The sequence below is a fragment of the Mesorhizobium sp. B2-5-4 genome (assembly GCF_006441095.1).
Lineage (GTDB): Bacteria > Pseudomonadota > Alphaproteobacteria > Rhizobiales > Rhizobiaceae > Mesorhizobium > Mesorhizobium salmacidum.
Window position 1 is genome coordinate 1 of record NZ_VFUR01000027.1, and the last position, 57,671, is coordinate 57,671.

Annotated in this window: 51 protein-coding genes, 1 tRNA gene and 3 pseudogenes (1 of these 55 running past the window's edge); 21 read left to right on the forward strand and 34 right to left on the reverse strand. The window is 60.5% G+C overall.

All coding sequences use genetic code 11. The annotated features are described in order from the left end of the window. Both FJ492_RS25405 and cysD read right to left on the reverse strand, forming a co-directional pair. On the reverse strand, positions 1–308 hold a 308-nt coding region (locus tag FJ492_RS25405), incomplete at its 3' end, for a GTP-binding protein (RefSeq protein ID WP_246676120.1). A 2-nt stretch (positions 309–310) separates the two neighbouring features. Beyond that, positions 311–1,216: a sulfate adenylyltransferase subunit CysD gene (gene cysD / locus FJ492_RS25410; protein ID WP_140510434.1), complete on the reverse strand. Its 906-nt coding sequence runs from the start codon at positions 1,214–1,216 to the stop codon at positions 311–313. 468 nt (positions 1,217–1,684) lie between these two features. On the opposite strand from cysD, the gene FJ492_RS25415 reads away from it, so the two are divergent. Beyond that, positions 1,685–3,010 (forward strand): O-antigen ligase, encoded by a 1,326-nt coding sequence (locus FJ492_RS25415; protein ID WP_246676121.1) that lies wholly within the window; start codon positions 1,685–1,687, stop codon positions 3,008–3,010. A gap of 17 nt (positions 3,011–3,027) precedes the next feature. Beyond that, positions 3,028–3,975: an NAD-dependent epimerase/dehydratase family protein gene (locus tag FJ492_RS25420; protein ID WP_140772846.1), complete on the forward strand. Its 948-nt coding sequence runs from the start codon at positions 3,028–3,030 to the stop codon at positions 3,973–3,975. A gap of 45 nt (positions 3,976–4,020) precedes the next feature. Here the strand turns inward: FJ492_RS25420 and FJ492_RS25425 are convergent, their stop codons facing one another. The 4 genes and pseudogenes from FJ492_RS25425 to gmd form a co-directional block, all read right to left on the reverse strand. Next, a complete protein-coding gene (locus tag FJ492_RS25425) occupies positions 4,021–4,560 on the reverse strand; it encodes a sugar transferase (protein ID WP_140772847.1) in 540 nt (179 codons plus the stop codon). A gap of 240 nt (positions 4,561–4,800) precedes the next feature. Then, entirely contained in the window at positions 4,801–6,789 is a 1,989-nt protein-coding gene (locus tag FJ492_RS25430; RefSeq protein WP_181166755.1) for a nucleoside-diphosphate sugar epimerase/dehydratase, read from the reverse strand. 886 nt (positions 6,790–7,675) lie between these two features. Then, positions 7,676–8,844, reverse strand: a pseudogene (locus FJ492_RS25435) (IS256 family transposase). A 361-nt stretch (positions 8,845–9,205) separates the two neighbouring features. Next, positions 9,206–10,189, reverse strand: coding sequence for a GDP-mannose 4,6-dehydratase (gmd, locus tag FJ492_RS25440; RefSeq protein WP_181166756.1), 984 nt, complete (start codon positions 10,187–10,189; stop codon positions 9,206–9,208). 244 nt (positions 10,190–10,433) lie between these two features. Between gmd and FJ492_RS25445 the strand changes: the two genes are divergently transcribed. The 4 genes from FJ492_RS25445 (at position 10,434) to FJ492_RS25460 (ending at position 15,967) form a co-directional block, all read left to right on the forward strand. Beyond that, entirely contained in the window at positions 10,434–11,561 is a 1,128-nt protein-coding gene (locus FJ492_RS25445; RefSeq protein ID WP_140772849.1) for a glycosyltransferase family 1 protein, read from the forward strand. Next, positions 11,561–12,658 carry a glycosyltransferase gene (locus tag FJ492_RS25450; protein WP_140772850.1) on the forward strand — a complete coding sequence of 366 codons (1,098 nt, stop codon included), beginning with the start codon at positions 11,561–11,563 and terminating at the stop codon, positions 12,656–12,658. Before FJ492_RS25445 ends, FJ492_RS25450 begins: the two co-directional genes overlap by 1 nt. A 337-nt stretch (positions 12,659–12,995) precedes the next feature. After that, entirely contained in the window at positions 12,996–14,432 is a 1,437-nt protein-coding gene (locus tag FJ492_RS25455) for a phosphomannomutase (protein WP_140772852.1), read from the forward strand. A 113-nt stretch (positions 14,433–14,545) separates the two neighbouring features. Next, positions 14,546–15,967, forward strand: a complete 1,422-nt coding sequence (locus FJ492_RS25460; protein ID WP_140772854.1) for a mannose-1-phosphate guanylyltransferase/mannose-6-phosphate isomerase — start codon at positions 14,546–14,548, stop codon at positions 15,965–15,967. Between the two features lie 121 nt (positions 15,968–16,088). On the opposite strand, the gene FJ492_RS25465 is transcribed toward FJ492_RS25460, so the two are convergent. After that, a complete protein-coding gene (locus tag FJ492_RS25465; protein WP_181166757.1) occupies positions 16,089–16,970 on the reverse strand; it encodes an NAD(P)-dependent oxidoreductase in 882 nt (293 codons plus the stop codon). 269 nt (positions 16,971–17,239) lie between these two features. Here FJ492_RS25465 and FJ492_RS25470 point away from each other — a divergent pair, with 269 nt between their 5' ends. From FJ492_RS25470 to FJ492_RS25480, 3 genes are all read left to right on the forward strand, one after another. Continuing rightward, positions 17,240–18,097 (forward strand): site-specific integrase, encoded by an 858-nt coding sequence (locus FJ492_RS25470; RefSeq protein ID WP_140772858.1) that lies wholly within the window; start codon positions 17,240–17,242, stop codon positions 18,095–18,097. A gap of 12 nt (positions 18,098–18,109) precedes the next feature. Beyond that, positions 18,110–19,297: an IS91 family transposase gene (locus FJ492_RS25475; protein ID WP_140772860.1), complete on the forward strand. Its 1,188-nt coding sequence runs from the start codon at positions 18,110–18,112 to the stop codon at positions 19,295–19,297. A 518-nt stretch (positions 19,298–19,815) separates the two neighbouring features. Beyond that, positions 19,816–21,381, forward strand: coding sequence for a hypothetical protein (locus FJ492_RS25480; RefSeq protein WP_140772862.1), 1,566 nt, complete (start codon positions 19,816–19,818; stop codon positions 21,379–21,381). A 197-nt stretch (positions 21,382–21,578) separates the two neighbouring features. On the opposite strand, the gene FJ492_RS25485 is transcribed toward FJ492_RS25480, so the two are convergent. The 6 genes from FJ492_RS25485 to FJ492_RS25510 all read right to left on the reverse strand — a co-directional run bounded on the left by FJ492_RS25485 (position 21,579) and on the right by FJ492_RS25510 (position 29,299). Further along, a complete protein-coding gene (locus tag FJ492_RS25485; protein ID WP_140772864.1) occupies positions 21,579–23,111 on the reverse strand; it encodes an IS66 family transposase in 1,533 nt (510 codons plus the stop codon). Positions 23,112–23,180: 69 nt separating this feature from the next. Next, a complete protein-coding gene (gene tnpB / locus FJ492_RS25490) occupies positions 23,181–23,537 on the reverse strand; it encodes an IS66 family insertion sequence element accessory protein TnpB (RefSeq protein ID WP_140772866.1) in 357 nt (118 codons plus the stop codon). After that, positions 23,534–23,977, reverse strand: a complete 444-nt coding sequence (locus tag FJ492_RS25495) for a transposase (protein ID WP_140772868.1) — start codon at positions 23,975–23,977, stop codon at positions 23,534–23,536. The genes tnpB (FJ492_RS25490) and FJ492_RS25495 overlap by 4 nt, the downstream gene beginning before the upstream one ends. 197 nt (positions 23,978–24,174) lie before the next feature. Beyond that, positions 24,175–27,207: a glycosyltransferase gene (locus tag FJ492_RS25500; RefSeq protein WP_140772870.1), complete on the reverse strand. Its 3,033-nt coding sequence runs from the start codon at positions 27,205–27,207 to the stop codon at positions 24,175–24,177. Positions 27,208–27,511: 304 nt separating this feature from the next. Then, positions 27,512–28,618, reverse strand: coding sequence for an acyltransferase (locus tag FJ492_RS25505; protein WP_140772872.1), 1,107 nt, complete (start codon positions 28,616–28,618; stop codon positions 27,512–27,514). Between the two features lie 348 nt (positions 28,619–28,966). Next, on the reverse strand, positions 28,967–29,299 hold the full coding sequence (locus FJ492_RS25510; protein ID WP_140772874.1) for a hypothetical protein: 333 nt from the start codon (positions 29,297–29,299) through the stop codon (positions 28,967–28,969). Positions 29,300–30,097: 798 nt separating this feature from the next. Between FJ492_RS25510 and FJ492_RS25515 the strand changes: the two genes are divergently transcribed. Together FJ492_RS25515 and FJ492_RS25520 are read left to right on the forward strand one after the other, a co-directional pair. Beyond that, positions 30,098–30,913, forward strand: coding sequence for an ABC transporter permease (locus FJ492_RS25515; protein ID WP_140772876.1), 816 nt, complete (start codon positions 30,098–30,100; stop codon positions 30,911–30,913). 12 nt (positions 30,914–30,925) lie between these two features. Then, a complete protein-coding gene (locus FJ492_RS25520) occupies positions 30,926–31,723 on the forward strand; it encodes an ABC transporter ATP-binding protein (protein WP_140772878.1) in 798 nt (265 codons plus the stop codon). A gap of 431 nt (positions 31,724–32,154) precedes the next feature. Here FJ492_RS25520 and FJ492_RS25530 read toward each other — a convergent pair whose 3' ends face one another. The 13 genes and pseudogenes from FJ492_RS25530 to FJ492_RS25575 form a co-directional block, all read right to left on the reverse strand. Beyond that, the gene (locus tag FJ492_RS25530) at positions 32,155–33,063 is read right to left on the reverse strand and encodes an IS66 family transposase (protein ID WP_348641918.1); all 909 of its coding nucleotides are present in this window, start codon (positions 33,061–33,063) and stop codon (positions 32,155–32,157) included. A 45-nt stretch (positions 33,064–33,108) separates the two neighbouring features. After that, positions 33,109–33,252: a hypothetical protein gene (locus tag FJ492_RS29605; RefSeq protein ID WP_348641920.1), complete on the reverse strand. Its 144-nt coding sequence runs from the start codon at positions 33,250–33,252 to the stop codon at positions 33,109–33,111. A 58-nt stretch (positions 33,253–33,310) separates the two neighbouring features. After that, positions 33,311–33,575: pseudogene (locus FJ492_RS29610) on the reverse strand (hypothetical protein); the annotation flags it as partial. Beyond that, positions 33,505–33,693, reverse strand: a pseudogene (locus FJ492_RS29335) (IS66 family transposase); the annotation flags it as partial. The pseudogenes FJ492_RS29335 and FJ492_RS29610, both read right to left, overlap by 71 nt. Next, positions 33,677–33,808 carry a hypothetical protein gene (locus FJ492_RS29520; RefSeq protein WP_281408178.1) on the reverse strand — a complete coding sequence of 44 codons (132 nt, stop codon included), beginning with the start codon at positions 33,806–33,808 and terminating at the stop codon, positions 33,677–33,679. The pseudogene FJ492_RS29335 and the gene FJ492_RS29520, both read right to left, overlap by 17 nt. Next, positions 33,805–34,164, reverse strand: coding sequence for an IS66 family insertion sequence element accessory protein TnpB (gene tnpB, locus FJ492_RS25535; RefSeq protein ID WP_348641919.1), 360 nt, complete (start codon positions 34,162–34,164; stop codon positions 33,805–33,807). Before tnpB (FJ492_RS25535) ends, FJ492_RS29520 begins: the two co-directional genes overlap by 4 nt. A gap of 477 nt (positions 34,165–34,641) precedes the next feature. Continuing rightward, positions 34,642–35,526 carry a dTDP-4-dehydrorhamnose reductase gene (gene rfbD, locus FJ492_RS25545; protein ID WP_140772880.1) on the reverse strand — a complete coding sequence of 295 codons (885 nt, stop codon included), beginning with the start codon at positions 35,524–35,526 and terminating at the stop codon, positions 34,642–34,644. Continuing rightward, positions 35,523–36,593: a dTDP-glucose 4,6-dehydratase gene (gene rfbB, locus FJ492_RS25550; RefSeq protein ID WP_140772882.1), complete on the reverse strand. Its 1,071-nt coding sequence runs from the start codon at positions 36,591–36,593 to the stop codon at positions 35,523–35,525. Before rfbB ends, rfbD begins: the two co-directional genes overlap by 4 nt. Positions 36,594–36,623: 30 nt before the next feature. Continuing rightward, positions 36,624–37,178 (reverse strand): dTDP-4-dehydrorhamnose 3,5-epimerase, encoded by a 555-nt coding sequence (gene rfbC / locus FJ492_RS25555; protein ID WP_140772884.1) that lies wholly within the window; start codon positions 37,176–37,178, stop codon positions 36,624–36,626. Beyond that, positions 37,179–38,060 carry a glucose-1-phosphate thymidylyltransferase RfbA gene (gene rfbA, locus FJ492_RS25560; RefSeq protein ID WP_140772886.1) on the reverse strand — a complete coding sequence of 294 codons (882 nt, stop codon included), beginning with the start codon at positions 38,058–38,060 and terminating at the stop codon, positions 37,179–37,181. 250 nt (positions 38,061–38,310) lie between these two features. Further along, positions 38,311–39,132 (reverse strand): class I SAM-dependent methyltransferase, encoded by an 822-nt coding sequence (locus FJ492_RS25565; protein ID WP_140772888.1) that lies wholly within the window; start codon positions 39,130–39,132, stop codon positions 38,311–38,313. A 102-nt stretch (positions 39,133–39,234) separates the two neighbouring features. After that, positions 39,235–40,260, reverse strand: a complete 1,026-nt coding sequence (locus tag FJ492_RS25570; protein WP_140753015.1) for an NAD-dependent epimerase — start codon at positions 40,258–40,260, stop codon at positions 39,235–39,237. An 84-nt stretch (positions 40,261–40,344) separates the two neighbouring features. Then, positions 40,345–40,935, reverse strand: coding sequence for a biotin transporter BioY (locus FJ492_RS25575; protein WP_140717957.1), 591 nt, complete (start codon positions 40,933–40,935; stop codon positions 40,345–40,347). Positions 40,936–41,049: 114 nt separating this feature from the next. Between FJ492_RS25575 and FJ492_RS25580 the strand changes: the two genes are divergently transcribed. Next, the gene (locus FJ492_RS25580) at positions 41,050–41,958 is read left to right on the forward strand and encodes an MBL fold metallo-hydrolase (protein WP_140772890.1); all 909 of its coding nucleotides are present in this window, start codon (positions 41,050–41,052) and stop codon (positions 41,956–41,958) included. A 67-nt stretch (positions 41,959–42,025) separates the two neighbouring features. Here the strand turns inward: FJ492_RS25580 and FJ492_RS25585 are convergent, their stop codons facing one another. Together FJ492_RS25585 and FJ492_RS25590 are read right to left on the reverse strand one after the other, a co-directional pair. Further along, a complete protein-coding gene (locus FJ492_RS25585; protein ID WP_140772892.1) occupies positions 42,026–42,811 on the reverse strand; it encodes a DUF1499 domain-containing protein in 786 nt (261 codons plus the stop codon). A gap of 80 nt (positions 42,812–42,891) precedes the next feature. Next, entirely contained in the window at positions 42,892–44,520 is a 1,629-nt protein-coding gene (locus tag FJ492_RS25590; protein ID WP_140510464.1) for a fatty-acid--CoA ligase, read from the reverse strand. A 321-nt stretch (positions 44,521–44,841) separates the two neighbouring features. Here FJ492_RS25590 and FJ492_RS25595 point away from each other — a divergent pair, with 321 nt between their 5' ends. Both FJ492_RS25595 and FJ492_RS25600 read left to right on the forward strand, forming a co-directional pair. Further along, positions 44,842–45,195: a hypothetical protein gene (locus tag FJ492_RS25595; protein WP_140752993.1), complete on the forward strand. Its 354-nt coding sequence runs from the start codon at positions 44,842–44,844 to the stop codon at positions 45,193–45,195. 130 nt (positions 45,196–45,325) lie between these two features. Then, positions 45,326–45,715, forward strand: a complete 390-nt coding sequence (locus tag FJ492_RS25600) for a DUF427 domain-containing protein (protein ID WP_140510467.1) — start codon at positions 45,326–45,328, stop codon at positions 45,713–45,715. Positions 45,716–45,808: 93 nt separating this feature from the next. Here FJ492_RS25600 and FJ492_RS25605 read toward each other — a convergent pair whose 3' ends face one another. The 4 genes from FJ492_RS25605 to ppdK all read right to left on the reverse strand — a co-directional run bounded on the left by FJ492_RS25605 (position 45,809) and on the right by ppdK (position 50,621). Next, entirely contained in the window at positions 45,809–46,549 is a 741-nt protein-coding gene (locus FJ492_RS25605) for a polysaccharide deacetylase family protein (RefSeq protein ID WP_140772894.1), read from the reverse strand. Further along, on the reverse strand, positions 46,549–46,689 hold the full coding sequence (locus FJ492_RS28910; RefSeq protein WP_181166758.1) for a hypothetical protein: 141 nt from the start codon (positions 46,687–46,689) through the stop codon (positions 46,549–46,551). Before FJ492_RS28910 ends, FJ492_RS25605 begins: the two co-directional genes overlap by 1 nt. Positions 46,690–46,718: 29 nt before the next feature. Beyond that, positions 46,719–47,819, reverse strand: a complete 1,101-nt coding sequence (locus FJ492_RS25610; protein ID WP_246676122.1) for a glycosyltransferase family 9 protein — start codon at positions 47,817–47,819, stop codon at positions 46,719–46,721. Between the two features lie 123 nt (positions 47,820–47,942). Beyond that, positions 47,943–50,621: a pyruvate, phosphate dikinase gene (gene ppdK, locus FJ492_RS25615; protein WP_140752989.1), complete on the reverse strand. Its 2,679-nt coding sequence runs from the start codon at positions 50,619–50,621 to the stop codon at positions 47,943–47,945. A 224-nt stretch (positions 50,622–50,845) separates the two neighbouring features. Here ppdK and FJ492_RS25620 point away from each other — a divergent pair, with 224 nt between their 5' ends. The 4 genes from FJ492_RS25620 (at position 50,846) to FJ492_RS25635 (ending at position 52,716) form a co-directional block, all read left to right on the forward strand. Then, the gene (locus FJ492_RS25620; protein WP_140772896.1) at positions 50,846–51,190 is read left to right on the forward strand and encodes a VOC family protein; all 345 of its coding nucleotides are present in this window, start codon (positions 50,846–50,848) and stop codon (positions 51,188–51,190) included. Between the two features lie 127 nt (positions 51,191–51,317). Further along, positions 51,318–51,392, forward strand: a tRNA-Gln gene (locus FJ492_RS25625). Between the two features lie 566 nt (positions 51,393–51,958). Next, complete coding sequence (locus FJ492_RS25630; RefSeq protein ID WP_140772898.1) at positions 51,959–52,267, forward strand: hypothetical protein; 309 nt, start codon at positions 51,959–51,961, stop codon at positions 52,265–52,267. A 65-nt stretch (positions 52,268–52,332) separates the two neighbouring features. Further along, positions 52,333–52,716 (forward strand): hypothetical protein, encoded by a 384-nt coding sequence (locus FJ492_RS25635; RefSeq protein WP_140772900.1) that lies wholly within the window; start codon positions 52,333–52,335, stop codon positions 52,714–52,716. 480 nt (positions 52,717–53,196) lie between these two features. Here the strand turns inward: FJ492_RS25635 and FJ492_RS25640 are convergent, their stop codons facing one another. Then, positions 53,197–53,478, reverse strand: a complete 282-nt coding sequence (locus tag FJ492_RS25640) for a hypothetical protein (protein ID WP_140772902.1) — start codon at positions 53,476–53,478, stop codon at positions 53,197–53,199. Positions 53,479–53,530: 52 nt separating this feature from the next. Further along, positions 53,531–54,217 carry a hypothetical protein gene (locus FJ492_RS25645; RefSeq protein WP_140772904.1) on the reverse strand — a complete coding sequence of 229 codons (687 nt, stop codon included), beginning with the start codon at positions 54,215–54,217 and terminating at the stop codon, positions 53,531–53,533. 135 nt (positions 54,218–54,352) lie between these two features. Between FJ492_RS25645 and FJ492_RS25650 the strand changes: the two genes are divergently transcribed. From FJ492_RS25650 to FJ492_RS25665, 3 genes are all read left to right on the forward strand, one after another. After that, positions 54,353–54,589, forward strand: coding sequence for a helix-turn-helix domain-containing protein (locus FJ492_RS25650; protein WP_210241552.1), 237 nt, complete (start codon positions 54,353–54,355; stop codon positions 54,587–54,589). Positions 54,590–55,686: 1,097 nt separating this feature from the next. Continuing rightward, positions 55,687–57,135 carry a TolC family protein gene (locus FJ492_RS25660; RefSeq protein ID WP_140772907.1) on the forward strand — a complete coding sequence of 483 codons (1,449 nt, stop codon included), beginning with the start codon at positions 55,687–55,689 and terminating at the stop codon, positions 57,133–57,135. A 39-nt stretch (positions 57,136–57,174) separates the two neighbouring features. Then, positions 57,175–57,671, forward strand: partial view of a type I secretion system permease/ATPase gene (locus FJ492_RS25665; RefSeq protein WP_140772909.1) — the 5' end (the start) only. It continues 1,636 nt past the right edge of the window; the window shows 497 of its 2,133 coding nt (coding positions 1–497); the start codon lies at positions 57,175–57,177; its stop codon lies beyond the right edge, outside the window.

The window sequence follows — 57,671 nt, forward strand, 5'->3', positions numbered from 1 at the left end:
GCGAAGAAGCGGTAGGCGACGTCGATGGTGATGCCTTGCTCGCGCTCGGCCTCGAGGCCGTCGACCAAGAGCGCGAAATCGATGTCGTCGCCCGTCGTGCCGTGCTTGCGCGAATCGCGTTCGAGCGCGGCGAGCTGGTCCTCGAAAATCTGCTTGGTGTCGGACAGCAGGCGTCCGATCAACGTCGACTTGCCGTCATCCACCGAACCGCAGGTCAGAAAGCGCAGCAGCGACTTCTTCTCCTGCGCGGCCAGATAATCGCGGACGCCGTCCGTGGGAGCGAGGCTCTTCGCCATGATGTGGCGCATGGTCAGAAATACCCCTCGCGCTTCTTCTTTTCCATCGAACCGGCTTCATCGCGGTCGATCAGGCGACCCTGCCGTTCGGATGTGCGTGCCGTCAGCATCTCGCCGACGATGGCTTCGAGCGTGTCGGCGTCGGATTCGATGGCGCCGGTCAGCGGATAGCAACCAAGCGTGCGGAATCGCACCAATCGGTTCTCCACGACCTCGCCGGGCAGCAGCTTCATGCGATCATCGTCCTTGAGGATCAACATGCCATCGCGTTCGACGACGGGCCGCTGCTTGGCGAAATAGAGCGGCACGATCGGGATGTTTTCCTGCAGAATGTATTGCCAGATGTCGAGCTCGGTCCAGTTCGACAAGGGGAAGACGCGGATCGATTCACCCTGCGCGATGCGAGTGTTGAAGATCTTCCACATCTCGGGCCGCTGGTTCTTCGGATCCCACACATGCTGGGCATTGCGGAAAGAGAAGATGCGCTCCTTGGCGCGCGACTTTTCCTCGTCGCGGCGGGCGCCTCCAAAGGCGGCATCGAAGCCGTATTTGTCGAGCGCCTGGCGCAACGCCACGGTCTTCATCACATGGGTGTGGGTGTTCGAACCGTGATCGAACGGATTGATGTTGTCGCGCACGCCGTCTTCGTTGACATGAACCAGAAGGTCGAACCCCAGCTTCTGCGCCATCTGATCGCGAAATGCGATCATCTCGCGAAATTTCCAGGTGGTGTCGACGTGAAGAAAGGGGAATGGCGGCTTGGCCGGATAGAACGCCTTCATCGCCAGATGCATCAGCACCGACGAATCCTTGCCGACGGAATAGAGCATAACCGGCTTGGTGAAAGCGGCCGCGACCTCGCGGAATATGTGGATGGACTCGGCTTCAAGCCGCTGCAGATGCGTAAGCGCTGATATCATGGACCGTGAGCGTTCTCTCGTGCCTTGCAACAGAAGTTACTGCGTCAAATCATCGAGCCTTTTTGCGCCCGCTTCAAGCTTCGCTTCTGGACAAAGTGTTTCGTTCGGGCGTTCTAGCAGATCGTCGCGGCCCAGAACAATGCAGGACGAGCCCGGCTGCAGTCGGTTCGGGAATGAATTTTCCATGCTTGTGGCAAAATCCGGAAATTTCTGCTTGAAGGGCCTCCAGCTGGGAAAGGCAGGAAAAATATTGCCTGTGAGAGCGCCGCGGCGGCGCCGCAGGGGTCAACCGGCCCCGAATGCGGGATTTCGGCGGCAATCGATCCGGACGCACTATCGAAACAGCGACCCAGCCGCTATACGCTTTTCGAGAGTGGGCAAGTGCGTGATGAAGCACGGGCAGTTTCGAGGCGAGCACTTTCGAGAATGTGCCGCATAAAATCTCTCTGGAATAGCAGGTCCGAAAAATTGAACCGGCTTTCATCCATTAGGCAGCAATTCACGCCTTCGCGGATCAATATCTACTTCTCCATTCTCTGCTTCTTTTCTCCCCCGGTCCTGGGATCGGTGGTTAGCTTCGTGTTCAATGGCGGCGGCTTGTGGTCCGTCCTGTTGATCGCCTTGAAGAGAAGACGCTTCAATGTCGACCGCGCGATGATGCCGCTGACGATCGCGATCTATGCCTATTGCGCAAGCAATGTCCTGGCGTCCCTCGTCAACCACGCGATCGTCAAGGACGCGCGGCATCTTATCCCGCTGATCACCTTTCTGTTTTTTCCCATCTCCTATTCGACCTGGAGCATTACGCCGAAGGCAACGCTCGTCCGCATCATTGTGCTGGCCAGCATGGCTGCCTGTTTCGGGGCGCTGCTGCTGGCGGTCTATCAGCAGTATCGGCTTGGCATACGCGCCGAGGGCGGGGCCGGGAATGCGATCGTTTTCGCTGAGGTCCTCTGCCTTGCAGTTGTGACCTGCGTGGCTGCTGCCCTGTCCGGTATAGAGAGGTACAGGATCGCCCTCATCTGCGCTGCACTCGGCGGAACGGTCGCCATTATCTACTCCGGTACGCGCATCGTCTGGCTGGCGCTGCTGATTGCCGGTATCGCCGTTCTGCTGATCAACCAGCAGAGGCTGAGAGGGAGAAATGCCGTTCGCGTGCTTTTGCTGCTGGCCGCGATCGCAGTCACAATCGCGTTTTTTGGGTTCCAGACGATAGCGGGGCGTGTTGCATTTCTGCACTCCGACTGGGATGCGCTGGCGGCCCATGGTGACCACACGACTGCTCTGGGATCGCGCGTCGCGCTTTGGGATATCGGCCTGAAGGCATTTCGGGAGATGCCATTTTTCGGACATGGAGTGGGTGCCACCCGGCTCTTGATCAAGCAGGGCTTTCAGGATCAGTTCGGCATGGACGAAGGTTACAGTCATTTCCACAACGGCTTCCTGACCGCCTTGGTGCAAGCGGGAATCCTGGGTGCGGTGACACTGGCGGCGATCTTTGTGGTTGCCGCCAGAAATGCCGCCCGGGTCCTTCGCAACAGCGTCGATCCGATCGAGCGGTTCGGCGCCACCATGATTGTCGCCGTCGTGATCACCTATCTGACCGCCGGAATGACAGGCATCCTGATCGGTCACGACATTCTGGACTCGGTCTTTATGGTCTTCCTGGTGTCGGGAACATATCTTGCCTGTGGGCGCCAGGCTGCGTTGGTGGAAATCCGGACGATATCACCAGCGACCGGCCAAGCCGTTCCATCAGTGGAAGGCCTAGCGCCTCCGCCAGCCGCCCAATAGCCGGTCCGGGCAAGACAATGAAAGTCCTGGTTACCGGCGCGACGGGCTTCATCGGCCGCCAGGTGGTCGATCGGCTTCTTGAGGCCGGTGTCGAGCTTCGCCTCGCCTCCCGCCAGCCGGAGAGACTTGATGGGGGGGCCGACGCCATGCCGATGCCGGGTTTCGATGCGCCGGCCGCGGCTTTCCTGGCGCTGACCAGGGATGTTACGGATATTATCCATTGCGCGGGTCTTAGCAATGATCAGGGCAACGCCACCGAAGCCGATTTTCGGGCAGCCAATGCGCAATTGAGCGCACGTCTAGCACATGCCGCCGCCACGCAGGCAAGTGGACGGTTCATCCATCTTTCCTCGATCCGGGCCGTGATCGGCGCGCGTGCCAGCGCAACGATCGGCGAAAACACGGTCCCCGAACCGCAAGACGCCTACGGGCGCTCGAAGCGCGAAGCAGAAATCGCGGTGCTGGAGGCCTACGCCTCGCATGGCCGTGCCGACGCCGCCATATTGCGGCTGCCTCCGGTCTACGGGATCGGCATGAAAGGAAACCTGGCGACGCTGATGCGGCTCGCCGATACGGCTCTGCCGATCCCGACAGGCGCGTTGACGGCAAACCGCTCGCTGCTGTCATCGCAATCGGCGGCACGGGCGGTGTGGCATCTGTTTTGCCATTCGCAGCCGCTTCATCCGGTCTATACCGCCAGCGACGTGCCGCCGGTTTCCGTGGCTGCCATCATCGGTGCCTTTCGCCGCGGTTTCGGGAGGCCGACCCGCCTGGTGCCAATGCCGGCCGGACCGATGCGGGCGGCCGCCATACTGCTTGGCAAGCGGCTGTTCTGGGACAGCCTGACGGCGACACAGATATGCGACCCTTCCCTGCTTGCCTCGCAAGGCTGGGCGCCGGAATCCAGCACACTGGAAAGGCTGACCGAGATAGCGCGGCTCCGAAAGTCCCGACTTCCCGTTTGACCACTGGTCCAAGGACTGGTTTTTTCCTTCTGGAGCACGGCGCGCTCAGCCGCGATAGAGCGTTCCGAACAAGATCCGAAGGTCAAGCCAGAACGACGCGGTCCTGAGATAGCTGGCATCGATTTCGGCCAGAAGTTGCGGGTTCGACATGTCGATGCCCCTGATCTGGGCCAAGCCTGTCATTCCGGGGAGAGCCTGCAAAACCCCCAGCCGCTTGCGGCATTCGATCAGTTCCGTCTGGGTCGGCAGGCAGGGACGCGGCCCGACCAGGCTCATTTCGCCGCGCAGGACATTCCAGAGTTGCGGCAACTCGTCGAGCTTGAATTTCCGCAAGCCCTTTCCAACCGATGTCACGGCGCTCACCGGGGTTTCATGCGAGGGCAAGGATGGCGTTCCCTGGTACATCGTCCTCAACTTGTGGCAGCGAAAAAGCGCACCTTCGCGGCCAACCCGCGTTTGGGAAAAAATCACCGGACCAGGCGACGATGCACGGACGGCAAGAATGGCAAGAAACAGAATCGGAGAGGATGCCACCAGCAGCACAGCCGCACCGGCGATATCGAAGATTTTCTTGGCTGTCGTCATGAGTGGCCGATGGGCTCCCTGCCAGGGCTTCACCCGGCAACCGCGAGCGAAACCCATCAATCCGGTCGGCGTAGCATGAGGTCGCCTATCGACCAAGCGCACCACGCAAGGCCAGCAAGATTAAGATCGGTCGACCCACCAAACTCGTCCTTGAACAGGCGACCAAGCCGCAAGCCTGCCTGCCACGATGCGCTGGAGTTGGGGTTGAGCGGGGTTCAATCACTCAACATCTGCAACCGATTAAGTCGCCTGCCCGGCCGTTTTCGGGATCACCTCTTGAGGCGTACCTCCCCTAGGCTTCTTAGCGCGGTCAAGACCAGCCAGCACGGCAAGTGAAGCGGTCTTGTCCTGTTCCTTCACCGACTGCTGAAGTGTGGCAAGCGCGGCCTGGACATCCGGCCACTCCACAACATCCGTGCTCAATCCAAAAATCTTGGCAATGCTGAGCTCGACCAATTCCTCGTCTTCGCCGTGAAGGGTCTCGTGGAGCTTTTCGCCCGGCCGGATGCCCGTGAAGCGGATTGGAATGTCCGTATAGGGGCTTTTTCCCGCCATCCGGATCATCGTTTCGGCCACTTCGACGATCGGCACGGGCTTGCCCATGTCGAGCATGTAGACGGCGTAGTCCTGGTCGGCCGGCCGCGACGCGGCATCGGCCGCCGACATAATGACGAGATCGACGGCTTCGGCGACAGTCATGAAATAGCGCGTCATGCGCCGGTCCGTTATCGTGACCGGTCCACCGGCCTCGATCTGAGCCTGGAATATGGTCGACACCGAACCGTTGCTGCCGAAGACGTTGCCGAAGCGAACAGCGATGAACTTGGTGGCGGCGCGGCGCCCGCCTGGTTCGCCGGCCGGCGTTTCATGCAGGGCGCTGACGATCTGTTCGGCGGCCCGCTTGGTCATGCCGAGCACGGAGGTCGGATCGACGGCCTTGTCGCTCGAGACCATGACGAATTGCGCCACGCCGCACCTGGCGGCGACCTTGGCGCAGACAAGCGTGCCGAAAACGTTGGTCTGGATGGCCGATTCCCAGTTCTCCTCCAGCAGCGGAACATGCTTCAGCGCCGCGGCGTGGAAGAGGATGTCGGGTTTGAACTCGGTGACGACACGCGTCATCTGGCGCCTGTCCGCGACATCGACGATGCGGACCGTGAGGCGGTCATGGTCCTTCTCATCGACATACTGGCTCAGCTGGAAGATGCCGAATTCGGAATTGTCGGCGACCAGCACGGCCTCGGCTCCAAGCTCCAGCGACCGTTTGACCAGCGTGCGCCCGATCGAGCCGGCGCCTCCCGTGACGAGGACGCGCTTGCCGCCGACGAAGGCGCCGATGCGCTCGATGTCGGACGGCACAGTCGGGCGGCGCAGGATCGTCTCCATCTCGACGGCATCGAGAACGAGCCTTCCCTCCTGGCCCACTTGCGAAAGCCCCGCGAACTGCACGACCCCGATGTCCCCGTGACGCGCGACGCGGACCAGCTCGGAATATTCCTCGATCTCATGCTCGGCGCCACTGCCGAAGATCAGGAGATCGAGGCTCTTGCTGCCGGTCGCATAGTCCTCCAGGACATCGATCAGGCGCGGCCGGGTCGCCACCACCGGAATACCTTGAATGCGCGTGCCGAGCGGTGCGCCCCGCTCGGTCGCCATGATGCCGACGATGGAATGGTCGGCGGGCTGCGCCGTACGCGTGAAACGAATGATCAGGTCGGCCTCGCCGAGCCGCCCGACGAACAGGGCCTGCTTGGCCCGCGCCGTGTCGGCCTTGCCGTTCAGAATACCCCAGCTCGCGCCGTCACGCAGGAAGCGGTAGAACAGCCGGGGCGCCGAGATAATGGTGAAGGAGACGAGCAGGAAAACGATGAACTGGCGCTCGTTGAGGCCCGCGACCGGCTGGAAGAAACGCACGATCAGCGAAACGGCGTAGAGCACGAATGTCAGGATCGCGCAGCTCTTCAGGATGTTGAAGAAATCAGGCGTCGAGGCGAAGCGCCAGACCGTGGTGTAGAGGCCGCAATATCTGAACAGAAGATGGCTGATGAGCACGATGCCCGCCCAGGTGACAAGGCCCTCCATGGAGAGCGCCCCGAACGAAAGATCCGACCGCGACAGGACAAGGCTGAGCGCCACCGCGACCAGGACCATGACCACGTCCTGAACCATGATAAAGGCGCGCCGCATCTCCGGCCGGAGTCCAAACACTGCTTCGAGGTAAGAATTCATTGGAAGGCGCTAAACTCCAGGCTCACATCAACACCACCAAGGTGCGAACACGAACATACTTAGGGCCGATCAGGTTTTCAAAGTGCCATCCCTGCCCCAGCCGTCGGATATCGCATACTGCGGCGCTGAGGTCATAGCCAGCTGTTTTTTTCAACGATGCTGGGTTAAGCCGGCGCTTATGTTTATCTTAATTCGGGAAGGATGCCAGGTCCTTAGAACAGGCAACAGTGCCCCTTGTATGACGAAGGCTGTTTGGACCGGAGACATCGCAAACGGGTGTGCGAAGATATCATGAACAGTTTGCATCCTATCGAGCCATGGCTGCTATTTTCTAATGCCTAAACCGCGTGTGCGGTCGAACGAAAGGTGACAGCTTTTCCGAAGGCTCTGCATAAGCGTATGGAATGGCCGAGCACCGAGACGAAACCATGTTGCTGAACGACACGGAGGATGTCGCCAGTGGCGTATTCCCTGCAGCGCCTCCGCCTTGAGCGAAGGATGGAAGCGCTCCTCGTTGCCAAGGATCTGCGGATGGCAAGGCCTGGGGTGGCTGGCGGCGACGTCGGTTTTCGATTAGTCGGACGGTGGATACCATGAAGTCGTTGCGCCCCGCCATCGCCCCACGGCGGCCATTGTCTGTGGCGATAGGCCACGGCAGGCCGAAGCGGCGAAACCCGGCGATCAGCCGGGCCTTTACAGTGTCGGTAGTCTGGTCAGCACAGACTGCCAGCACGACCGACAGCGCGGATGGTCATCGAGTAGAGCGGATGCAGCCGGCCGATGCGCAAGGCGACGTGCCCCTTAAAGGCGCGACTTTGCACCCCCGGCCAGATGCGCCGTCGTTGTGTGCGTCAAGTTCTGCAAAATTGGGCGGCCATGGTGCTGGTCATGCGGCTTGGCGTAAAGCGAGTTTTTTGTGCTCGCGCAGGTCGTCCATGTTGATGTATTGCTTGGCCTCAAATCCAGTCTTCGTTGATCTCGACGGCCAACGCCCTGACCAGGCGCAGGCAGCTTTCGGCATTGGGGAAGATGCGCACGACATAGGTGCGCCGGCGGATTTCCTCATTGAGCCGTTCGAGCATGTTGGTGGACTTCAGGTGCTTATGATGCTGGCGCGGCAGGCGAAAGAAGGTCGTCGTGCTCTCGATGGTCTCCTCCGCCCACGTCGTCAGTCGTGGGCAGCGGCCCGACCATTTGGCAAGCCAGGCGGCGAGATCGGCCTTGGCCTCGGCGAGATCGCGCCGGTCGTAGAGCCAGCGCAGTTCCTGCAGGCAGTCGTCGCCGTGCTTCCTCGGCAGGTGATTCCTGAGGAAGTGGACGTAGCAGCGCTGCCAGCCCGCTTCCGGGATGACTTCGCCGTTCGCCGCGACCAGGCCGGCATGATCGTAGGACACGACCAGCTCGACGCCCCTGAGGCCGCGCGCCTTCAAACCGACGAGGACGTCCCTCCAGGCCGAGCGGCTTTCGCGATTGGCCATCTCCACAGCCAGGATCTGACGCCGGCCGTCCCAGTCTATGCCAACCGCGATCAGCACCGCCTGGCTCATGACGATGGCGGCTTCGCGCACCTTCTCGTAGCGGGCATCGAGAATAAGGTAGGCAAAAGGTTCCTGAAGCGGGCGTTCGGCAAACGCCTTCAGGGTCTCGTCCAGACGCTTGTTGATGGCCGAGATCGACGAGGCCGAGAAGGCATGACCGCACAGCTCTTCAGTGATCGCGTTGACCTTTCGGGTCGACACGCTCTGCACATACATTTCCGACAGTGTCGCCACCAAGGCCCGCTCAGAACGCTGGTAGCGCCGCCGGCTCGGTCTTGCGGAACCCGCAGTTCAAGCTTTCCGACCCGGGTGGCAAGGGTGTGCGCCCATAATAACCCGAGCGGTAGCCGAGACGCTCCGGTATGCGCTCGCCCTTCGAAGCACCCAGCGCCTCCTCCATCTCCGCCTCGAGCACCTCCTGCATCATCGCACGGATCACTTCGTGCAGACCCTCAGGGTTTGAAAGCAGAATGTCTTTGATCGCAGCGCTGGCAGTCTTACTCTCAATCTTGGTCATGGTGGCGTTCCTTCGCGGGAATCAGGTGACGTTGAACATCACCAGCCTGCCATGACCGCCGTCTCTCAGCGGATTTGCACAACTCTCAGCACACTACCCGCGCCGTCCGAACCGAAGGCTGCCGCCTCCACAACGCCTCAGGCTCGATCGTGGCCGCCTGCTCTTTGGAGTCGTCCGGAATCCGCGCGCCAAGCGCAGTCCCAGCCGGGCGATGGAAATCCTGAAAGCTGCGCAAGTTCGGCGCCTTAGATCACGGGAACATCGAGGCAATGCGCCGGATACTCTTCGAATTCTGATCATCTGAAGACAGCCGATCCCGAAATGCCGGCCAGCACATACCCGCCGACAGACGGGGAAGACGTTACGCGTTTCGCTTCAACCGGGCGATATCGGCGTCCACCATTTCGCCAATCATTTCTTCGAGAGTGATGTTGGTGCTCCAGCCAAGCCTGGCCTTGGCCTTGGCCGGATTGCCGAGCAAAACCTCGACCTCTGCCGGGCGGAAAAGCGCCGGGTCGATCTTGACGTAGGCATCAGGACTGAGACCGACATGGTTGAAGGCGATACGGATCATGTCGCGCACAGTTGTGGTGCGCCCGGTGGCCACGACGAAGTCGTCGGGCTCGTCCTGCTGAAGCATCAGCCACATCGCTTTGACGTAGTCTCGGGCGTGACCCCAATCGCGCTTGGCGTCGATGTTGCCCATCTTGAGCTCGTCTTGCTGGCCAAGGCTGATGCGGGCAACCGCATGCGTAACCTTGCGGGTAACGAACTCCTTGCCGCGCAACGGTGATTCGTGATTGAACAAAATGCCGGACGAAGCGTGCAGATTGAAGCTCTCGCGATAGTTGATCGTTATCCAGTGCCCATAGAGCTTGGCGACCGCATAGGGTGAGCGCGGGTAGAACGGTGTCGTCTCGCTCTGCATTTCTTCCTGGATAAGGCCGAACATCTCTGAAGACGACGCTTGGTAGAAACGCGCTTCCGGGCATTCGAGCCGAACGCATTCGAGCACGTTGGTGACGCCAAGAGCGGTTATCTGCGCAGTGAGAAGCGGTTGCTGCCACGACGAATGGACGAACGACTGCGCGGCAAGATTGTAGACCTCATCAGGTCTTACCAGCTTGAAGGTGCGCATGAGACCGGCAAGATCGCTAAGGTCGCCGTCGACGAAATGAACGTCCTTCTCGATGCCAAGCCAACGCAACCGATGATCGGTAACTTCCGCGTGGCTGGACCGACGAACAAGTCCATGGACTTCATAGCCCTTGCTCAGTAGTAACTGCGCGAGATAAGCTCCATCCTGACCGGTAACGCCTGTAATCAATGCCTTTTTCAAAGACAACTCCCGGAAAATCGATTGCTATTGATGTCCCTCCCATAGGGCATGAGCACAGCGTTGTCCACTTCCGAACGCCGGGCAATTCACGGTGTTTGGCGATGCGGGTAGGGCACGATGATGGCGGCTTCCTGGGTTCCGTCGAAGCCCAATCCGAATTTGCCGAAAGCATTTTCGAAACGCGCTCAATGACCTGCGAACGCCATGCAAGCCATCATTCCAACGCAATGCCGTCAAAATGCACATTGCAATGAAAATAGGTGTCGACGCCCGCAACCTGACCGCATCGTTCAGCGGCATCGGGCGCTATCTGGTAGAGATGACCCGATCTCTATCGCTGGCCGGCCACCAGCTCATTCTTTATATGGCCTCGCCGCCAGCTCAGCCGCTGCCCTCCGATTTCATCGCAACGTTGCGGATCGGCGCGCCAGCGCGCGCCAGCGCGATCCAGCGGCATATTTGGGGGCAGACCACCCTTCCTCGGCAGATAGCCGAAGACAGGCTGGACGTGTTCTGGGGGCCGGCTCATCGGCTGCCGTTGTCACTGCCGAAAGCCCTCGCCAGGGTAGTCACCATCCATGACCTGGTCTGGTATTATTACGGACAGACCATGCGCCGCTCGGGATGGCTGGCCGATCGCGTGTTGATGCCGCGCGCCATAGCGATAGCGGACCTTGTTGTCGCCGATTCGACATCGACGGCCGACGCGCTTCACGACGTGCTGGCGGTGTCACGCAACAAGATGCGGATCGTCTATCCCGGCACCACCCCCGACGTGGCCCCAAATCCACCTACGGCCCCCCTGCCCGAGGGCCTGGACAGGCCTTTTGTGCTTTTTGTCGGCACGCTCGAGCCTCGCAAAAATCTTGAACGCTTGTTGATGGCGTATGCTGCGCTTGCTCCGGATCTGCGTCGTGCATCTCCGCTGGCAATCGTCGGCGCGCCCGGCTGGCGGCAGCGCAATGTCGCCGACTTGGCTGCGGGGTTCGGCCTTACAGAATCCGTGAAAGTGCTAGGCTTCGTTTCCGAGGCAGTGCTGGACAGCCTGTACCGGCATTGCCGATTTGTTGCCTTCCCCTCGCTCTATGAAGGATTCGGCTTTCCGATCATCGAGGCAAACCGGGTCGGCAAACCGGTGTTGACCTCGACCAATTCGTCGATGATCGAAGTCGCCGGCGACGCCGGAGTGCTGGTCGATGCCTTCGACATCAAGTCGATCGCCGATGGCCTCTTTCGTCTTCTCACCGACGAACCACTCTACGAGGCGCTGTCCGCGCGGGCCCGGCCCAATGCGGCGCGGTTTGACTGGACTAACAGTGCTCAAGAACTGGTCGACTGCTTCCAGCAGGCAATGGAACGACGCAGGGGTCAAGCGTGATGCGGGTCCTGCATTTCTTCAAAACCTATATCCCCGACAGCTTCGCAGGCGTCGAGCGCGTTATCTGGAGCATAGCAGAAGGCGTTGCCCGCCACGATATTCAAAGCGACGTCCTCTCACTCAGCAGGTCGCCCGAAACCGCGGCAATGGTGGCCGGTTCACATTTCGCCTACAAGGCGAAGCTTGATTTCTATGTCGCTTCCACCGGCCTTTCGATCAGCGCGCTCAGCCGTTTCAAGGAACTCGCCGGGAAGGCCGACATTATCCACTATCATTTCCCGTGGCCGTTCATGGATCTGGTGCATCTGGTAAGCCGGATCGGCAAACCCAGTGTCGTCACCTACCATTCCGATATCGTGAAGCAGCGCCTTCTGATGCCTTTCTACGCGCCGCTCATGCGCGCCTTCCTCGAGCGCGTGGATGTGATCGTTGCGACCTCGCCCAACTACGTGGCGAGCAGCCCTGTCCTGCAGCGCTACGCGGCCAAAACCACGGTCATTCCCATTGGGCTCGACGATCCTGCGATATTGGCTCCTGACCCGGCACTCGTCGAGCAATGGCGCGCGCGGGTCGGATCGGGCTTTTTTCTCTTTTGCGGTGCCTTGCGCTACTATAAGGGTCTGCAATTCCTGATCGAAGCCGCGCGGCAGAACCGGCTGCCGGTAGTCGTCGCCGGCAACGGGGATATGGCGTGGGCACTGCGCGACGCCAGTCTCCCGAACATCGTTCATGTGCCCGACTTTTCTGATGCCGACAAAGCCGCCTTGCTGCACCTGTCGCTGGCTTTCGTGTTTCCCTCCCATGTCCGCAGCGAGGCGTTTGGCCTGGCGCTGGTCGAAGCGGCGATGGGCGGGCGGCCGATGATAAGCTGCGAACTCGGCACCGGAACGAGCTTCGTCAATCGCAACGGCGAAACTGGCATCGTCGTTCCACCGGCGGATGTGCCGGCTCTGGATCGCGCCATGCGCGCGCTTTGGACCGACCGAGAAGCTGCCCGCCGCATGGGCGACGCGGCACGGGTCCACTATCAGGAGCACCTGCGGGCAGACGCTATGGTCGACAGCTACGCGACGCTTTATCGAAATCTGGTCCGATGACCCTGGATTGACGGCCGCTTCGTTGCCATTGCCGATCTAAGTGGGCCTCTTCCACGGGCCGCAGAGGCTTGGCGGTCTCCCGCCAGACTGTGGTCAGAACATCGGCCAATCGATTCAGAGGTTCGCTGCGCCGTTCGCTCTCGGTGAGAAAGATCTCGAACCCATGACATTCGGGGTCGAGAGCGCGCCTACCATCGTGCGTGCGGGTCTTAGAAGGCCTTGCGGATGCAGGCGCGATTCCGGCCGACGCGGTTGACGGAAGTCATCGCGCCATAGTAGCTCAGTTGGTGACTATAAATGCACCATTTCCCGTTCCTTCCAGCTGCCATAGGCCAACATGAGCGACCTCAAATTTGGTACAAGTGGCCTTCGCGGGTTGGTCACCGATCTGACCGATGCGGCTTGCGACCGATACACAAGCGCATTCATCGCCCACCTCCGCAGCATAGGAGCGAGCGGGCGAGAAGGCCCGATCCTGGTTGGACAGGATTTGCGCGCCAGCAGCGCCCGGATCGCCGCTGCCTGTCTCGGGGCCATTGCCAAACAGGGGTTTACGGCGCTGGATTGCGGGTATTTGCCGACATCCGCGCTGGCGCTCGAGGCGGCCCGAATCAGGCGGCCTGCGATCATGGTGACCGGCAGTCACATACCCGACGATCGCAATGGTCTGAAATTCTACCGGGCAGAGGGCGAAATCGACAAAGCGGACGAAGCCGGCATAATTGACCAGCTTGATGATGGATCGGCCGCCGGGCGCGGCAACACTCCATCGGCCTCCTTCAGTTCGGAAGCATACTACAGCCCGGAAGCATTGCACCGCTACAAGCAACGCTACGGCAATCTTGCCAGGCATGTGGATTTGACCGGTCTGCGGATAGCGGTCTATCAGCATTCGTCGGTCGCGCGCGATCTCCTCGTGGAGGTGCTTTCCAGCCTCGGCGCCTCCTGCTTTCCATTTGGTCGGGCGCAAGCCTTTATTCCCGTCGACACGGAGGCCGTTCGGCCGGAAGATGCGGTGTTGGTGCGTGAAACCTGCGCTTCAATGCGCGTCGATGCCGTCGTCAGCACCGATGGGGATGCCGACCGCCCCATGATTGCGGACGCAAGTGGCGCATTTATGCGTGGCGACGTCATCGGCATTCTGACTGCTCGCTGGCTCTGTGCCGATGCGGTCGTCACGCCCGTCACGTCCACCTCCGCAATCGAAGCGTCTGGGCTCTTTGCATCGGTAAAACGCACGCGGGTGGGCTCGCCTTACGTGGTCGAAGGCATGATGCGCGCTTCGGAAGAAGGTTCGCGTCTTATCGTTGGTTTTGAAGCCAATGGCGGCGTATTGCTTGGGTCCGATATTAACTGTGACGGGTTCGTCCTGAGCGCGCTGCCCACCCGTGACGCGTTTTTGCCGATCATTGCCGTCCTGGCGCTGGTACAGCAGAACAGGCAAAGCGTGGCGGCACTGGCAGCCGATCTGCCGCCCCGGTTCACAGTCAGCGACAGGCTCAAGAACATCCCGTCGCAGAAGAGCGCTCCGTTCCTCGCCCGGCTGGCTGAAAGCCGGCCATTCGCCGCCGACTTTATTGCCGATTTCGGTGACTGGGCTGCCATCGACACGACAGACGGCGTTCGGATAACACTCAAGAATGGTGACACAGTCCACTTTCGCGCCTCCGGAAACGCTCCGGAATTGCGTTGCTATGTAGAAACCGGCGATGCCGAACGCTCTCGGTCGATCCTGCAATCCGGCCTGGATAAAGCAGCGGCGGCAGTCGCATAGTTATACGTCCAGGCGATCGCGAAATAGCAGGGCCGTGCGGGACGAGCGAAATTTTTCTTGTCTTGCCCATTTTGCTGCCTAAAAGGCTCCATCGACTTCGGTGAGGAATATACATGTCTGCATTGATCGTTCCGATTATTCTTGCTGGCGGCCAAGGCACGCGCCTTTGGCCGATGTCGCGCTCGGCGCGGCCAAAGCAGTTTTTGCCGCTGCTGGGGTCGCACAGCCTGTTTCAGGAATCACTGAAGCGGGTCGCTAACACGCGCTATGCCGATCCGATCGTCATCACCAACAATGAATATCGGTTTCTGGTCGCCGAGCAGGCGGCCGAAGTCGAGTGTGGACTCTCGGGCGTCTTGCTGGAACCTGTCGCCCGCAATACCAGCGCGGCCATCACTGCCGCGTCGCATTTTGCGGCTCAAAAGTTCGGCAAGGACGCGGTGGTCCAGATCATCCCGTCCGACCATTCCATCGTTGTCGACGAAAGCTACTGGACCGCGGTCGACACGGCAGCGGCTGAAGCCCGTACCAGGCTGGTGACATTCGGGATCAGCCCGACGCGGCCAGAAACAGGTTTCGGTTATATCGAGATCGGCACCGAGCGATCCGCCGGCGTCCATGAAGTGGCGCGATTTACAGAAAAGCCAGCCCTCGAAGAGGCCCAGGGGATGCTCGCCTCAGGCAAGTACCTTTGGAATTCTGGCATGTTCATGTTTGCAGTAGAAACCTTTCTTTCCGAGCTGGAAAAATTCTCACCCGACATTTCCGCCCTTACCCGGGAAGCCGTCGACAAATCGGTCGTCGATCTGGATTTCGTGCGCCTGGACAAAAAGTCGTTCGAGGCCTCTCCCAGCATCTCTGTTGACTACGCTGTTTTTGAAAAATCTTCGCTTGTATCGATTGTTCCCGTTGATTTTTCCTGGTCCGACATGGGCAGCTGGGATGCCGTCTGGACAGCAAGTGATAAGAACAGCGACGACAATGTCATTGTCGGCCGCATCGGCCTTTCGTCCACACAGCGATCGTTGGTCATTTCGGAGAAAGCTTATGTCGCGGTGCACGGGCTTGACGATGTCGTCGTTGTTGCCAGCGAAGACGCGATTTTCGTTGGGAAGCTGTCGGATGCGCAAAGTGTTGGCCATATTGTCAGTGGGCTAAGAGCGTCGCCAGAGACGTCGCATCTTACCGAGATCCACCGCACGGCCTACCGCCCTTGGGGCGGGTATTCTTCCGTTCTGAACGGCGACCGCTTCCAGGTGAAGCGGCTTTTCGTCAAGCCCGGCAAGAAGCTTTCCCTGCAAAAACATTTTCACCGGGCCGAGCACTGGATCGTCGTTTCAGGTACCGCCGAAGTGACGATCGACGGTACGATTTCGATGCTGACGGAAAATCAATCCATTTATCTTCCGCTTGGATGCACCCACAGGCTGGCGAACCCCGGCAAGATCTTGCTCGAGCTGATCGAGGTGCAGACCGGATCCTATCTGGGCGAGGACGACATTGTTCGCATCGAGGATGAGTTTGGCCGGGTTTAGCGGCGTTGCGCGGCTGAACCAGATTGGCGTCCTTTATGTGGAAACCTGACGCCGCTCTATCTGCCTGAGCATCGGAATTATCCGAAAACTGCTTCGCACTTTCAGTCCCATGTTCTGGATTTCAAGTCAGCATTTGCGCCAGGACATCGCGAACAGGCAAGGGCGGAAGACGGTTCGGCAGTAGGCGGTCGAGCTTTTCGACAGAGCCGACAAGGTGCCATACCTCATTCTTACGCGTGAATTCCGGCGCGGCTTCGATCTCGATTTCGTGACCCGTCAGCTCGGTCAGGTTCTCCAGGAGTTCGCGCAGCTTCGTGCCGCGTCCCGAACACAGATTGACGACTTCCCCGAAAGTGGCTGGCGCCCCGATCGCCTCGATCAGGATCGAGCATGCCGCGTCGAGGTTGATATAATCGCGGATAACGTCGACATTGCCAAGACGCACGACAGGCGCACGCCGGATGAAATGGTCGACCAGCTTGGGAACGATGAAGTCCGCCCGCTGCCCGCTGCCGATGACGTTGAACGGCCGCACGATGGTGATGTCGTGCCGCTCGGCGGCCAGCACGGTCAGCCGTTCAGCAACGAACTTGCTCAGTCCGTAGTGATGGACCGGCAAGGGTGGCATATCCTCGCTGAGCACATTGGACGGCTGGTTGCCGTAGACCCCGGCGGTGCTGACGAAGATAAAGCGTATGCGCCGCCCGAGATGGTCGACGGCTTTGATTAGGCGCTCGCTACCCAGCGCGTTGATCTCGTAGTAAGCGCTTGCTTTGTTGCCCGTGACCGTGGCTAGCGCTGCCAGGTGAATGACGATGTCCGGATCGGCATGGGCCACAGCTGCCCATACGGCTTCCGAGTTCTCAAGCGAAAAATTCGGACCTTGCGGATAGGGCTCCGCGCCGGAACTCACGCCAAAGACCGTATGTCCCTGCTCTCGAAGCAACGTGCACAGCCGGGTGCCGATGAAACCCGAAGCCCCGGTAACGAGTATTTTGCTCACGAAGTGACTGCCTTCATTGTTGTCACACAATCCATTTGACGTCACGCCGGCGCAAATGGCCCGAACGCTGTGCTCCTGTCTGGCACGAAGCGGCGTGCAAATTCAATGCGTGTCGAAGACATATCGAGACCTTTTGGCAGCGCATTCGCGCGATGGCACGATTGAACGAAGCCGCTGACGCGGCATTTGGTGCACCGGTTTGCGGATGACGCTTCTGTTTTGAAGGATTGCTGCTGTTGAAGCGCAACCTTGAGAACAGGAGCAATGAGATGGCCGAGTTGAGCCTGCTTCGCCGGCGCATGATCGAGGACATGACGATCCGCAATCTGTCGCCGGCCACGCAACGATCCTACGTGCACGCGATAGCGAAGTTCTCCCGCTACTGTGGCCGATCCCCGGACCGGCTTGACCTGGAGGACGTTCGCGCCTTCCAGGTGCACCTGGTCTCGGCCGGAATCTCGTGGCCAGCGCTGAACCAGACGGTATGCGCGCTGCGGTTCTTCTACGGCGTGACGTTGGGCCATGCCGAGATCGCGGAACGGATCGTTTATGCCCGCTCGCCGCGCACGCTGCCAGTGGTGCTGAGCGCCGACGAGGTCGTCCGCTTCCTGGAGGCGGTGCCGAGCCTGAAGACGCGCACGGCCCTGACGACGGCCTATGCCGCCGGCCTTCGCGCCTCGGAGACCGTCGGGCTGAAGGTCGGCGACATCGACAGCGGGCGCGGCGTGATCCGTGTCGAACACGGCAAGGGCGGCAAGGACCGCACCGTGATGCTGTCGGCGCAACTCCTGCGTATTCTGCGGGTCTACTGGCGGCTGGCGAAGCCGCAGGGCTGGCTGTTTCCCAGCCGGAACGCAACCCGTCCCATCGACGTGCAGGTTCTGTATTCGGCCTGCCGCTCGGCGCGTGCGGCCGCCGGCATCGACAAGCGGGTAGTGCACACGCTCAGGCACAGCTTCGCCACGCATCTGCTCGAGAACGGCACCGACATTCGCATCATCCAGGTGCTGCTTGGTCACAACAACCTATCGAGCACGGCGCGCTACACGAAGGTCTCGAACGGTCTGATCCGGCGCACGACGAGTCCGCTCGACCGGTTGAACATCGAGGTGGTGCCGCCGGGCTGATCCGGTCCCGCCATGCCGTCGAGACTGGAGGTGGCGGATATCTTCCGCCGCCATGGCGAGGCGTATCGACAGGTTCATGACGGTCATCTCGGACGCGTCGAGCGGCGTGTGATGAGCGCCATCGAAATGTGCCGGACCGCCGAACTGGGCGGTCATGTCGAGGGCTGTCGGTCCTGCGGGGCGATCCGCGTGGCCTACAATTCCTGTCGCAACCGGCATTGCCCCAAATGCCAGGGGCAGGCCTGCAGGGAATGGCTCGCCGCGCGGCAGGACGAACTTCTTCCGGTTGCCTACTTCCACGTGGTGTTCACGCTGCCGGCCGCGATCGCCGCGATCGCCTTCCAGAACAAGGCGGCGGTGTACACGATCCTGTTCAAGGCGGCCGCCGAGACGCTGCGCACGATCGCAGCCGACCCAAAACATCTGGGCGCCGAAATCGGCCTCATCGCGGTGCTGCACAGCTGGGGCCAAACTCTCACCTACCATCCCCACCTGCATTGGATCGTGCCGGGCGGTGGCGTCTCGCCCGATGGTACGCGCTGGATCTCGTGCAGGCCGGGCTTCTTTTTGCCCGTGCGCGTGCTGTCGCGCCTGTTTCGGCGGCTGTTTCTGGAGGCTTTGCGCGCCGCCTTCGACGCGGACGGCCTCAAGTTCTTCGGCGATCTCGCCGGCTTGGCCGAGCCAGCCGCCTTCACCCGCATGCTCGCCGAAGTCCGTCGCCTCGCATGGGTCGTCTATGCCAAGCCGCCCTTCGGCGGGCCGCAACAGGTGCTGGCCTATCTCGGCCGCTACACCCATCGCGTCGCCATCGCCAATTCCCGACTGATCGGCACGGCCGACGATCGGGTCGCGTTCCGCTGGCGGGATTATCGTCATGGCGCCAGGACGAAGGTCATGACGCTCGAGGCGCACGAGTTCATCCGTCGCTTTCTCCTGCACACGTTGCCCGATGGTTTCCATCGCATCCGCCACTACGGCTTCCTCGCCAACGGTAATCGCGCCGCCAAGCTCGACCTGTGCCGCAGGCTGCTGGCCGGATCGCAGCAGAACGAGCTCGAACCGGATGCCGAAAGCGCCGCTGTCACCGCCGAGCGCCTGGCGGTGGCGCATCGCTCCCCGCTGCGGAGAGCGATGGTCACGCTCGCCATCTGGCGGTGCGGCCAGGCGCCGCCGCGCCCCTTCTGGAACGACACCTCATGACCACGCCGGGTGCGTCCACATCACCCGGAACGGTATCCGTCGCCATGGGCGCCGGCACCCCGACCCTTGTCCCGCCGCACAAAGCCGCAAGCAGACAGTCCGGCGATCGAAGGCACTGCAGCCTATCCGACGGCTCGCGCCATCACGGTTCCGTCTTCCACCGCGCGATCCTTCGCTGTGGCCGCATCGTGAACGCCCTTCATCAGCCTGGCGAAGACGATCCCGACCGCTCCTCCAGGCTACAATTCCCATAGCGCCAGATCGTCCCGCGGCTTCGTTCAATCCGGCTTGCAATGAGGTCCGACAACCAGTCCGCCCGCTCCGTCGTGTCCGCGGACCTCACAGAAGCCTCCAGATACAAGGTCGGACGGGCAGTGATTCAGGACGGGACACGCGCCACCTCGCGCGGCGATGGCGTACTTTCAACGCAATGTCCTCAGACACCATGGATTGCGCAATGTGGGGATAGTCCGATAGTCCTATGGAACGAGCCCATTGCGAGTGCCTGGTAACCGATAATGAAAAAATTAGCCGACAAAGGCCTGTCGCCGATCTTCATTCATTCGTCCTGGCGTTCGAGCAGCACCTACGTCTACTCGCTGTTCCGCAAGCAGACCGAGCTCTACTACGCCTTCCAGGAACCGCTTAACGAAGTGGCTTTGCTGGGGCAGCGCGACCCGCAAATTCTGCTGCGGTCCAACCAGGTGCTCGGTTTGCAATTGCGTCATCCAAATCTCGGAAAACCCTATTTCCAGGAATTGCACGATACCTACTCGGCATGGGCGGGCGTGATGCAAAAACCCATGCTCTACGACGATTTTTTTGGCACAGCCGATGGCGTGGATACAGCAGGTTTTTTCGACGCACTCATTCAAGCTTCTCCGCGGCGACCGGTCTTCCAAGAATGTCGGACGGGGATGCGGATCGCAAAACTTCGCGAGCGGCTCGGCGGGGTGCATCTGGTACTGATCCGCAACCCGCGCGATACATGGTGGTCATACAAGATCAACGAATACTTCGAGCGCGCACGAGCGCTGTGCGTCAATGCGGCGAACCCGCCAGCCAGTATTTTGGCGCTGCGCGAGGCTATTGGGTTTGTGCCGTTCTCCGCTTCCGACATTATGGAAGAATTTGGGCATTTTTCGCGCGTGCATCGCTCACCTGCCGACAGCTATCTCGAACATTGCGTTCTGTGGGGATTGGCCCTGCGTCACGCCCTCGACCATGCCGACCTGATACTCGACATCGATCGCATGACACAGAATCCCGAATTGCGCCAAAATGCGGGGAGCCGACTGGAGGAGCTCGGCGTCCCAGGCGTCGACCTTGAAGGTGTCCATGCCCCGCAACGTTGGTATCAGCCCACCGAACTGGATTTCTATCGGGCACAGGAAGCGCGCGCGATAGAGCTTTTGGAACAATCCGGCGTATCCACCGAGGCTCTGCTCGCGTTTTGTGGTGACGATTATTGGTCGGCCCCGCCACATGCCGACGCTGCGGCGGCGGCGGAATACCGCGGGATCGTGGGGCGGCTGGAGAAACAGGCCCAGGAGTACGAGCGGGCTGCGGAGACCGAAAAGGCCGACTTGCTCAACACCGTACAGGAAGTGTCGGTACATTACGCTGCCCTGGAAAAAGTACACGCAGCCGCGACCGCCGAGAAGGAGGAGTTGGCAAGGAAGCTCGTGAGTGCACAGGCCACCGTCGAAGCATTCAGCGCCGAGAAGAGCGAACTGCTCCACAGGCTGAAGGAGGCATCCCGGCACTACGCGAATCTTGATCGGGGATTTGCGGCGGCCAAAGATGAGATCCAGAGCATTAGGGAGCAATTGGCAGCCGCTCAGGGCGAGGTGAGCGATCTACACACCCAAATCCGCACGCTCGGCGCGGCCAACGAAGCTCTGGGGGCGGAAGTCGAGGACTGCCATGACAAACATGCGCAGACAAGGCAGCGATCTGCCGCCTTGCAATCTGAACTGGCGAGAGCGGAGGCTGCCTTAGTGGTCGAGCGTCAGCGCATTCAAGCAATAGAATCCAGCCGCACGTGGCGCTGGACGCGGTCATTGCGGCGGGACGGAACCTGACGTTGTTCATACAGATAAGAGTCGCCTGTCACGACCTTTGGAAAAGCGTTCTACCAAACCGGTCGAAGCACAAGAGCCGGTGGGCTCGCTGCCCACCGGCTCGACGGACTGTCGCAGCCAAGGCACATCTGCCGCCAGGCGTCTTTCACGCCGCTGCTACGGCTGGCCAGAGGACACCTGGGACGTAAGCGATGTTCTCAGGCCGCTGCGCTGAGTTCGGGAGCGCGGATGTAGGCCCACGGCAGGAGATCGTCGATCTGGCTGTTTGGGTGGCCGTTGACGATCCTGGTGAGGACGTCGGCGAGATAGCCGAGCGGCTCGACACCGTTGAGTTTGCAGGTTTCGATCAGCGAAGCGACGAAGGCCCAGTGCTCGGCGCCGCCGTCCGATCCGGCAAAGAGTGCATTCTTGCGGTTTAACGCGATAGGACGGATCAAGCGTTCAACGGTGTTGCTATCGATCTTGATGCGGCCATCGTCGAGGAAGCGCGAGAGGCCTTCCCAGCGCGACAGCGTGTAGCGGATCGCCTCGGCGAGCTTTGTCTTCTGGCTGATCAGCCCGAGCTTCTCGCGAAGCCAGGGCTCGAGAGCGACGGCGATCGGCAGGCTCTTTTCCTGGCGCATGGCACAACGCTGCTCCGCCGATCGTCCACGGATGTCGTCTTCGATGCGATAGAGTTCGGCGATCCGTCTCAGCGCCTCGCTGGCGATCGGCGCGGGACCGGCCGCGGCGAGTTCATAGAAGCGCCTGCGCACGTGCGCCCAGCAGAAGGCGAGCGTCACGCCGCTCTTGTCGGCGAGCACACGATAGCCGCCATAGCCGTCGACCTGCAGGATTCCACCAAAGCCCGCGAGATGGGCAATCGGCCGCTCGGCCTTGCGGTCCGGCGCATAGACATAGGCGACGCCCGGCGGATCGCTGCCCTGCCAGGGCCGGTCATCGCGGGCATAGGCCCAGAGCTGGCCTGTCTTGGTCTTGCCGCGACCGGGATCGAGCACCGGCGCGGTGGTCTCGTCGGCGAACAGCTTAGGTGAGGACTTCAGCTTCGCCAGCAGCCGTTCGTGAACTGGACGCAGGTGCCAGGCGGCGCGGCCAACCCAGTCGGCGAGTGTCGAGCGGTCGAGATTGATGCCCTGCCGGGCGTAGATCTGCGCCTGGCGATACAGCGGCAGGTGGTCGGCATATTTGGACACCAGAACCTGGGCGACGGTGGCCTCGGTCGGCAGGCCGCCTTCGACCAGCCGGGCGGGCGTGGGAGCCTGAGCGATCACATCTTCGCAGGCGCGGCAGGCATATTTGGGTCGGCGCAAGACGATCACACGCAGCTGCGCGGGCACGATGTCGAGCCGCTCGCTTACGTCCTCGCCGATCCGATGCAGGCCATTGCGGTAACACGGGCAGGCCCGGTCCTCGATGTCGACGACCATCTCCACGCGAGGAAGATGCGCCGGCAGCGCGCCGCGGTTCGTGCGCCGTTTCGCAGCACAGTTCCGACGTTCGGCGGGATGGGACCGTTCCTTCACTTCCTCGCCGGCGGCCTCGATCTGCTCGGCCTCTTCGAGCCCCAGCAGCAACTGATTCTCGGGCAGCGTCTCAGCTCTTCTGCCGAAGCGGTGACGCTGCAATTCCTTGATGATCTGGATCAGGCGGGCGTTCTCGACGTCGCGCGCCAGGATCATCGCCTTCAGCGCATCCGGATCGTCGGGAAGCTGGTCCGCCGTTATCGCCATGCGTGGATCAGACCATATTCGTTGACAGCCCGCGAGAGCGGAATCCAGGCTGATTCACTTCGTCGCGGGTCAGCCCGCCTGAACCGGAGCGCGGGTCCGGCGCGCCTCGTGGACACGCCGCCAGTCGAGACCTTCGAGCAGCGCCGACAACTGTGCGGCCGTCAGCCGCATCATACCGTCATGCACTTTTGGCCAGCGGAACTCCCCGTCCTCCAAGCGCTTGGCATAGAGGCAGACGCCGGTGCCGTCCCAGAAGATCAGCTTGATCCGGTCCGTGCGTTTGGCGCGGTAGACGTAGATCGCGCCGCTGAATGGATCGGCGCCCATCGTCTCGCGCACAGGCGCAGCCAATCCCTCCGCGCCCTTGCGGAAGTCCACCAGCTTCGTCGCGACCATGACCTTGACCGCACCCGTCGGCCCGATCACGACGTCTCCTTCAGCGCGCGGATCACCGCCGCGACCGTCTTGGCGTCGGCGCCACGGCCGACCCGCATGGCGACGCCGTCGATCTCCAGTTCGATCACGCCGGCGTCGCGGGCGGCTTTCCGTTTGCGTTGTGGCTGATGTTTCCCCGTCGGTTCCGGCTTGGGAGCCGCCACCACTGCCGGCACGAACAACGGTTCCGGTGCCAGCGTCTCCGCCAACGGTACACGAGCGGCCCGACGCCAGGCGAACAACTGCTGCGGGGACAATGCATACCGCCGGGCCACGGCACTCACGGTCTCGCCGGCATCGTAACTTTCCGCCACGATCCGCACTTTCTCCTCCGGCAGCCATTCGCGCCGCCGACCGGAACCCGTGAACACCTCGAAACGGCGCGCCGGCTCAAGATCGCTGGATTTAAGCGTAAGCTCTGAAATCGTCATGTGTCGAAGCCCTCAAAGGCTCCGAACATCGTTCTTCAAGACCACGCGCGAAAGGTGCCACCAAAACAGCGCTTACCCTGGGACCGCTTGAGGCCGCCCCAGAGCTACGATCTCTCAGTCGTTGCCGCACTCGGTTGGGCCGGTTAAAGCCGTGGCCGCGCTCGCAGGGGTTGATTCCGCGATCTTGAGCGGCCCAGTCAATGAGCCTTGGTGCGGCTTTTCTTGTTGAGAGACGTCTCTGTGGGCGACCCCATACCGACCAACTTGACGAAATGAGCATCGGCATTGCTTTGCAACGCCGCATACACGTCCCTCGCGCAATCAGCCCAGCTATAGGTTTTCCAATTACGCTTGATAGCGCGTTCGCGCTTCTTCAATTGTGCCGGTTTATCGAGATAGTAACGGATTTTGTCCGCCCACCCTATCACATCCCAGGGCAGCACGTAATCGACGAGATCACCACCCGCCTCGCGCAGCGGCTCAACATCGGAAACCAGGCAGAACTTTCCGTATTCAAGGCTTTCCGGCAGCGTAAGGCTCCACCCCTCGTAAAGGCTGGCTAAAAGCGTGAACTCGCAATGGCGATAGAGAGCATCAAGCTGCGCATCATTGGCGCGTGTAATGATGATTTTATCCGTTACCCGGTCGTCACGAGTCATCCGGTTCATGAAATCGCCGGTATGCCAACCTTGCCCACCCACGAAAACCAGCTGCGGCACGTCTCCGCCACGCTCCAGCAAGGTGAGGTAGGCCTTATAAAGCGTATCGTGGTTTTTGCGGTTTTCGATTGTGCCGACGGCCAGCAGAAACTTTCCGGTCACGCCCAGTGATTGCAAAAGCTCGCGGTCCCGCTCCTCAGTGCTATCCATCTTAACAATATCGCCGCCAAAGTGGATGGCGACGCTATCAGGCGATTTGAAGCCATTTTCTTTCTGGATAAGGGCCGCGTCGCGTCTCGCTGTTTCCCCACCATAAATGATGAAATCGAACGTATTAGAAACCAATTCTAGGAATTTCAGGTAGATCGGCGGATTCTGACTGACATGGAGATGCGGCGTGATCGTCGGTGTCATGTCGTATAGAACATGGGCGAGAAACAACCGCTGACGATCCGGCATATCGCGCAACACCTTGAGCGATATCAGCGTCCAATCAATGCCGGCAAAAAATACAACGGCGCCATCGGGGATGACACTCATATCGCCTCGGTGTGAGATCGAGGCGTTCGCATAGGTGTTGTCGTCAAGCGTTTCCGCCTGACGGCGGCTCGCCGCCTTCTGATACAGCCAAGATTGCCATTTTGTGGGCAGCGCACTGGCGATCAGTAGCGAACCTTCGCGGAAATCCCAAGGGTTGCGCATCTTTGGCCCTTCTTGCAAGCGCGAGAGGCTGTTCTTAACCGTTGTATGGGCACCCGAATCCGAGACTATATAGGGACTCCGATAGATCCCCTGAAGCGCCCGCTCATCCATCATCTGATTGAACCGAATAAAGTCCACTGTGAGATTTTTACCACAGAAAAGCCATTCGAGGTTTTCCTTGGGTATCTCGAACGCCCTACCGCGGTCGCAGGCGAAAAAGCGTACGCCAGGGTCTATCTTGCGCAACTCGCGCGCGAACAGAAGTTCGGCGCGAATAATGCCTGAGATCCCCTTCTGTGGAACAAGATAGCTGAGGGAAAGATCCATCCACAAAGGCCGAGTTTCGACCACGGGAGTAATAGCAGCGGCTGCTGAGCCATGGAGCAAAGTGATGGCCTTGTTGAGTGTGATAGCACAGTCGTCCCATGTCGTGTTCTGCCACTTTGTCACGATATCGGCGTTGCGTTTCGCCAGAACCTCGGGGTTGGTTGCATAGAACTCTATCCGGTCGCGCCAACCAACGACATCCCAAGGCGCGATAAAGTCTACCAGATCGCTCCCGACCTCGCGAAGCGGTTCGACATTCGAACATAGGCAAAGCTTGCCATATCCAAGGCTTTCCGGAAGGGTCAGGCTCCAGCCTTCGTAGAGGGTCGGCAACATGGTGAACTCGCAATTTCGGTACAAGATGTCGAGTTCGACATCAGACGGCTGCATCACCAACAGCTTGCCTTGAATGCGTGGATCTCGCTTCAACGTGTCCATCAGGTCCGACGAAGAATACGACTCCGGCCGCCCTGCAAACACCAGCTGCGGTGTGGCCGAACCCATTTTATCAAGGAGCATCACATAGGCGCGATATAACGTCTCGTGGTTTTTGCGACCCTCGATGCTGCCCACCGTCATGATGAACTTGGTCGAAAGTCCCAATCTTCTCAGCACTATGCCATCGTCCTCGCCGGCTTTTGAGCTATTGCCGAGATTGCTGCCAAACTGGATGGCGGCTGCGGCTGGCATGGGCAGGTTGCGCTCTGTCTGTATGCGTTGCGAATCATTGAGCGCCGTCTGGCCACCGTAGATAAGGAAATCACAATTGCGAGAGGCCCAATCAAAATACTTCTGAAAAAGATTGATGCCATAATCTAGATAAAGATGCCTTGTAGTAGTTCCAATTAGAATGGTATCATAAATCAAATATCCTAAATAGACCTCAGTCCCAGACTCCTTAACGCGCCCTATTATCCTTTCTTTGTCGTTCAGCATAAACCCCGCACTGAAGACGATATCCCCATCCTTGAACGGATGAAAAAAACCGACAGGAGCTGCAAGACCTGATCCCGCGCGCGGCGTTGCGCCGCGCGGTATGTTTGCGCGGATGGCACGACCGACGGACCTTGCTTTGGAGAAGGCGGCTCCTACCGCGACGAGCGGCGCCGTCGCCACGCGCACAATACCTCGCCAGCCGGGTTCCATTGCGTTTATCAACAGACCGCGGCCCGCCCGAAAACGACTGAAGCGACTAACGTCGAGTTGGCTGACCCGTTGAATTTCGGTACGAATGTGGGATGGCATCGCATCGACGCCATTCTCCGGTGAAGTCTTCCCGGTGCGGCCCGAATTCTTCAGGCGTGCCACAAACGCATCAGCCACATTTTCCGAAGACAAGAGCCAATCGAGGTCAGAAGCCGGCACTTCCACAAGTGCCTCGTCTCGCAGGCAAAAGAACCGGACATTTGCCCGATTACGGTAAAGCCCGACCGCCAGCTCCATCTCCGCACGGATAATGCCGACAACTCCGCCAGTGGCGTGCAGCGTGGCGGTCAAATCCATCCACAGAACGGTTTCCAACTCGTCGACAGTTCCCGCCATCGCATCTTTCTCCAGAATTATCCTCAGAGATACTTCGTCTCGATTATATACTATATCACTGGCCCATAGCAGGTATTCCTATCCTCGATCTCGCTTCTGAGCGAGGACTAGGTGATGCCTTGGGTATTGCAACAACTCATATTAACCGCTCCTATCAACAGCCAGCCGCGAGCCACGCGATTCCGCAGGGATAGCTGGCCTGCATCAATGCAAATGCGCCCTAGGCAGGCCCTCTTCGCCTGGCTCCTCAGGCTGGAGCTTCTACTGCGAAATCGTGGCTGTCTCGGGTCCTCCCGCTTGATGATTAGCTATCCCGTATAGTTGGTAGAGTCTGTGAAAGAGGCCGCCTTCCGTTTGTCCACCACCGCCGAAGCCAGGTGTTGACTGGCTTTTCAAAGCAGACATGAAGGACAACCGATAGGATGATCGCTCCCAGAAGCAGGATCACGGTTACCCTCGCCATATCTCTCAAACGCAGAATGATTTCAGGATGCGTAGCCCATGGTGAAAGCCCGATAACGATCTGATGGACCATGTAAAGGGCAAAGGATGAATCGCCTAGCAGCACCAAGGGCCGATTATTTAGCATGCCTGAGACAAAGCCGCGTTGATGGGCAAACACGAAGATCATGACAGCCATCGACGGCACATAGTAGACATCCCAGCGCCATTGGAGCGGAACTGCGCATGCCATTGCGACAATCACAGAAAGTGCGACAAGGGCTATCGACACGAACTCGACAACGGTCGCTGCCCGGTATGACATCTGCAGCGGTCTTGCGACAAACAGCCTGTAAAGCAAGACGCCAGTCAGGAAGTCGATAAACCGGAATACCGGGTTGATGTAGAGAAGCCAGCTTGAGAAACCATTATCAAGATGGACGGATAGTATGTTGATGACAATGACCAACATCAGTATCGACCAAGAGAAAATGAGTGCACGACTACTCAGTGGGACAAAGAGGAAAAACGCTGCGTAGAAAAACATCTCGGTAGAGATGCTCCACGAAACTCCGTTGAAACCGAAATAGAACAATACATCGGGAACGAAGCTCTGCAAAAGTGCAGCATTCGTAAGGAAACGGAACCACATGTCCAAAGTCGGTGAATTCAAGGCGCCGTAGAAATACGCTGCTGCTAGCAATGTGAGCCAGTGGATCGGGTAAATGCGGGCGGCTCGGAAAAACAAGAAATCGCCAAAGCTGAGCGACCCCGCCCTTGAGGCGAAACTGTAGGCGATTACAAACCCGGACAGGATGTAAAAGAACTGGACGCCAGCAAAGCCTTCGAAGAACCAGCCATATACCATCTGAACATCTGGCGATGGGCTTTTCTGTAAGAACTCCATATGGTGGATCAGGACAGCAGCGGCGGCGAAGAACCGCAGGGAAGTCAGACTGTCAATTCGCATGGTGGACTCTATCCTGGTTGATTCGAACTATGGCAGTGGCTTCCGGCAGCTGGCATTCGCTGGGGCCCGAGATTTTGCCAAACGGCGTTGTATCGTTCTCGACTTTCGTCATGCGCCCACCGTAACGCGCCGAGCTCGTGGAAACAGGTTTCGGTGAATCCGAGCTCAAGCCGACCTTGGAGCAGCATCGTTCGTCCGATATATCCCAGGCACTCATCTGGTCGGCGATGGTCGTATGGCTTTGCGTCATATTCGATCAAGGTCGCTGGGTCGTCGAAGGCACGTCGAATGGGCTGCCTTCATTGGCGACGGAATAATTCTTGCCTGATAATGCCTCGTTCACATTCATCACCCAGTCCCGGTATTCCGGGCTGAACGGCTCATCGCCGGCGACAATGAAGCTGGGAAGGACAGACATGGCGAATTGGCCTGGTTGAACATATCATCAGCTTTCTTGAGCGTCCGATCTATCCCATTGAAGTCATGGATGCGAATTTGCTCTGGAGATGGAGGGCTGGGCAGGCCGAGCTCGCGGATCGCAGAGTCGGAAACCAACGGTTGTTCATCGGTTTGTTGCTGGCTCGGGGAAAAAGCCTTTTGCCTCTCGGCATAGCTGACTACTTTGGCCTTCAAACCAGAGCCACGATAGATGGCGCGGGCCGCCCGAAAAGCAATGTTCACCTAACCCCCCAAAAACCGTTTAGCGCAAGCTTAATGGAACCAGCCTGCATCCCGCTGGCTATTGCCATCCATCGGGCCATTTGTCTATCAGCCAATCTTCGCGACCCCGACTTCATCAACCCGCCGGCCTGACGGAAAGGACTCACCATAGATCGCCACTTCGCGCGGGGGCTTGCAGTCATTTTGAAATCACAAGGTGGACGGAGCGATAGTCCGGCCGGTCCGGACGGCGCCACCATCGAATCGTCTTATTCAGAGCCTTGCCGGCGAGAACAGTAATGCAAATCCAGACCCTCACTGCCAAGATGGTATTGAGGCAGGAAATGGACTGGCGTGCATTGAGGCGGCAAGCTCAGCCCACACCTGCCTAAGTCGCCGACTGGAAAACATTTCCGCGCTTGGCTGCGCCCAGTCTTTCGGCCTCGTTGACGGCCCGAGCAGATCGTGGCTGCTGCGCGCTTGACCTCTCTCTCGATCCAGCAGTGCGTTGATCCAGCCGTATGATCGAAAGCGCTCGCCGGCCTCCACAAGGATGCGGCCAGCAGCAGCGCCTGTTCATGTCGTCGCTGACCGTGCTTGCCAGAAGCCCCTTCGGCTGGTGACGCGCACTGTGGCAGCCAGTTCCAGCCATCGCGGTGATGCCTTGGCTTATTGCAACACTCATGTTAAGCGCTGCCCTCAACCGCGAGCCACGCAATTCCGCGAGGATCGCTGGCCTGCCTCAAAGCTATGCGCGGGCAAGGCTTCTTCGCCTCATTCCTCAGGCTGGAGTCTCCTCCGCACTGCCACTGGTGAATCATGACTGTTTCGGGTGCTCCCACGGCGACCCGGCCGCGATCAGGATCAAGCGATATTCTGGCTGCCGTCGCCGCCTTCGAATCCTGGCTCAGCCTCGGTGCCTTCGATATCCGCCAGCGTTACCGGCGCTCGGCGATCGGGCCGTTCTGGATCGTGATCAGCACGGCGGCGGTTGCCGGCGGCATCGGATTCATGATGTCGTCCATCCAGGGGCGCCCTATCACGAACCTGCTCGCCTATATCATCGTTGGCATAATGATCTGGCAATTTCTGTCGACGGCTCTGGCCGAATCCTGTCAGGCGCTGATCGGACGCGCGGCCTATATCAAGAGCCTTCCCCAGCCTATCTGTGCGAACATATTGCGTACCCTCTGGGTACAGGTGCTGATATTCCTTCACACGATGATCTTGTATCCATTCGTCGTGCTGCTCACCGGGATCCCGATGAGCGCCAATCTGCTCATGGCGATCCCGGGCCTGGCTCTCTTGATTCTCAATCTCGGCTGGATGTCGGTGATCCTTGCAACCGTCTCGGCCCGGTTCCGCGACATTCCGCTCGTGGTCGGGAATTTTCTCAGCTTTCTCATGTTCCTGACACCGGTTTTCTGGGAACCCAATTCGAGCAACCCCCACTATCTCGCCGCCATAGATTACAACCCGCTCTACTGGCTCATCCAGCTGGTTCGGGAGCCGATGCTGGGCAATATGCCTGTCATGCTGCAGTGGGTCGGTAGCATGGTCATGGCGGTCCTCGGCTGGGTGGTGGCCGGCCTGATCTACAATCGAGCTTACAAGCGCCTGGCGCTCTGGGTATAGCGGAGCAGGCCAATGGCACATGTCTCTCTCAAATCGGTGACCCTTGATCTGCCGATCTACTCGGCGCGGTCGCGCTCGTTCAAAAATGCCATCTTGGCGGCCGGAACAGGCGGCAAGATCAACTCCGCCGATGAGAAAACCGTGGTCGTCCGGGCACTCAGCGGCGTAAGCCTTGAGCTCGCCGCGGGTGACAGGCTGGGCCTCATCGGAACCAATGGTGCAGGCAAGTCCACGTTGATGCGCGTTATCTCGGGTATTTATCATCCTACCACCGGATCGATCGATGTTTCAGGCAGCGTCGGATCACTGTTCGATATGGGGCTCGGCATAGATGCGGAAGCCACGGGCTATGAGAACATTCGCATACGCGGCTTGCTGCTCGGGCTCAGCCGGAGCAGAATCGAAGCCCTCATCCCCGAAATTGAGAGCTTCACCGAACTCGGCAGCTATCTCGACATGCCGATCCGCACCTATTCCACCGGCATGCAAGCGAGACTCGCGTTCGCCATTTCGACCGCCATTCAGCCTGACATACTGGTGCTGGACGAAGGCATCGGCGCGGGCGATACGCATTTCATGCACAAAGCCCGCATCCGCCTCGAAAGCTTCATGCGCAGCGTTGGAATCCTGGTGCTGGCATCGCATTCCGACAGCCTCGTAAGCGACTTTTGCAACAAGTGCATTGTCATGCATCGTGGCAGGGCAACGGGTATCATGGGGGTCGAAGAGGCGATGACAGCCTATTCCGGACTTGTCGCCTCCCGCGATGCTGGGCAGGAGCCGGATGAATCGCTGTTCAATTTGGGCTAGCCGGCCGTATGCCGTGAACATGCTTGATCGATGAAGTCCACGGAAGCTGTCGGTCAGCACGGTGCCGGGTACCCATCCGGTGAAGACCGCAGGTAGCTTGAGCCTGTTCCTAAAAGTTTGATCGGAGCGCCACGACTGCTTCCGCGGCTCTATCGCACAGCTTCGCCATCTTGCGATCGGACAGCGCCATGTCCTCTGTGGCGATTTTGAAGAGATAGCGGCGATGTCTTCTGCCGTCGCGTTTTCGTTAATCAGCATCCCGAGCACGACGTCGGCATAGTCGTCATATTCGTCCTTAGCGTCGGGAATGCCAGATATGCCGATCGGATCCCAATCGCGAAGCAATACATCGCGGACAAGAGCTCGGCTTTTGTCGGCCTGATCTCTGTCGGTTTTGTGAGCCATCAGCTGAGCCTACGCAGCAACGGCTTTTACTGACGATGCCACCCAATTCCACGGGAGAATTGCTCCAGCCTGGAGATCGGCATGTCGGCGATGTGAGCGAGAACGTCGGCAAGCCATGCCTGCGGATCCACCCCATTGAGCTTCGCGGTCATGATCAGCGTCGCCATGAAGGCGGCCCGATCGGCGCCGCGATCGGAGCCCGCAAACAGCCAAGCTTTCCTACCGAGAGCAAAACCACGCAGCGCCCGTTCGGCGGCATTGTTCGTCAGGCAAATCCGACCGTCGCTAGGGAAGGCCGTGAAGCCGTCCCAGCGCTTCAGCATGTAGTCGATCGGCTCGGCAACCGGGGAGCTGCGCGACAGCTTTGCCCGCTCGGTCCGCATCCATTCCTCAAGCGCATCGACGAGAAGGCGGCTTTCCTGCCGGCGGCGTTTCACGCGTTCGCCGGCGGAAATCCCGTTGATCTCGCGCTCAATATCGAACAGGGCGTCGATGCGTTCGAGCGCCTCGAACGCGATCGGGGAGATCGGCGCGGCGTCCCTGCCACGCTTGGCATTGGTGGCGATGTCGGCAAGTACGAAGAACTTGCGGCGCGCATGCGCCCAGCACAGCGCCTGGGTCAGCGGACTGGGATCGCGATCCCCCTTGAACAGCGGATTGTAGCCGCCAGAGGCACCGGCCTGCAGAATGCCGCCAAAGGTCTTCAGATGGCGCTCGGGATGTTCCTGCCGCCGGTCGCGCGAGGCATAGTAGAGTGCCGCCGGCGGCGATATTCCACCGAACGGCCGGTCATCCCTGACGTAGGTCCAGATGCGACCGGTATCGGTCTTGCCGCGGGCCAGGATCGGCACGGTGGTGTCATCGCCATGGAGGCGCTCGGCAGCGAGCACATGCGCCTCGATCAGTGCATGCACCGCCTCAGCGTTGCGGCACACGCGCCAACCTGGTCGGCGAGCGTCGACACACTCAAATCGATGCCTTCACGAGTGTAGCGCTCGCTCCGCCGGTTTCAGCGGCTGGTGCTGGGCGAACTTCTCAAACAGGATCATCGCCAGCAGGTTCGGACCGGAAAAGCCGCGCGACGTCACGTGGAGGGTGCCGGCGGCTGCGCGATCTTCTCGCATGGCGGCAGGTGAACTTCTCGCGCACGGTCTGGATCACCTTCCACTGGCGCGGAATTACCTCCAGCGTCTCGGTGATATCCTCGCCAAGCTTGGCCAGCTTCCCCGAACCGCAGCACGGGCAGTTTGACGGTGCGGCGATGACGACGCGCTCGCGCGGCAGGTGCTCGGGAAACGGCTTCCTTGACGGGCGCTTGCGCTCAAAGGCCCGGACCGCCGATGAGCCAGGTCCGCTGCCAGTTCGTCTTCGCTGGCATCGGCCTCCAGCTCCTCGAGCTGCAGTTCCATCTCGAGAAGCCGGGCTTTCCGCTCCGAGCGGCTGCCATGGATCTCGCGCTTCAGCTTCTCGATCTCCAGCCTGAGCCGCGCAATCAGCGCATCCGAGTGCGAGTTCACGGCCTGCGCGCGGGCGGCGAGCGCTTGCGCCTCACGGCGGGGCCGCACGCTCGGCGACGATCATCGCATGCGCACTGGCAAGGTCACCCGGAAGCTGATCGCCCGCATCGGTCTGGCGCGAGGGAATCATATTCGCCCTCGCCATGCCAGTGGTCTTGCTCATCCAGCCGAGCTTGGACGCCAGGTTTTTTGCGGCACTCGCCAGTCGATACCTTCGAGCAAATAGCCGAGCTGTGCAGGCGTGATCACCACAGTTCCGTCGGCCGCCGAGGGCCAGATGAAGCGGCCGCGCTCAAGCTTCTTGGTGAACAGGCAAGCCCCCTGGCCGTCATGCCAGATCACCTTGATCAGGCCACCTTGCCGTCCGCGGAAACAGAACAAGTGGCCGCTGTGCGGATCCCGCTTCAAGGTCTCCTGCACCATCAATGCGAGGCCGGGGAAGCCCTTGCGCATGTCCGTATAACCAGTGGCCAGCCACACCTTCACATCGCGCGGGACCGGGATCCGCCGCTCCAGCACATCCAGGATGCGGCCGAGCGCCTCATGTCGATATCACTCTCGACCCGCAGGCGGCGGGCGCCGCCAAGCTCGATCGTCACCATGCTCTTCTTGCGCCACTCGGGCGATCAGCGGTGGTTGCGGCGCTGGCAGTGCCTCGACGACTTGCACGGGAACGAGTTGTGGCGTGGAGATCTGGCAGAGCTCCTTGCGCCACCGGAAAAGCTAGCTTACATGAATGCCGGCCGCTCGCGCAAGCTCCGAAACACTGGCCCCCGGCTCAAATGTCGCCCCGACCAGCCGCTCCTTCTCCTCCCGGGACCAGCGCCGGCGCCGCTCAGGTGATCACTTCAATCTGATGCTTCGTCATAGGGCTGCTCCTAGTGCTTGCACTAGGACTTGCAGCCCTTCAGCCTACCTCAGCAAGGCGGCCGTCACCGGAAGGGTACGGTGCCGGCAGCCGCGCCGCAATCTCAACACGAGCTCCGAAACAGGCTTTTAGACGAAATGACGCCGCACCACCGCTTCGGTAGATGGTCGCCAATGGGGCGCCCTCCACCCGAACACGCCGGCGAATTTCGCACTGGATAGCCGCGAATTCGCGGGACGTTGTGCCTTGGTCGGATAGTCCTTGGTAGCAATGTCTCGTACCCGCGCCCATGGACCGCCAAACGCCAGGCTCGTGTCCAGGATATAGCGGGCAAGGCCGCTCCAGTTGGTCTCGCCCGTGCCGGCCACATGATAGGCACCGAACGCATTGAAATTATTGTCGCGTTGCAGCATCGCCGCCGCATGCAGGATGGCATCGGCGATATCGAGCGCGGAGGTCGGATTTCCCCATTGATCGGCCACTACCGATATCTCGTCGCGATCGGCGGCGAGGCGCAGCATGGTTTTCACGAAATTCCTGCCGAAGGGGCTGTAAACCCAGGCAGTGCGCAGAATCAAATGGCGCGGGTTGGCGCCCACCACCGCCTGCTCGCCGGCGAGCTTGGAGGCACCGTAGACGCCGAGCGGCGCCGGCGTGTCGGTTTCGACATAGGCATCGGCCTTGGTTCCGTCGAAGACATAGTCGGTCGAAAGATGGATGACGGGAACGCCAAGCCGCGCCGCGGCCTCGGCCACCTTGCCGGCACCGGTCGCGTTCACCGCGAAGGCCATATCGGGCTCGTCCTCGGCCTGATCGACGGCGGTATAGGCGGCGGCCGACACGACGATATCAGGCTTCGCAGCCGCGATGGCGTCTATAACGGTGTCCGGTTTTGCCAGGTCGAGCTCCGGGCGACCGAGGGCGATGACCTCCACACCCACGCGCGCCTGGCCGGCCTCCAGCAGGCTCGCAGCGACCTGGCCGTCGTCGCGTCCGGTGACGAGGAGCCTCACGCGCCCACCTTGCGTGCTTCGCCCAGCCTTTCGCCGGCATAACGCTGTTCGCGGATCGGCCCCCACCACCATTTGTTGTCGAGGAACCAGTCCACGGTCCTGGCAAGGCCGCTGTCGAAATTCTCCCTGGGCGTCCAGCCGAGCTCGCGGCTTATCTTGGAAGCATCGATGGCGTAGCGGCGGTCATGGCCGGGACGATCGGTGACGAAGGAGATCAACTCGCGATAGCGCCTGCCGCCGGCGCGCGGACGCCTGGTGTCGAGCAGGTCGCAGATCGTCTCGACGACGGCTAGGTTGGTGCGTTCCGAATTGCCGCCGACATTGTAGCTCTCGCCCGAATGGCCTTTCGTGGCGACCAGTTCCAGGGCACGCGCGTGATCCTCGACGAACAGCCAGTCGCGCACATTGGCGCCGGCGCCGTAAACCGGCAGCGGCCTTTCGTCGAGCGCGTTGAGGATGACGAGCGGAATCAGCTTCTCGGGGAAATGATAGGGCCCGTAATTGTTCGAACAGTTGGAGAGTACGACCGGCAGGCCGTAGGTCTCGTGCCAGGCGCGTACCAGATGGTCCGAAGCCGCCTTCGAGGCGGAATAGGGCGAGGACGGCGCGTAGGGCGTCTCCTCGACGAACATGCCGCCGTCGAAGGGCAGATCGCCGAACACCTCGTCGGTGGAGACGTGATGGAAGCGGAAGCGGGCTTTCCTGTCGCCGGACAGGCCACGCCAGTATTCGAGCGCGGCATTGAGCATCTTGTAGGTGCCGACGATGTTGGTCTCGATGAAGGCGCCCGGTCCGTCGATCGAGCGGTCGACATGGCTCTCGGCGGCGAGGTTCATGACGATGTCGATATCGTCGCGGCGCAGTATGTCGAGCACCGCCCTTTCGTCACAGATATCGGCCTGGGCGAAGCGGTAATTGTGGACATTCTCAATCGGCCGCAGCGAGGCCAGATTGCCCGCATAGGTCAGTTTGTCGAGGTTGGTCACCCGGTAGGCCGGATTGGTGCACAGATGCCGGCATACCGCCGAACCGATGAAGCCGGCACCGCCCGTCACCAGAAAATTCATCCCGCTATCCTTATGCACCACAAGCTCCCGTCAGGCGAACACCTCGGCCGCGGCCAGTATCGGCGCCTTGAGGTCCTTGTCCGAAAGCTGGAACCCGCCGGCCAGCGACGGCCATTCTATGCCGATGGCAGGATCGTCGAAACGGATCGACCGGTCGAGCTCGGGCGAATAGGTGTCGGTCACCTTGTACAGCACCTCGGTGTCGGGCACGAGTGTGACGAAGCCATGCGCGAAGCCCTTTGGCACCAGGATCTGGTTGCCCTTTTCGGCCGACATTTCGAGGGCGACCCATTTTCCGAAGGTTTTCGAGGCGCGGCGGATGTCGACCGCGACGTCGAGAATACTGCCACGGGTAACGCGCAGCAGCTTGTCCTGGGCGCGCGGCGCAAGCTGGTAGTGAAGCCCGCGCAGGACGCCCGGGGCAGCGGAATAGGAGTGGTTGTCCTGCACGAAAGTCAGGTCGATGCCGGCCTGCGAAAAGCGCTCGGCATTGTAGGTCTCCATGAAGAAACCGCGTGCGTCCCCATGGCGTTTCGGAACGATTTCCAGCAGACCTTCGATGCCAAGGGATCTCACCTCCAGCATCTAGTTCTCCGACAGCTCGACGACACGCCGGCGTAGATAGGCGGCATATTCATTCTTTCCCAACCGGGTTGCGCGCTGCAACACCTCGTCAGCGCTCAGCCAGCCCTGTTCGAAGGCGATTTCCTCCGGGCAGGCGACCTTGATGCCTTGGCGGCGTTCGATTGTGCGCACAAACGAAGAAGCGTCATCCAGGCTGTCATGGGTGCCTGTGTCGAGCCAGGCATAACCGCGTCCCAGTCTGTGCACCTGCAACTGGCCACGCTCGAGATAGGCATTGTTGACCGCCGTGATTTCGAGCTCGCCTCTCGCCGACGGCCGGATCGTCGAGGCGATTTCAATAACATCGTTGTCATAAAAATAGAGGCCGGTGACAGCCCAGTTGGATTTAGGCTTTTTCGGTTTTTCCTCGATCGTGAGCGCGGTTCCGGTGACCTTGTCAAAAGACACCACGCCATAGCGCTCGGGATCATCGACATGATATGCAAACACCGAAGCGCCGCTTTCGCGCGATGCCGCCGTGCGGCAAAGCTTCGACAACCCGTCGCCAAAATAGATGTTGTCGCCCAGTATCATCGATACACTATCCTTACCAATGAAGTCACGGCCGATGATGAAGGCTTCCGCCAGCCCGTTGGGATGCGGCTGCTCGGCATAGGTCAGCTCAAGCCCAAATTCCGATCCATCGCCCAGCAGATCGCGGAAAACCGGTAGATCCCGCGGCGTGGAAATGACCAAAATCTCGCGGATTCCGGCGAGCATCAAAACGCTCAGCGGATAATAGATCATGGGCTTGTCGTAAATGGGAAGTATTTGCTTAGAGACTGCCAAGGTCAACGGATAAAGACGCGTTCCGCTGCCTCCAGCAAGGATAATTCCTTTCAAGAAGCTCTCCTTGCCATGTCTTACCCCCGGCCCTGAGTTCCTGTGCTTAGGTTTCATGCATTGACTTGTCAATGCGGCACACGACAAACGCGTCGGCCATGTGGAATGCCGTCCATCGACGGGCGCCTCGCGCTTCGGCCGAACCCGCCTGATCCCATCTTGGCAAGGCCGAGGCCCCGATCACTCATCGCACTTTCGACCTTATCTAGGACGGGGCAGCGGCCGTTGCGTAGGTCAGACGTAACAACATTTAGGCCACAGCCATGATTACATGTGCCTGGATTTTGGCCGCAACTTCGCCACTGCCATGCCTGTCGGCAATGGCGGATGCCGCGTAGTCGGTCGCGGCGTCCAGCCTGCCAACCCCCCTGGCCTTCCTGGCCTCGATTTCGCTGCGAAGAACGGTGCCTTGGCAATAAGCGACGGCCGGAAGGCGCGGCGAGGATGCGCGGCTTTGTTCGGCTCTCGTCTCGATCGCGACATCGGAGAAACCCGCAGCTTCCAGGTCGCGGCGGATCAGCCCCTTATCGTGGTAGCCGTGCGGCGTGCGTGCCAGGAAGCGCGGCGGATCTTCGGGAAAAATCCTCGCCAGCGCATTGGTCACCTCATCGGCGAACACATTCTCCTCGATGCGATCCCATACGTTGAACAAGAACCGTCCTCCCGGCTTCAGGACCCGCCTGGCTTCGCGGTAGGCGGAGGTGCGGTTTGGAAAGAACATCGCACCGAACTGACAACAGACGAGATCGAACGCCGCATCCTGGAACGGCAGCGCCATCGCATCCGCCTGGCGCCATTCGATGCGGCTGTCGGGTGTCTGCCGCGAAGCGGCGTAGTCGAGCATCGGCTGGTTCAGGTCGGTCACGACATAGCTTGCGTCCGGGGACAGTCTTGGCGCCAATGCGCGGGTGACGACCCCGGTGCCCGCGGCGATTTCCAGGACCGCGCCTGGCGACAGGGCCGCGGCTCGTTGCGCGATATCCGCCGCGAACGGCTCGAAAATCAAGGGCACCATGTAGCGGTCATAGTTTTCCGGAATCGAGCCCGCGAACAGCTTGTCCGTTTCCAACATGGCAATCCCCACCATCCGATGACTTGGGAGACTAGCACATTTTTTTGGTCCCTGGTCCTTTTCGACCGAAGGCCGGCCTCTACGTGGCCAAGAGCGCGTTCATCACGCCCGCCCAAAATAACCCTGGTACCACTCGACGAACCGCCCTACCCCCTCCGTGACGGAGGTGCGGGGGCGGTAGCCGACCGCCGCTTGCAGCGCCGAAGTATCGGCGAAGGTGTCGGGCACGTCGCCGGCCTGCAGCGGCAGGAGTTCGATGACGGCCTTGCAGCCGAGCGCATTTTCCAGCGCCTCGACATAGGCGGTCAGTTTCACCGGGTTGCTATTGCCGATGTTGAAGATGCGCCAGGGCGCGCTGCTGGTCGCCGGATCCGGATGGCCGGAGTCCCAGGCCGGGTTGGCCGCGGCAGGACTGTCGCTGGCGCGAATCACGCCCTCGGCGATGTCCTCGACATAGGTGAAGTCGCGCGTGTGGTTGCCGTTGTTGAACAGCTTGATCGGCTCGCCGGCCAGGATGTTCCTGGTGAACAGGAACAGAGCCATATCAGGTCGCCCCCAGGGACCGTACACGGTGAAGAAACGGAGCCCCGTGGTGGGCAGGCCGAACAGATGGCTGTAGCTGTGCGCCATCAGTTCGTTGGCGCGCTTGGTGGCGGCGTAGAACTGCAAGGGATGGTCGGCCGGGCGATGCTCGGAAAACGGCATGTCGGTGTTGGCGCCATAGACACTGGAGGTGCTGGCATAGGTCAGGTGCCCGACACGGCTGCTGCGGCAGGCCTCGAGCATGTTGGTGAAAGCAACGATGTTGCTCTCGACATAGGCGCGCGGGTTTTCCAGGCTGTAGCGGACGCCTGCCTGGGCGGCGAGATGGATCACCCGGTCGAAGGCGTGTTCGGCAAAGCAGCCATCAACCACGCTATGGTCGGCGAGATTGCCGTGGATGAAATGATAGCCTGCATTGGTGCCGCGGCTCGCCTCGGCCAGGAGCCGCAGCCGCGCCTGCTTGATCTCAGGGTCGTAGTAATCGTTGATGCTGTCGATGCCGACAACCTCGTCACCGCGCTCCAGGAGCCGCCTGGCGACATGATAGCCTATGAAGCCGGCAGCGCCGGTGACCAGAACTTTCATCACAAAGGCCCGTCCGTAACATGCCTGGTAACCAGGCCCGAGCTAAGCTCCGGCCCGGAGTGATCCGGGCCGGATGATCTCAAATCAGGAGCGCTTCAGCAATGACCAGACGGCGGGCACGAGGCTGGCCGCGAGAGCGACCTTGATCAGGTCGCCGACGATGAACGGCACGACGCCGAATTGCCAGGATTTTTCCGGGCCGATGAGCAGCGCCAGCCAGGCGAAACCCATCGCCATCATCATCACTTCGGCAACCAGCATGGCGTTGAAAAGCTTGATCGGATGACGGTCCCAGCCGCGGTCGGCGGCCCAGCCGACAATCGCGGCCATGACCACGAAGCCGGCGAGATAGCCGCCGGTCGAGCCGAGCATATAGGCGATGCCTATGCCTTTTTCCGGCGTGCCCTGGAAGACCGGGAAGCCCATCGCGCCTTCCGCCATATAAAGCAGCAGGGTGGCGACGCCGAGCCGCATGCCGAAGGCGGCGGCGATCAGGAAGACGGCGAGCGTCTGCATCGAGATGTCGACAGGCCCGAGCACTACCTTGGTCTTTGCCGAAAGGGTCAACAGCAGCGTCCCGGCAATCGCCAGGACAAACTGCGTTGCCAGTCGCGCGGCACCTTCTTGCGGCAAGGCCAGAAAAACAAGCGGGCGGGTCGTCGTGGCGGTTGTCATGGTCTTCCCCATTCAATCTCGCCGCGAACCAACAATCGCGGCCTTGCGTTTTTCTATATTTGCTTGCGTGCTATGCGGCAATCGGTTTTGCCGTTCTTGGAATAATGTGGCGACATGGCCCTCAAATTCGATACCAGCTTCGACCCCGCTTATGGCCAAGGCGTAAGCGTAGCCCCAGACGTGCAACGCGTCACGGCTGGGAATCCCAGTCCCTTCACCTTTCATGGCACCAACAGCTATGTCGTGGGCCGCGACACGCTGGCGGTGATCGATCCCGGGCCGGATGACGAGGCGCATCTTCAGACCTTGCTCGACGTGATCGCCGGCCGGCCGGTCAGCCACATTTTCGTCAGCCACACGCATCGCGACCATTCTCCGCTGGCGGCCCGGCTGAAGGAGCGCACCGGCGCCCAGGTGCTGGCGGAAGGACCGCACCGGCCGGCGAGGCCCTTGCATATCGGCGAAACCAATCCGCTCGACGCCAGCGCCGACACCGCTTTCGTTCCCGACATCGCGTTGCCGGACAGTGAACTGGTCAGCGGCGATGGCTGGGCGATCCGGACAGTCCTGACGCCCGGCCACACGGCCAATCACACGGCATTCGCGCTGGAAGGCACCGGCATCCTGTTTTCAGCCGATCATGTCATGGGCTGGGCAACATCCATCGTCGCGCCGCCGGACGGGGCAATGGCCGATTACATGGCATCGCTGGACCGGCTGATCGAGCGCGGCGATCGCCTGCTGCTGCCTGGCCATGGTGGACCGGTGGCTGCGCCGCGCGCTTTCATGCGCGGGCTGAAGACGCATCGCAAGATGCGCGAACGAGCCATACTGGAGCGGATCAGAGCTGGTGACAGGACCATTCTCGCCATGGTCAACGCGATCTACAGGGATACCGATCCCCGGCTGCACGGCGCCGCCGGCCTGTCGGTGCTTGCCCATCTGGAGGACCTGGTGGGACGCGGCGTGGTGGCGACGGACACTGCCCCCGCCATAGACGGCGTTTTCACGCCGGGCCGATAGGCCTGCCCGCCCGCCCACGGTGTTCACCCGACCATCGTCGCCGGCGCGCAATTCGCCCGAAAAATGGCTATTGGGCCGGCGCCGCGCCGACCTGGCCGGCGACTTCCTGGTCCAGTTCCGCCAGGAAATCGGTGATGCGCGCGGCATTGTCGCCAAGATCGTGGCGGCCGTAACGCGAGGCAGATCGCATATCAACGATGACCGTGTCGCCGTCATCCCTCACGCGAATGGCGACGTCCGCAGAAAGGCCAAGAACGAAGCTCGAGGCGATGGCGGTAATGGTCACCTCTGTCTGCCCGGCGAGTTCGGGATAAGGCTCCGAAAGGTCCCAGCCGCGCCGGTCGAGCACCGTTTCAACGGCATTGACGACGGTCTCGAATGGCAGGTCGTAGCTGCGTGCGGTGACCAATGGATAGCTGTCGGTCTGCAACGTCTGCTCACCCGGCGTCGGCGGGGACAGCACGTTCATGTCCCTGGTCCGGTCACCGACATCGAGCGCGGGCGGTTCATCGAAATCGGTCGAGATGTCGCGCAGCGGCGGATAGATCGTCGCCCAGTAGGCGGCAACGCCGTAGGGGGTGAGCACCAGCAGTGCCAGCAAGGCGCCGACGGTAAGATCACGGCCACCACGGTCACCAAAATTCCACAGCCTTGCAAAGGCCAGGCCGGCAAACAGCAGCGCGTGCGCCGCCAGCAGGGCGACAATGCCCAGCACCCACAGGAACACCGGCGTTTGGACGAGGCCGAAGCGATGGCCGACAAAGTTCGTCAGCAAAAGCACCATCGAAAAGGCGCCCGTGCGCCGCGACCAGCCGGCAGCCTTCGACGTTTGCCGTTCGGGAATGCTAACCATTATGCTCTGCGCTGCCCCAACCCGGACGGAGGTTTAGTGCCTTTTTGCGGCGGCTTGAAGCCGAAACATGCAACATCCCCTCAATCCGTCGGCAAGCGATAGTCCCTGAACTGCTGACGCAAGGTGATCTTCTGGATCTTGCCGGTGGCGGTGTGCGGTATCTCGCCGACGAAGGCGACGTCGTCCGGCATCCACCATTTGGCCACCTTGCCATCCATGAAATCGAGAATCTCGGCCTTGGTCGGTTCCTTCCCAGGTTTGGCGACGACGACCAGCAAGGGCCGCTCGCCCCATTTCGAATGCTGGACGCCGATCGCCGCCGCTTCCGCCACATCGGGATGGCCGACAGCCAGATTTTCCAGGTCGATGGTCGAAATCCATTCGCCGCCGGACTTGATGACGTCCTTCGCGCGATCGGTGATCTGCATGTAACCGCCGGCGTCGATATGAGCGACGTCTCCGGTATCGAACCAGCCATCCTCATCGAACTGCTCCGCGCCCACACCGCCATAATAGGCGCGGGCGACGGCCGGGCCGCGTACCTTGAGCCTGCCAAACGTCTTGCCGTCCCACGGCTGCGCGTTGTCATCGTCATCGGTCACCTTCATTTCGACGCCGAAGGGCGGGTAACCCTGCTTGCCCTGGACGTCGAGCCTCGCCTCGCCGTCCAGGCCTGCATAGTCCGGCTTCAAGGTGCACAGCGTGCCGAGCGGGGACATTTCGGTCATACCCCAGGCGTGGATGACCTGGACACCGTACTTGTCCTGGAATTTCGCCATGATCGCGCGCGGGCACGACGAGCCGCCGATCACGACCTTGTTGAGATGGGGAAGCGCCTTGCCGGTCTCTTCCAGATATTGCAGCAGCATCATCCACACGGTCGGCACGGCGGCGCTGAATGTCACCTTCTCCTGATCGAGCAACTCATAGATCGAAGCGCCGTCCATTTTACAGCCAGGCATGACCAGCTTGGCGCCGGTCATCGGCCCGCTCTGGCCAAGGCCCCAAGCATTGGCGTGGAACATCGGCACCACCGGCAGGATCGTGTCGCGCGCCGACAGGCCCATGGCGTCGGGCATGGCAGCGATCATGGCGTGCAGCACGTTCGAGCGATGGCTGTAGACGACGCCCTTTGGGTCACCCGTCGTGCCGGACGTATAGCACATGCCGGCCGCGGTGCCTTCATGAAAGGTCTTCCAGGCGAAGTCGCCATCAACCTCGTCAAGCCAGTCCTCGTAGGCAACGACACCGGGCAGGGTCGTTTGCGGCATATGCGCCTTGTCGGTGAGCACGATCACCTTCTTCAGCGATTGGACGGCACCCGCGATCTTCTCGAGCAACGGGATGAAGGTAAGGTCGACGAAGACGGCCTTGTCCTCGGCGTGGTTCATGATCCAGACGATCTGTTCAGGAAACAGGCGCGGATTGAGGGTGTGGTAGATAGCACCGATGCCCATGATGCCGTACCAGGCCTCGATGTGGCGGGCGGTGTTCCAGGCCAGTGTCGCGATGCGGTCGCCCAACGCGAAACCGTCGCGCTCCAAGCGCTGGGCGACCTTGAGGGAACGACGATGGATGTCGGCGTAGGTGGTGCGCACGATCGGTCCCTCGATCGAACGCGATACGATCTCGCGCACACCATGCTGCCTTTCAGCGTTGTCGATCAGCTTGTGGCACAGTAGCGGCCATTCCTGCATCAATCCCAGCATGCCGTTCCCTCCCTCACGCTTTTCACGTCGCGCTGTTGATCGCATTGTGAAGCGAACCGGCGAATTGTCCAGCCACCTACGGGAGCAGCGGACGAAAGTCGGAGTTCGACCTGTATTTGGCAAACGATTGAATCCGGACGCTTTTTAATTTCGTTTGGCGGGCCTTGCTGCCATTCGAGTGACAGGGGCTTCAAATCCATTACGTCGACGCAAACTCTCGTGATCGGACCAACCGCAAAAAAGTGTCATAATCCGGCCATCGTCGGTGTTAAGCTTCGTTAACGGGCAAAGGGGTGCGATTGGCGACTGAGAGAGGTTCGCATGGACGCGCTCGACGATAAGGTTCTCGAGAGTACGCTTGCCGAAAGCCTGGCCGGTGTGGTGCCGGACGAAAAGACTGTTTCCGAAGACGAGTTCGTAGAAGTTGTCGGCGGCGCGCTAGAAGCGGTCGGCGGCACGCTGCTGTTCAAGATGTGCGTCCAGAACGAAGGGGAAGGCCAGCATGTCGCGGCGGCATCCGTCGGCGATGGCGGCAATCGCCAGTTCCTGCTGCTCACCTTGCCAACCGGCGGCGGGGCGCTGAAAGTCGAGACGATTTCCAGAAGCAGCAATCCGGTGGCGGGCATCGCGGCCGCCTATGCCGGGCTGATGGACGCCTTCAAAACCGCCGCCTGAATTTCCGCGGCCACGAGAAGGCAATCTTCGCGCCACGCACGGGCGCATGGCGTCTGTTTTGTTTGTGACTACGGGTCTTGCGCAATCCGGCCGTCCACCACACTTAAGATCGGGGCAAGGAGGAACCAGCATGGACAAGATCGCCAACCCGGCACCCGGCTTCCAGCGCAATCCCGACAGGATCATCACGATAGAGCCCTATTCCGGCACCGTCACGGTCCGCGCCGGCGATACCGTCATCGCGTCATCCGCGAAGGCGAAGGTGCTGACGGAGGCCCCCTACCCCGCCGCCTTCTACATTCCGTTCACCGACATCGATTTCGACAAGCTCAGCCGAACGGACCACGCGACCCACTGCCCCTATAAGGGTGACGCCAGCTATTGGAGCGTGCTGCCGGCGGGCGAAGCGGGCAAGGACGCGATGTGGGCCTACCGCCAGCCATACGACGAGATGACCGAGATCCGCGACCACGGCGCGTTCTATGCCAGCAAGGTCACCATCGAAGCCAAGCCGGACTGAACGCTTCGGCCGACGCACTCAAGGGTGCACTGAGATTCAGATCAGGCCCAGTCGTTAGAGCGGTTCGGCGGTTCTATCAAACACTGAACCGCCCTACTTAGTGGTGCCGTGATCGCCCGTCCCGTCGGCGTCGTCGAGCCGCACGAAGGTCATGCCCTTGTCCTTGAGTGCCCGCAGGCCCTGCACCACGCCCTCGCCGGCGGCGTGGGTCGGCTGGTTGATGTGCGAGATAATGACGTCGCCATCCTTGGCAGCGGCGATACGCCTGGCGGTTTCCTTGGCGCCGAGCAGCGAGCCGCCGTCGCCATTGATCGAGAAGCCGGCAATCTTGAAGCCCAGCTTGCGGATCATCGCGATGGCCGAGGGGCTGTATTCGGCGGTTGCGCCACGGAACCATTTCGGCGCCGGCTCGCCGGTCGTGGCCAGAGCCGCGGCCCCTGACTTGACCTCGGCGAGCACAGCCTCCGGGCTGCCGGCGCTGCTTATGCCATAGATCTTCCGTGGCGTGTCGACCGCTGGAACATGGCGGCCGCCGTGATTTTCGAGTTCGAACAGGTCGGGATGCGCCCGCATGATCGCGACGGCCTCGGCGTTGCGCTTCAGCCAGATGCCGGTGACGAAAATGGTGGCCGGTATTTTGTTGTCCACCAGCGCCGAGAGAATGCGCGTGTCGGTCTTGCCGCCGCAGGCATCGAGCGTGAGCGCAACGCGGCCGGCTCCGCTTGCAGCCGGCTTGATGTGCAGCGTGGGTTCGACCAGCGGCGCGGCATGGGCACCGGATATCAGCGCCACCGACATGGCGATCGTGCAGAGATGTTTTTGCAGCAGACGCATCAAACCAAATTCCCGAAACCAAATTCCCGGCTGGCGACTTCAAGCCGCCATCCCAAAAAACCCGCATGAAGGCGGAAATCAGACGAGGGATAGCAGAAAAATGCCTGGCGCGGCAATTTGACCTCCGGCTTGGTGAACATTCAGCGACAGTCTTGCCGACCCATCGCCTTCAGACAACGCGTTCCTTTTTCAGATCGGTGCGTGCGAGGATCTCGCGCACGGCGTCGACGACCGGCTTCACCTCCAGACGCCAGACACAGCAAGCCTTGCTGGGGTCGGACCGGCGACACAAATCCCTGGCCACGCAATCGCAGGGCATTGACGGCCGAAGCGCGATGCTGGGCACGCCGACAGGTCCCCAGCGCGACGGATGAGTCAGGCCGAAAAGGCCGACAACCGGGGTACCCGCGGCAGCGGCCATGTGCATCGGGCCGCTTTCGTTGCCGAGAAACAGGCGGGCCTGTTCCAGGACCGCCAGCAGGCTCTCGAGCGAAAGCGCTCCGACCAGGTCGACCACCGGCGTCGCGGTCCCGGAAACGATCCGCGCGGCGGTTTCACGTTCGCCTGGCCCTCCCACCAGGACGACGCCCAGTCCGGTTTCGGCCGCAACCTGGTCAATTGCCTCGGCAAACCGTTCCGGCTGCCATTGCCGGCCCTTGAAACTCGCGCCCGCATGGACGGCGACGAAGGCGTTCGGGTGGATATCGTGCGTGCCCAGAAGCGCCAGGGCTTTCGCGGCCTCGAATGTCGACGGCTGGATGCTCGGTACCGTGACGCGCAAATCGATGCCGAGCGCTTCAAGTGGGGAGAGATAGCGATAGACAAAATGCTGGCCGCCAAACCCGTATGGTTTGGCAAACACATTGGCGGGCTGCCGCTCCAGCAGCTTCAGCGGCCTCTCGGGAGGATTGTAGCCGACACGCTTCCTGGCGTTGACGAACCCGCTGACGACCCGAGAGGTCTTGGAATCGGTCACATCGATCGTCAGGTCGAAGCGGAAGCGGCGCAGCGCCCGCACCACGGCATAGACCTCTTTTCCACGCTCCAGCGGGTTGCCTCGCATGCGGGCCCGCCTGAACGTAACCACCTCGGAAGCGATGCCATGCGCAACCACGAAGCTCTCGAAGTGGGCTTCGCAGAGGAATACAATCCTGGCGTCGGGAAATTCGAGCCGCAAGTTCCTGGCGAGCGTCGAGGCGAGGACGATATCGCCTATGAACTTCGTTTGAATAATCAGGATCGAGCGGAACGGAGCGGGTGATATCTGCAACGTCTGTTTCCGGAGACAATTGGCGGTCATCCGCAAATTGGTCGCAAACAATGTCGAGATTACGCTCATGTCGCCAGCACGTTCGCGTGAGTTTTCATACAAAACCGTAAGCTTCGTGCCGGTCTAGCCGCGTCCTGCCTTTGCCGCGTGCACCGCGGCCTGCGCCGCCGCCAGCCTGGCGATCGGCACGCGATAGGGTGAGCAGGAGACGTAGTCGAGCCCGACATCCTCGCAAAAGCGGATCGACGAGGGATCACCACCATGTTCGCCGCAGATGCCAAGCTTGATGCTAGGCCGCGTCGCCCTGCCCTTTTGCGCCGCCATGCGTACCAGTTCGCCGACACCGTCGATATCGAGGGAGACGAACGGATCCTGCTCGATGATGCCCTTCTGGCGGTAGGTTTCCAGGAAGGAGGCCGCGTCGTCGCGCGAGATGCCGAAGGTGGTCTGGGTGAGGTCGTTGGTGCCGAAGGAGAAGAACTCGGCCGACTCCGCAATGACATGGGCACGGATCGCCGCGCGGGGGAGTTCAATCATCGTTCCAGTGAGGTAATCGATCTTGACGCCGCTCTCGTCCATGACGCTCTTGGCGACCGCATCGATACGCGCCTTCACATAATCGAGTTCCTTCACCAGGCCGACCAGCGGCACCATGATCTCGGGCACCACCAGCGCGCCGGCTTTCCTGCCGGCCTCGACGGCTGCCTCGAAAATGGCGCGCGCCTGCATCTCGGCGATCTCCGGGTAAGACACGGCGAGCCGACAGCCGCGATGGCCGAGCATCGGGTTGAATTCGTGCAGCGCCTCGGTGCGCTGTCTGAGCTTGTCGGGCGACACGTTCATGGCGGCCGCGACTTCGGCGACTTCCGCTTCCGTCTTGGGCAGGAATTCGTGCAGTGGCGGATCGAGCAGGCGGATCGTCACCGGCAGGCCGGCCATGATTTCGAACAGCTCCAGGAAATCCGAGCGCTGCATGGGCAGAAGCTTGGCCAGCGCAGCGCGCCGGTCCTTCTCGGTGTCGGCCAGGATCATCTCGCGCATGGCGACGATGCGGGCGCCGTCGAAGAACATGTGCTCGGTGCGGCAAAGACCGATGCCTTCGGCGCCGAAAGAGCGCGCCATGCGCGCATCGAGCGGCGTTTCGGCATTGGTGCGCACCTTCATGCGGCGCACCGCGTCCGCCCACTCCATGATCGCGGCGAAATCGCCTGACAATTCCGGCTGCAGCATCGCCACGGCGCCCTTGAGCACCTGGCCGTTGCCGCCATCGATGGTGATGATGTCGCCCTTGCGGAAGGTTTGTCCCATCGAGAGCAGCGTGCCGGCCCTGTAGTCGACACGCAGCGAGCCGGCGCCCGACACACAAGGCTTGCCCATGCCGCGCGCAACGACGGCGGCGTGGCTGGTCATGCCGCCGCGCGTGGTCAGGATGCCTTCGGCCGCATGCATGCCATGGATATCTTCCGGACTGGTCTCTATGCGCACCAGGATCGCCTTGCGTCCTTGCGTCTTCAGGTCCTCGGCATCGCCGGAGGAAAAGACGATCTCGCCGGTGGCGGCTCCCGGCGACGCCGGCAGGCCGACGCCGATGACGTCGCGCGCGGCTTTTGGGTCGATGGTCGGGTGCAGCAACTGGTCGAGCGAAGCCGGATCGATGCGAGCGACCGCCTCTTCTTTGGTGATCAGCCCGTCCCTGGCCATCTCGACGGCGATCCTGAGTGCGGCCTTGGCGGTGCGCTTGCCGGACCTTGTCTGCAGCATCCACAATTTGCCGCGCTCGATTGTGAATTCGAGGTCCTGCATGTCGCGGTAGTGCTTTTCCAGGCTGTCGGAGATGGTGACGAAGGACTGGAAGGCGTCCGGCATCAGCTTCTGCAGTGACGGCTTGTCGGAACCCGCCGCGATGCGCGCCGCCTCGGTGATGTTCTGCGGCGTGCGGATGCCGGCAACGACATCCTCGCCCTGCGCGTTGACCAGGAACTCGCCATAGAGCTGCTTTTCGCCGGTGGACGGGTTGCGGGTGAAGGCAACGCCGGTGGCCGAGGTCTCGCCCATATTGCCGAACACCATGGCCTGGACATTGACCGCCGTGCCCCAGCTTTCGGGAATATCGTGCAGGCGCCGGTAGGTGATGGCGCGGTTGTTCATCCAGCTCGAAAACACCGCGCCGATCGCGCCCCAGAGCTGCTCGTGCGGATCCTGTGGGAACGGCTTGCCCAGCTCTTCCTCGACCTTGGCCTTGTAGAGCGCGATGACGCCCTGCCATTCGATGGCCGTCAGCTCGGTGTCGAGCTCATGGCCGAGGCTGGCTTTCTGGTCTTCCAGGATTTCCTCGAACACCTCGTGATCGAGACCCATGACGACATCGGAATACATCTGGATGAAACGGCGGTAGCTGTCATAGGCAAAGCGCGCATCGCCGGAATCGGAGGCCAGCGCCTCGACCGTCTCGTCGTTCAATCCGAGATTGAGCACGGTGTCCATCATGCCGGGCATCGACGCCCGGGCGCCGGAACGCACCGAAACCAGGAGCAGCTTCGACGGGTCGCCGAACCGGCGGCCAGTCAGCCGGCCGATATGGTCGAGCGCGACGGTGACGTCGGCTTCCAATCCCGCCGGGTAGGTACGGCCATCGGCATAGTAGGCATTGCAGACCTCGGTGGTGATCGTGAAGCCCGGCGGCACCGGCAGGCCCAGGCTGCACATCTCGGCCAGATTGGCGCCCTTGCCGCCCAACAGATTCCTGTCGCCGGCACGGCCTTCCGCCGCACCATCGCCAAAGGTGAAAACCCATTTGGTCATGCTTTGCTCTCCGGTTGCAGGAGATTGGAAAGATTGGCGAAACGGAAAGCTCCGCCCGTGTCCGACTTCGAGCGATATGATGCTGCAGTGCGAAACGCAAGCGCCGGGCAAGTCGTCGGGTCGCTACAATCGATTAAGAAAAAGCCATCGCCCGGGATGCGTCAAAAAGACTTGCCGCCTGATGGTTCCATGTCTAGAACATAAAGGGAACAAAGAGGTGCCTCATGAAACAGCCTGGAAAACTGGACTATCTTGAAATGCCGGCGACCGGCGGCACGCTGGACCGGATGAAAGGCTTCTACAGTGACGCCTTTGGCTGGTCGTTCACCGACTATGGACCGACCTATTCGGCCTTTGCGGAGGGGCTGGACGGAGGTTTTCAGGCCGATGCGGAAGAAGCGCCGGCCAAGCCGCTGCCTGTGCTTTACAGTGAGAATCTGGAAGAAACCCTTCGCGCCGTCGAAAGCGCCGGCGGAACGATCGTCAAGCCGATATTCCCATTCCCCGGTGGCCGACGCTTCCACTTTGTCGACCCAGCCGGCAACGAGTTGGCTGTGTGGTCCGTATAATCCGTTGCGGATCATCTGGCGGCAATCGCGCTGCTGGTCAGCCGGGTGCCTTCGCGGTCGCTCATAAGCATTGTGCTTTTCGGCTGCTCTGCTAATAACGCGCCGCACAGCGACTCTGACGGCTTATTGGGGCGTCGCCAAGTGGTAAGGCATCGGTTTTTGGTACCGACATTCCCAGGTTCGAATCCTGGCGCCCCAGCCAAGCTTCTTTTTTGGTTTTTTTCAATCACTTCAATAACATTAGAAACTTCTAAGTGTTACAACCTGGTGGGATGATCCTGGTAATGCAGACCATTGGAAAATCCTGGCCCTCGTTCAATGCATGCGGGTGCATTTGCCCACCTCAACGAAAGGGGTGTTTCCATTTGAATCCGGTCCGACAAACCCAGCATGATAGCTTCGCTGATAGCGAAGCGTGGTAAGATTGAAATCGTACTATTCGAGACCGCCATGTGTTGCACTGGAAGTTGCTGTCTGGCGACATGCCTGGATCTTTTAAGGCGAAACTTTTGAAGCCTGGTAGAGACTTCCCGGCGCGACCACCCGCTTCAACGGTCGTGACCTCCGGTTTGTGGGCTTGGACACAGGACGACGGTTTTGAATTCTGTCGACTACAAAGCGACCTAAAATCGTGCGGTGTGACCCGCCCTAAGCCTATGACCCGCCCGGTGATGGCCGGGCGGGTTTGGTCTCTTCTGTGTGATGACGAATGGGCTGTTCAAGCTCTTCTTCCGGCCACAATTATGCTAAAGACCGATTGCCATTGTCGTGGCTCTTGTTCTCGGCCTCTATCTCGGAACCTTGCTGCATTTCCACTATGCACAGCCTGCCGCTGATTCCCTAACAAGACCGCGCGTGTTGCTCTTCAAAAAGGAACAGATCGGGCTTTTTGTAATCTCCCCCGCCGATTGGCTGATGTATCGCGCTGGCTACACTCTGTTCGTAACAGAAAGTGAGGGTTTCGAGCGCGTATTAGGGATCGGTGAAGTGCTTATCTTTCTAGATGACAAGAACGTTCAACTGTTGGTAAGAGAACGGGCTGCTGGCGCAGACGACATTTGGACGAGCCTTGACTAGCTCAAAGGACCACTTCGGCCAAATTGTCCTAAAGCCAGGCGTCCCAAGAATCGAGTGGATCGCACATGAAACAAGCTAAGGTCGCCAATGTGATAAGCCCCTATAAAGTCGTCTTGAACGTCGGCGCGAGTGAAGGCGTGGCGGTGCGTGAAGACTATATATTGTATCGACGAGGTAAGGAGATTGTGGACCCGGACACTGGCGAGAAACTGGGCGTATTTGAAGAGGTAATCGGGCGCGGCGTCATAACCTACGTTCAGGAGCGGATCGCGACGTTGGAATCTTCTGAAGTTCTGGAGGGCGGAAGGAAGATAATACGAAAAAATCCGAGTGCCTTGTCCGGCTTGCAGGGCCGCTTCACCCCCACCACCGAAGAAGTTGTTGAGATACCAGACCAGACGAAGCCGTTCCAGCATGCGAAGGTCGGCGATCTTGCGAAGCGCATTTAGCTCAAGCCATTCAGTCCCACGCCAGATCGCTGTTGATCTACTGCTCTTTAGCGTCCCCTACCCGAGATGATTGCGCCTGGGCGCATTTGCGTTCGCAACTCGCTTTGCACGGCGCGCACGGCGTCTTGCGTTTCGTGGGCCGTCTGGCGTGCTAATGCGTTGTTTGCTCTACGGTGCCGCCCTAGGCGATCACGGCGACGCTCACCGGAGCCAGTGCCGTGACGCTGCCATTGTTGATTGCCACGAAGACACTCGTGCATACAGAGGCGTCTTGACCAAACTGCTGGGTTTCGCGATATGATGAGTTCGCGGATCTGTTGGCTTCATCTCCGCTCCTTTACCGCCCCGCGGCGATTTAAAGTGGTGGTAGTTTGAAGTGGTGGCGAGTCACCCCTACCTGCGAAGCGCGACTCGTTGCGTCAACCAGCGGCGATTCTGCGGTGTCATGAGATTAAAAGTGCCGAGCGAGACGCGGGTTGCTCAATCGAACGTCCGCCATTCGGGAAGGATACGGAAGAAGCCGCTGACGTTTTCCACAATCTGGTGTCTATCCTCCTTGGACAGAGATCGACCGCTTCGTGCTTCGAAGAGCTGAACCGTCCTTTCCAGCAAGGCGTCGTCCACAGCCCGTGCTTTAGACGAGGGATTGGCCTCGACCTGCCGACCAGCATCCCTTCGCGTTGTCTTCATTACACTTGCCCTGTTGGGGACGCGTATCTGCGGGCAAGGATCGTCGAAATCCTTGAAATCTCGCATGGCCATTGTGTACCTCCGGTAGCCCTTTCTACTCCGCTCGCATTTCCGCAGGTTGTTCCTAACGGTCTGGCGGCCCTTTGGGTCCCTTCGGGGCAGAGACCGAGTTCGGTTCTCGTTGCTGGCCAATCCGAACAACATCCTGCAAGGCCGAGCGAATCTGCGGCCAAGGAAACTCATTATCGTCCTTCGAAGCCTGCCCTTGCGTAAGTACGGCATCAAGCTTGGCTGCCACACCGGCAAGGGAAGTTGCAGGGAGTGCGAAGAGCATCCCGACCAGATGGTCGGCACGGCTAGCAGCTTCGCACTCGGCCCTCAGCGTCTCCGAATAGCCGATCTCCCTATCGGTGGCATCCCAGCGAGCTTGATGAGCTGCTAGCTCGGCTTCAGCCTTTGTACGGACGGAGAGGTCTTCCTTGCCAACATTGAGCGCGTCGCGGAGTGCCTCGAGAGAACGCAACGTCACATACCTGCCGTCGCGCAGCTGAATCTTCGAGCAAGGAAATCCAACGGTTTTGACGAGTTTTCGCTCCAGAAGTTGCTGCTGCCGACACAGATACTCAGTGTGGTCGTGGGCCGCTCGCCATTTTTGCCAGGCCGATACGGCTGGATCGACCATTTGGGCGGTTTCCAGGGTTTTGCGGTCAAAAGCGCCTCCCTTGGTGATCGCAATTGCAATTGCCGTTCCCGCAAGTACCTTCCTTCGGGTGACGGCAGACAAACTCATGGTATGGTCGGAATCAGCCATGATCCGAGCTCCAAACAGCTTGGGTTGTGGTCAGGCCGGATCGGTGTTGCACCACCTTTCCGGCCGCTGAACGTCCTCATGAATACAGTTAGAGCAGACTATGAGCAACAAAAATCACCACAATATGGTGATCTTATGACACCGGTGCAGTGCAGGATGGCTCGGGCAGCGCTGGATTGGGGCGTTCTGGATCTCGCTAAGAAAGCAGGCATTTCAACACAGACCATTGTTCGTCTGGAACGAGGTGACGCGCTAAAACAACCGACTCTCGACCGAATACGCGAAACCTTCGAAGGTGCCGGGGTGGCATTCATTCCGGAGAACGGTGGCGGCCCCGGCGTGCGATTGGCGCGGCGATCTGACAACGTGTAGCCTGCCCCTCGACTGTCCGCCTCAAGGCTTTGGGCCGAAAGGCGCCCAGCTTAGGCACAGGCTTGTGCCAAGGCTGTAGCGTCGATCCCGCCTTCCCATAGGAACAGGAGAATGCGCGCCGCCAAGGCGTTTGGCGCCAGATAGGACGCAAGGGTGTCGGGGAGCATCACACAGCCGAGACTTCCAACGCTGCCATGGCTCATTTATCGGAGCGCTTTGTGGAACGGCCGTTCATAAGACTTGGCCGGTCAGTTTTCGGCGCACAGAAAGGATTGACCGGCAAAGGGAGTATCCGACAGGGAGTTTCTATCCGACAAAATACTCCTGATAGCTGTGGGCGAACAGCGTACGCCACGGGGTGCGGACATCTACAAGCACATAGTGCCGATTTCGGTATTGATGGGCTACGGGGTTAGCCGCGTTTGTCGAGTTGCATAGCTCAGCCGACGGTCTTTTTGCAGAGTTAGCAAAAAACTGACAATCGGCCCAACAAGCGTGGCTGTTCGGCTTTAATTTTCTCGTCGCTGCATTGCCACCAGCGGATAGCGAGCAAGCCGGCAATCTGGTCGAAATTATGAGGTCCAGCCTCGCACACGAGCGCCGCGCATATCGGCTGGAGGTGCCAGACAGAAAATTCGAAAAGCTTCCAGGAACCCAGCCAAGCGCAGACTTTGCTTGAGACTGAAGCACGCACCGAATCGGCTCTGCTCAAAACGCCGCGCCAAGCGCGAGCATGGTGACAGTCGGGCTGGGCCAGACCGGCCCCTCCTGCACCCGAATTGATGAGCGTGCCCTTATTGCCTCCACGAGAGCAACCTTATTTGCAGACACCCGTCAGCATGTTGTCAGAACAGGCTTGCTGTTGGCCATCTCCATACTTGTCGCGGTGCTTCAAGTTTCGACACCGGCACTTGATACCGCCAACATCTCAAATGTGTGCTATTTTTGCTACATTTTCTGGCCGTCTGCCCAAAACCTATCGTTTAGTCACAGCTTAATAATGAAACGTCCACGTTAATTTGTAAGATAGCGAACAAAGCCAGGCGCCGAGCCCGGCTGGGGCGCTCTTGAAAGGGCGGGGAAACGTGGGTGGGAAAATGAAGACGACAGGTCTGTCGACCAAGGTCATGGGCGTTGGCCTCTTGATGACGGCTACCATGCTGAGCTGCTGGGGCGCGCATGCATTGACGCTCAAGGAGGCCATGGCGGTTGCGGTGGAATCCAACCCGGAAATCGGCCAGGCCATCGAAAACCGTGAGGCGATCGAGTTCGAGCTGCGGCAGGCGAAAGGGCTTTATCTCCCAAGCGTCGACCTGCAGGCATCTACTGGTGCTCGCCGCCTGGACAACTCCTCCCGCCGAGCGCTCTCCATCGAGCACGATGCGCTTTATCCCGCGGAGACCGATCTGACGGTTTCACAAACGCTTTATGACAGCGGCGCAAGACGAGCCGAACTCAACCGTCAGGCCTCGCGAGTCGATGGCGCCTCGTTCCGCGTGCTGGAGCGATCTGAGTTCATTGGGCTGTCGGTTGTCCAGGATTACCTGGAATACATGCTTCAGGGCTCGATCGTGGTAGAGGCAAAGAAGAATCTGGGCTTTCATCAAGCGATTCTCCACGACATCCGGGAAGGCATAGCAGGCGGCGGGTTGAACGAAGCCGACCGGCAACAGGCCGAGGAGCGCTTGTTTGCGGCCAAGGCCCGCATGCAGGAAGCCTCCGAGGAACTCGAGGCCTCGAGGATACGCTTCTTCAAGACAGTCGGGAAACCGCTGACCAATGCTTCGCGGCCTGGCGATGTTTCCTCCGCGCTGCCAAGGTCCCTCGACGATGCACTGGGCATTGCGCGGGAGAACAATCCGCGCGTCCACATGGCCAATAGCGATATTGCGGCCGCGGCCTCGCAGGTTGACGCCGCTCGGGCGAAATACGGCCCTTCGATCGTCGCCGAAGGCGCAGCCCGGGCCGGATATGACATTGACGGCGACAATGGAGATACCTCCGATTTGCAGGCACGATTGGTGCTGCGTTGGAACCTGTACCGCGGCGGCATCGACAAAGCGAATGAGCAGGAGCAAATCCGCCGCGCCAGCGAGCAGCGGCTTGGGCTGCATCAGGTTCTGCGGGAGATCGAAGAGGCCGTTCGCACGTCCTGGGATCGCCGCTTCCGGCAAGCCGATTTGGCAAAGACCCTGAAGCTGCAAGCCGCTTCCAGCGAGAAGCTGGTTGCCTCTTATCGCGAGCAGTTCAAGGTCGGACAGCGCTCGCTGCTCGATGTGCTGGATGCGCAGAATACACGGTTCAACACAGCGACGCTGGCGGACACCGCGTCCTACGCATCCCTCTTTGCCCAATACCGGCTTCTGGCAGCGACCGGGCAGTTGCTGAAAACGATGGACATCCATCCGCCAAAGCAGGCCACGGCCTACGCCAAGGACGAATTTGCTGTTCCGGCGAACGCGGACACCGAAACCTATCCACGGACCCCGTCGGAACAGACGAACGATATACCTTTCGACATCCTTGCCCCGGTCAGGAAGAAGTGAGTTGGTGTAAGGGAAGTTGAGGGTCCTGGCGGGCGGGTCGTGAATCAGCAGCCACATATTCTGTCGCCCAAGGAGGCATTCAAGGCCTGCTTTTCGGCGGTTGCCGCCTATCTCGGCAGGCCGAGCGCGGAAACCGTGCTGTTTGCCGGGGTACCGATTTCGGACACGCGCATCGAGGTCACCGAGATCAGGCATCTTGCCGAACGCATCGGTCTCGAGACCCACGAATTCAACCATCGCGACTTCTTGCGCGGTCGCCTCGATCTTCCGGCAATTCTCTTCCGTGTCAGCCAGTTGCCGATCGCCCTGCTGGCGGAAATCGACGGTGACGGGTATCTCACTGCCCCGCAGGAAGACGGGCGCACGACTGTCGGCAAATCCGAGCTGGCCGCAAGTTACATCAGCGGCGGCGTATCCTTCTCGATCACCTATGCCAACGCCACCGAAGGCATGAAGGTCGGGTCGGCGCAGCAGATCGAACGGCGCCATTGGCTGACAGGAACGATGGGCGCTTTCTGGCGCACCTATTCGAAGGT

Bases quoted from the DNA above. Each gene is read 5' to 3' on its own strand.
- cysD (WP_140510434.1), bottom strand. From the start codon at position 1,216: ATGATATCAGCGCTTACGCATCTGCAGCGGCTTGAAGCCGAGTCCATC.
- FJ492_RS25420 (WP_140772846.1), top strand. From the start codon at position 3,028: ATGAAAGTCCTGGTTACCGGCGCGACGGGCTTCATCGGCCGCCAGGTG.
- FJ492_RS25425 (WP_140772847.1), bottom strand. From the start codon at position 4,560: ATGACGACAGCCAAGAAAATCTTCGATATCGCCGGTGCGGCTGTGCTG.
- FJ492_RS25430 (WP_181166755.1), bottom strand. From the start codon at position 6,789: ATGAATTCTTACCTCGAAGCAGTGTTTGGACTCCGGCCGGAGATGCGG.
- FJ492_RS25445 (WP_140772849.1), top strand. From the start codon at position 10,434: ATGAAAATAGGTGTCGACGCCCGCAACCTGACCGCATCGTTCAGCGGC.
- FJ492_RS25450 (WP_140772850.1), top strand. From the start codon at position 11,561: ATGCGGGTCCTGCATTTCTTCAAAACCTATATCCCCGACAGCTTCGCA.
- FJ492_RS25455 (WP_140772852.1), top strand. From the start codon at position 12,996: ATGAGCGACCTCAAATTTGGTACAAGTGGCCTTCGCGGGTTGGTCACC.
- FJ492_RS25460 (WP_140772854.1), top strand. From the start codon at position 14,546: ATGTCTGCATTGATCGTTCCGATTATTCTTGCTGGCGGCCAAGGCACG.
- FJ492_RS25470 (WP_140772858.1), top strand. From the start codon at position 17,240: ATGGCCGAGTTGAGCCTGCTTCGCCGGCGCATGATCGAGGACATGACG.
- FJ492_RS25475 (WP_140772860.1), top strand. From the start codon at position 18,110: ATGCCGTCGAGACTGGAGGTGGCGGATATCTTCCGCCGCCATGGCGAG.
- FJ492_RS25480 (WP_140772862.1), top strand. From the start codon at position 19,816: ATGAAAAAATTAGCCGACAAAGGCCTGTCGCCGATCTTCATTCATTCG.
- FJ492_RS25485 (WP_140772864.1), bottom strand. From the start codon at position 23,111: ATGGCGATAACGGCGGACCAGCTTCCCGACGATCCGGATGCGCTGAAG.
- FJ492_RS25495 (WP_140772868.1), bottom strand. From the start codon at position 23,977: ATGACGATTTCAGAGCTTACGCTTAAATCCAGCGATCTTGAGCCGGCG.
- FJ492_RS25500 (WP_140772870.1), bottom strand. From the start codon at position 27,207: ATGGCGGGAACTGTCGACGAGTTGGAAACCGTTCTGTGGATGGATTTG.
- FJ492_RS25505 (WP_140772872.1), bottom strand. From the start codon at position 28,618: ATGCGAATTGACAGTCTGACTTCCCTGCGGTTCTTCGCCGCCGCTGCT.
- FJ492_RS25515 (WP_140772876.1), top strand. From the start codon at position 30,098: ATGACTGTTTCGGGTGCTCCCACGGCGACCCGGCCGCGATCAGGATCA.
- FJ492_RS25520 (WP_140772878.1), top strand. From the start codon at position 30,926: ATGGCACATGTCTCTCTCAAATCGGTGACCCTTGATCTGCCGATCTAC.
- FJ492_RS29605 (WP_348641920.1), bottom strand. From the start codon at position 33,252: ATGCGAGAAGATCGCGCAGCCGCCGGCACCCTCCACGTGACGTCGCGC.
- FJ492_RS29520 (WP_281408178.1), bottom strand. From the start codon at position 33,808: ATGAGCAAGACCACTGGCATGGCGAGGGCGAATATGATTCCCTCGCGC.
- rfbB (WP_140772882.1), bottom strand. From the start codon at position 36,593: ATGAATTTTCTGGTGACGGGCGGTGCCGGCTTCATCGGTTCGGCGGTA.
- rfbC (WP_140772884.1), bottom strand. From the start codon at position 37,178: ATGCTGGAGGTGAGATCCCTTGGCATCGAAGGTCTGCTGGAAATCGTT.
- FJ492_RS25565 (WP_140772888.1), bottom strand. From the start codon at position 39,132: ATGTTGGAAACGGACAAGCTGTTCGCGGGCTCGATTCCGGAAAACTAT.
- FJ492_RS25570 (WP_140753015.1), bottom strand. From the start codon at position 40,260: ATGAAAGTTCTGGTCACCGGCGCTGCCGGCTTCATAGGCTATCATGTC.
- FJ492_RS25575 (WP_140717957.1), bottom strand. From the start codon at position 40,935: ATGACAACCGCCACGACGACCCGCCCGCTTGTTTTTCTGGCCTTGCCG.
- FJ492_RS25580 (WP_140772890.1), top strand. From the start codon at position 41,050: ATGGCCCTCAAATTCGATACCAGCTTCGACCCCGCTTATGGCCAAGGC.
- FJ492_RS25585 (WP_140772892.1), bottom strand. From the start codon at position 42,811: ATGGTTAGCATTCCCGAACGGCAAACGTCGAAGGCTGCCGGCTGGTCG.
- FJ492_RS25590 (WP_140510464.1), bottom strand. From the start codon at position 44,520: ATGCTGGGATTGATGCAGGAATGGCCGCTACTGTGCCACAAGCTGATC.
- FJ492_RS25595 (WP_140752993.1), top strand. From the start codon at position 44,842: ATGGACGCGCTCGACGATAAGGTTCTCGAGAGTACGCTTGCCGAAAGC.
- FJ492_RS25600 (WP_140510467.1), top strand. From the start codon at position 45,326: ATGGACAAGATCGCCAACCCGGCACCCGGCTTCCAGCGCAATCCCGAC.
- FJ492_RS25605 (WP_140772894.1), bottom strand. From the start codon at position 46,549: ATGCGTCTGCTGCAAAAACATCTCTGCACGATCGCCATGTCGGTGGCG.
- FJ492_RS28910 (WP_181166758.1), bottom strand. From the start codon at position 46,689: ATGTTCACCAAGCCGGAGGTCAAATTGCCGCGCCAGGCATTTTTCTGC.
- ppdK (WP_140752989.1), bottom strand. From the start codon at position 50,621: ATGACCAAATGGGTTTTCACCTTTGGCGATGGTGCGGCGGAAGGCCGT.
- FJ492_RS25620 (WP_140772896.1), top strand. From the start codon at position 50,846: ATGAAACAGCCTGGAAAACTGGACTATCTTGAAATGCCGGCGACCGGC.
- FJ492_RS25635 (WP_140772900.1), top strand. From the start codon at position 52,333: ATGAAACAAGCTAAGGTCGCCAATGTGATAAGCCCCTATAAAGTCGTC.
- FJ492_RS25640 (WP_140772902.1), bottom strand. From the start codon at position 53,478: ATGGCCATGCGAGATTTCAAGGATTTCGACGATCCTTGCCCGCAGATA.
- FJ492_RS25645 (WP_140772904.1), bottom strand. From the start codon at position 54,217: ATGGCTGATTCCGACCATACCATGAGTTTGTCTGCCGTCACCCGAAGG.
- FJ492_RS25650 (WP_210241552.1), top strand. From the start codon at position 54,353: ATGACACCGGTGCAGTGCAGGATGGCTCGGGCAGCGCTGGATTGGGGC.
- FJ492_RS25660 (WP_140772907.1), top strand. From the start codon at position 55,687: ATGAAGACGACAGGTCTGTCGACCAAGGTCATGGGCGTTGGCCTCTTG.